The organism is Ruegeria sp. BC5 (assembly GCF_056539205.1).
Window position 1 is genome coordinate 164781 of the sequence record NZ_JBQFUN010000004.1, and the last position, 57465, is coordinate 222245.

General features: G+C 56.1%; 53 protein-coding genes and 3 tRNA genes (1 of these 56 cut by a window edge). 20 read left to right on the plus strand and 36 right to left on the minus strand.

Going from position 1 to position 57465, the window contains the following annotated elements; all coding sequences use genetic code 11:
• Positions 1 to 550: 550 nt before the first annotated feature.
• Positions 551 to 1723 carry an SGNH/GDSL hydrolase family protein gene (locus ACR0LY_RS12335; RefSeq protein WP_170350235.1) on the minus strand — a complete coding sequence of 391 codons (1173 nt, stop codon included), beginning with the start codon at positions 1721 to 1723 and terminating at the stop codon, positions 551 to 553.
• A gap of 472 nt (positions 1724 to 2195) precedes the next feature.
• On the opposite strand from ACR0LY_RS12335, the gene aspT reads away from it, so the two are divergent.
• On the plus strand, positions 2196 to 3896 hold the full coding sequence (gene aspT, locus ACR0LY_RS12340; RefSeq protein ID WP_170350234.1) for an aspartate-alanine antiporter: 1701 nt from the start codon (positions 2196 to 2198) through the stop codon (positions 3894 to 3896).
• 1 nt (position 3897) lies between these two features.
• Here the strand turns inward: aspT and ACR0LY_RS12345 are convergent, their stop codons facing one another.
• The 3 genes from ACR0LY_RS12345 to ACR0LY_RS12355 form a co-directional block, all read right to left on the minus strand.
• Positions 3898 to 5571, minus strand: coding sequence for an aspartate:alanine exchanger family transporter (locus ACR0LY_RS12345; RefSeq protein WP_170350233.1), 1674 nt, complete (start codon positions 5569 to 5571; stop codon positions 3898 to 3900).
• A gap of 29 nt (positions 5572 to 5600) precedes the next feature.
• A complete protein-coding gene (locus ACR0LY_RS12350; protein WP_170350232.1) occupies positions 5601 to 7232 on the minus strand; it encodes a bifunctional aspartate transaminase/aspartate 4-decarboxylase in 1632 nt (543 codons plus the stop codon).
• A gap of 115 nt (positions 7233 to 7347) precedes the next feature.
• The gene (locus ACR0LY_RS12355; protein ID WP_170350231.1) at positions 7348 to 7854 is read right to left on the minus strand and encodes a hypothetical protein; all 507 of its coding nucleotides are present in this window, start codon (positions 7852 to 7854) and stop codon (positions 7348 to 7350) included.
• Positions 7855 to 8402: 548 nt separating this feature from the next.
• On the opposite strand from ACR0LY_RS12355, the gene ACR0LY_RS12360 reads away from it, so the two are divergent.
• The 6 genes from ACR0LY_RS12360 (at position 8403) to ACR0LY_RS12385 (ending at position 13577) form a co-directional block, all read left to right on the plus strand.
• Positions 8403 to 9308 carry a LysR substrate-binding domain-containing protein gene (locus tag ACR0LY_RS12360; protein WP_170350230.1) on the plus strand — a complete coding sequence of 302 codons (906 nt, stop codon included), beginning with the start codon at positions 8403 to 8405 and terminating at the stop codon, positions 9306 to 9308.
• A 99-nt stretch (positions 9309 to 9407) separates the two neighbouring features.
• Entirely contained in the window at positions 9408 to 10562 is a 1155-nt protein-coding gene (locus ACR0LY_RS12365; RefSeq protein WP_170350229.1) for an aromatic ring-hydroxylating oxygenase subunit alpha, read from the plus strand.
• A 33-nt stretch (positions 10563 to 10595) separates the two neighbouring features.
• Positions 10596 to 10835 (plus strand): hypothetical protein, encoded by a 240-nt coding sequence (locus ACR0LY_RS12370; RefSeq protein ID WP_170350228.1) that lies wholly within the window; start codon positions 10596 to 10598, stop codon positions 10833 to 10835.
• A gap of 133 nt (positions 10836 to 10968) precedes the next feature.
• Positions 10969 to 12441: a flavin-containing monooxygenase gene (locus ACR0LY_RS12375; RefSeq protein WP_170350227.1), complete on the plus strand. Its 1473-nt coding sequence runs from the start codon at positions 10969 to 10971 to the stop codon at positions 12439 to 12441.
• Between the two features lies 1 nt (position 12442).
• Complete coding sequence (locus tag ACR0LY_RS12380; RefSeq protein ID WP_170350226.1) at positions 12443 to 13417, plus strand: alpha/beta fold hydrolase; 975 nt, start codon at positions 12443 to 12445, stop codon at positions 13415 to 13417.
• A gap of 83 nt (positions 13418 to 13500) precedes the next feature.
• Positions 13501 to 13577: transfer RNA gene (locus tag ACR0LY_RS12385), tRNA-Met, on the plus strand.
• 112 nt (positions 13578 to 13689) lie between these two features.
• Here ACR0LY_RS12385 and ACR0LY_RS12390 read toward each other — a convergent pair.
• From ACR0LY_RS12390 to ACR0LY_RS12425, 8 genes are all read right to left on the minus strand, one after another.
• The gene (locus ACR0LY_RS12390) at positions 13690 to 14010 is read right to left on the minus strand and encodes a hypothetical protein (RefSeq protein WP_174820508.1); all 321 of its coding nucleotides are present in this window, start codon (positions 14008 to 14010) and stop codon (positions 13690 to 13692) included.
• 86 nt (positions 14011 to 14096) lie between these two features.
• Entirely contained in the window at positions 14097 to 14603 is a 507-nt protein-coding gene (locus ACR0LY_RS12395; protein ID WP_480640961.1) for a hypothetical protein, read from the minus strand.
• A gap of 175 nt (positions 14604 to 14778) precedes the next feature.
• A tRNA-Phe gene (locus ACR0LY_RS12400) sits at positions 14779 to 14853 on the minus strand.
• A 79-nt stretch (positions 14854 to 14932) separates the two neighbouring features.
• A complete protein-coding gene (locus ACR0LY_RS12405) occupies positions 14933 to 15115 on the minus strand; it encodes a DNA gyrase inhibitor YacG (RefSeq protein ID WP_170350225.1) in 183 nt (60 codons plus the stop codon).
• Entirely contained in the window at positions 15112 to 16134 is a 1023-nt protein-coding gene (locus ACR0LY_RS12410) for a ribonuclease E/G (RefSeq protein WP_170350224.1), read from the minus strand. Before ACR0LY_RS12410 ends, ACR0LY_RS12405 begins: the two co-directional genes overlap by 4 nt.
• Entirely contained in the window at positions 16131 to 16709 is a 579-nt protein-coding gene (locus tag ACR0LY_RS12415) for a Maf family protein (RefSeq protein WP_170350223.1), read from the minus strand. The genes ACR0LY_RS12410 and ACR0LY_RS12415 overlap by 4 nt, the downstream gene beginning before the upstream one ends.
• An 11-nt stretch (positions 16710 to 16720) precedes the next feature.
• Positions 16721 to 16939, minus strand: coding sequence for a translation initiation factor IF-1 (gene infA, locus ACR0LY_RS12420; protein WP_005978431.1), 219 nt, complete (start codon positions 16937 to 16939; stop codon positions 16721 to 16723).
• Between the two features lie 91 nt (positions 16940 to 17030).
• Positions 17031 to 17906: a carbon-nitrogen hydrolase family protein gene (locus tag ACR0LY_RS12425; protein WP_170350222.1), complete on the minus strand. Its 876-nt coding sequence runs from the start codon at positions 17904 to 17906 to the stop codon at positions 17031 to 17033.
• A 306-nt stretch (positions 17907 to 18212) separates the two neighbouring features.
• Here ACR0LY_RS12425 and ACR0LY_RS12430 point away from each other — a divergent pair, with 306 nt between their 5' ends.
• The gene (locus ACR0LY_RS12430; protein WP_170350221.1) at positions 18213 to 18533 is read left to right on the plus strand and encodes a hypothetical protein; all 321 of its coding nucleotides are present in this window, start codon (positions 18213 to 18215) and stop codon (positions 18531 to 18533) included.
• Between the two features lie 93 nt (positions 18534 to 18626).
• Here the strand turns inward: ACR0LY_RS12430 and ACR0LY_RS12435 are convergent, their stop codons facing one another.
• From ACR0LY_RS12435 to ACR0LY_RS12475, 9 genes are all read right to left on the minus strand, one after another.
• Positions 18627 to 19220, minus strand: coding sequence for a GNAT family N-acetyltransferase (locus ACR0LY_RS12435; RefSeq protein WP_170350220.1), 594 nt, complete (start codon positions 19218 to 19220; stop codon positions 18627 to 18629).
• Complete coding sequence (locus ACR0LY_RS12440) at positions 19213 to 19611, minus strand: ketosteroid isomerase-related protein (RefSeq protein ID WP_170350219.1); 399 nt, start codon at positions 19609 to 19611, stop codon at positions 19213 to 19215. The genes ACR0LY_RS12435 and ACR0LY_RS12440 overlap by 8 nt, the downstream gene beginning before the upstream one ends.
• A gap of 2 nt (positions 19612 to 19613) precedes the next feature.
• Positions 19614 to 20066, minus strand: coding sequence for an arsenate-mycothiol transferase ArsC (locus ACR0LY_RS12445; RefSeq protein WP_170350218.1), 453 nt, complete (start codon positions 20064 to 20066; stop codon positions 19614 to 19616).
• Between the two features lie 3 nt (positions 20067 to 20069).
• On the minus strand, positions 20070 to 20549 hold the full coding sequence (locus ACR0LY_RS12450) for a UPF0262 family protein (protein ID WP_170350217.1): 480 nt from the start codon (positions 20547 to 20549) through the stop codon (positions 20070 to 20072).
• Positions 20550 to 20641: 92 nt separating this feature from the next.
• Positions 20642 to 21940, minus strand: coding sequence for a histidinol dehydrogenase (gene hisD / locus ACR0LY_RS12455; RefSeq protein ID WP_170350216.1), 1299 nt, complete (start codon positions 21938 to 21940; stop codon positions 20642 to 20644).
• A 60-nt stretch (positions 21941 to 22000) separates the two neighbouring features.
• Positions 22001 to 22519, minus strand: a complete 519-nt coding sequence (locus ACR0LY_RS12460; RefSeq protein ID WP_170350215.1) for a GNAT family N-acetyltransferase — start codon at positions 22517 to 22519, stop codon at positions 22001 to 22003.
• Positions 22520 to 22996, minus strand: coding sequence for a DUF2948 family protein (locus tag ACR0LY_RS12465; RefSeq protein ID WP_170350214.1), 477 nt, complete (start codon positions 22994 to 22996; stop codon positions 22520 to 22522).
• Positions 22993 to 24261: a UDP-N-acetylglucosamine 1-carboxyvinyltransferase gene (gene murA, locus ACR0LY_RS12470; RefSeq protein ID WP_170350213.1), complete on the minus strand. Its 1269-nt coding sequence runs from the start codon at positions 24259 to 24261 to the stop codon at positions 22993 to 22995. The genes ACR0LY_RS12465 and murA overlap by 4 nt, the downstream gene beginning before the upstream one ends.
• A gap of 6 nt (positions 24262 to 24267) precedes the next feature.
• Positions 24268 to 24423: a hypothetical protein gene (locus ACR0LY_RS12475; protein WP_170350212.1), complete on the minus strand. Its 156-nt coding sequence runs from the start codon at positions 24421 to 24423 to the stop codon at positions 24268 to 24270.
• Between the two features lie 83 nt (positions 24424 to 24506).
• Here ACR0LY_RS12475 and ACR0LY_RS12480 point away from each other — a divergent pair.
• A tRNA-Thr gene (locus ACR0LY_RS12480) sits at positions 24507 to 24581 on the plus strand.
• Positions 24582 to 25124: 543 nt separating this feature from the next.
• Here the strand turns inward: ACR0LY_RS12480 and ACR0LY_RS12485 are convergent.
• The 4 genes from ACR0LY_RS12485 to ACR0LY_RS12500 are packed head-to-tail and all read right to left on the minus strand — an operon-like array spanning position 25125 to position 29206.
• On the minus strand, positions 25125 to 26036 hold the full coding sequence (locus ACR0LY_RS12485; protein ID WP_170350211.1) for a glycosyltransferase family 4 protein: 912 nt from the start codon (positions 26034 to 26036) through the stop codon (positions 25125 to 25127).
• 13 nt (positions 26037 to 26049) lie between these two features.
• Entirely contained in the window at positions 26050 to 27036 is a 987-nt protein-coding gene (locus tag ACR0LY_RS12490; protein WP_170350210.1) for a glycosyltransferase family 2 protein, read from the minus strand.
• A 20-nt stretch (positions 27037 to 27056) separates the two neighbouring features.
• Positions 27057 to 27971 (minus strand): glycosyltransferase family 2 protein, encoded by a 915-nt coding sequence (locus ACR0LY_RS12495; protein ID WP_170350209.1) that lies wholly within the window; start codon positions 27969 to 27971, stop codon positions 27057 to 27059.
• A complete protein-coding gene (locus tag ACR0LY_RS12500; RefSeq protein ID WP_170350208.1) occupies positions 27968 to 29206 on the minus strand; it encodes an oligosaccharide flippase family protein in 1239 nt (412 codons plus the stop codon). The genes ACR0LY_RS12495 and ACR0LY_RS12500 overlap by 4 nt, the downstream gene beginning before the upstream one ends.
• 195 nt (positions 29207 to 29401) lie before the next feature.
• Here ACR0LY_RS12500 and ACR0LY_RS12505 point away from each other — a divergent pair, with 195 nt between their 5' ends.
• Complete coding sequence (locus ACR0LY_RS12505; RefSeq protein WP_170350207.1) at positions 29402 to 30631, plus strand: polysaccharide biosynthesis/export family protein; 1230 nt, start codon at positions 29402 to 29404, stop codon at positions 30629 to 30631.
• 1 nt (position 30632) lies between these two features.
• Here the strand turns inward: ACR0LY_RS12505 and ACR0LY_RS12510 are convergent, their stop codons facing one another.
• The 4 genes from ACR0LY_RS12510 to ACR0LY_RS12525 form a co-directional block, all read right to left on the minus strand.
• Entirely contained in the window at positions 30633 to 33083 is a 2451-nt protein-coding gene (locus tag ACR0LY_RS12510; protein ID WP_368040145.1) for an ATP-binding protein, read from the minus strand.
• A 132-nt stretch (positions 33084 to 33215) separates the two neighbouring features.
• On the minus strand, positions 33216 to 33722 hold the full coding sequence (locus tag ACR0LY_RS12515) for a putative pterin-binding protein (RefSeq protein WP_170350205.1): 507 nt from the start codon (positions 33720 to 33722) through the stop codon (positions 33216 to 33218).
• Positions 33723 to 33823: 101 nt separating this feature from the next.
• Entirely contained in the window at positions 33824 to 34705 is an 882-nt protein-coding gene (locus ACR0LY_RS12520; RefSeq protein ID WP_170350204.1) for a UTP--glucose-1-phosphate uridylyltransferase, read from the minus strand.
• A gap of 20 nt (positions 34706 to 34725) precedes the next feature.
• On the minus strand, positions 34726 to 36021 hold the full coding sequence (locus ACR0LY_RS12525; RefSeq protein ID WP_480640968.1) for a WecB/TagA/CpsF family glycosyltransferase: 1296 nt from the start codon (positions 36019 to 36021) through the stop codon (positions 34726 to 34728).
• Between the two features lie 330 nt (positions 36022 to 36351).
• Between ACR0LY_RS12525 and ACR0LY_RS12530 the strand changes: the two genes are divergently transcribed.
• From ACR0LY_RS12530 to ACR0LY_RS12565, 8 genes are all read left to right on the plus strand, one after another.
• On the plus strand, positions 36352 to 36966 hold the full coding sequence (locus ACR0LY_RS12530) for a response regulator transcription factor (protein ID WP_170350203.1): 615 nt from the start codon (positions 36352 to 36354) through the stop codon (positions 36964 to 36966).
• Between the two features lie 114 nt (positions 36967 to 37080).
• The gene (locus tag ACR0LY_RS12535) at positions 37081 to 38562 is read left to right on the plus strand and encodes a GumC domain-containing protein (RefSeq protein ID WP_170350202.1); all 1482 of its coding nucleotides are present in this window, start codon (positions 37081 to 37083) and stop codon (positions 38560 to 38562) included.
• A gap of 5 nt (positions 38563 to 38567) precedes the next feature.
• Positions 38568 to 39836, plus strand: coding sequence for an O-antigen ligase domain-containing protein (locus tag ACR0LY_RS12540; RefSeq protein ID WP_368040144.1), 1269 nt, complete (start codon positions 38568 to 38570; stop codon positions 39834 to 39836).
• Between the two features lie 321 nt (positions 39837 to 40157).
• Positions 40158 to 40643 (plus strand): GNAT family N-acetyltransferase, encoded by a 486-nt coding sequence (locus ACR0LY_RS12545; RefSeq protein WP_170350200.1) that lies wholly within the window; start codon positions 40158 to 40160, stop codon positions 40641 to 40643.
• 46 nt (positions 40644 to 40689) lie between these two features.
• Positions 40690 to 41244 (plus strand): GNAT family N-acetyltransferase, encoded by a 555-nt coding sequence (locus ACR0LY_RS12550; protein WP_480640970.1) that lies wholly within the window; start codon positions 40690 to 40692, stop codon positions 41242 to 41244.
• 889 nt (positions 41245 to 42133) lie between these two features.
• Entirely contained in the window at positions 42134 to 44068 is a 1935-nt protein-coding gene (locus tag ACR0LY_RS12555) for a PrkA family serine protein kinase (protein ID WP_170350198.1), read from the plus strand.
• Between the two features lie 15 nt (positions 44069 to 44083).
• On the plus strand, positions 44084 to 45406 hold the full coding sequence (locus tag ACR0LY_RS12560; RefSeq protein ID WP_170350197.1) for a YeaH/YhbH family protein: 1323 nt from the start codon (positions 44084 to 44086) through the stop codon (positions 45404 to 45406).
• Entirely contained in the window at positions 45399 to 46883 is a 1485-nt protein-coding gene (locus ACR0LY_RS12565) for a SpoVR family protein (protein ID WP_170350196.1), read from the plus strand. Before ACR0LY_RS12560 ends, ACR0LY_RS12565 begins: the two co-directional genes overlap by 8 nt.
• Before the next feature lie 856 nt (positions 46884 to 47739).
• On the opposite strand, the gene ACR0LY_RS12570 is transcribed toward ACR0LY_RS12565, so the two are convergent.
• Positions 47740 to 48633 (minus strand): dimethylarginine dimethylaminohydrolase family protein, encoded by an 894-nt coding sequence (locus tag ACR0LY_RS12570; RefSeq protein ID WP_170350195.1) that lies wholly within the window; start codon positions 48631 to 48633, stop codon positions 47740 to 47742.
• 116 nt (positions 48634 to 48749) lie between these two features.
• Here ACR0LY_RS12570 and ACR0LY_RS12575 point away from each other — a divergent pair, with 116 nt between their 5' ends.
• On the plus strand, positions 48750 to 49712 hold the full coding sequence (locus ACR0LY_RS12575) for a LysR family transcriptional regulator (RefSeq protein WP_170350194.1): 963 nt from the start codon (positions 48750 to 48752) through the stop codon (positions 49710 to 49712).
• Between the two features lie 164 nt (positions 49713 to 49876).
• On the opposite strand, the gene ACR0LY_RS12580 is transcribed toward ACR0LY_RS12575, so the two are convergent.
• The 5 genes from ACR0LY_RS12580 to ACR0LY_RS12600 form a co-directional block, all read right to left on the minus strand.
• Complete coding sequence (locus ACR0LY_RS12580) at positions 49877 to 51277, minus strand: TRAP transporter large permease (RefSeq protein WP_170350193.1); 1401 nt, start codon at positions 51275 to 51277, stop codon at positions 49877 to 49879.
• Positions 51278 to 51288: 11 nt separating this feature from the next.
• Positions 51289 to 51921: a TRAP transporter small permease subunit gene (locus ACR0LY_RS12585; protein ID WP_170350192.1), complete on the minus strand. Its 633-nt coding sequence runs from the start codon at positions 51919 to 51921 to the stop codon at positions 51289 to 51291.
• A gap of 67 nt (positions 51922 to 51988) precedes the next feature.
• A complete protein-coding gene (gene dctP / locus ACR0LY_RS12590) occupies positions 51989 to 52999 on the minus strand; it encodes a TRAP transporter substrate-binding protein DctP (protein ID WP_170350191.1) in 1011 nt (336 codons plus the stop codon).
• A gap of 125 nt (positions 53000 to 53124) precedes the next feature.
• Complete coding sequence (locus tag ACR0LY_RS12595; protein WP_170350190.1) at positions 53125 to 54465, minus strand: sigma-54-dependent transcriptional regulator; 1341 nt, start codon at positions 54463 to 54465, stop codon at positions 53125 to 53127.
• Positions 54462 to 56192 (minus strand): sensor histidine kinase, encoded by a 1731-nt coding sequence (locus tag ACR0LY_RS12600; RefSeq protein ID WP_170350189.1) that lies wholly within the window; start codon positions 56190 to 56192, stop codon positions 54462 to 54464. Before ACR0LY_RS12600 ends, ACR0LY_RS12595 begins: the two co-directional genes overlap by 4 nt.
• A gap of 128 nt (positions 56193 to 56320) precedes the next feature.
• Here ACR0LY_RS12600 and ACR0LY_RS12605 point away from each other — a divergent pair, with 128 nt between their 5' ends.
• Positions 56321 to 56521: a hypothetical protein gene (locus ACR0LY_RS12605; RefSeq protein ID WP_170350188.1), complete on the plus strand. Its 201-nt coding sequence runs from the start codon at positions 56321 to 56323 to the stop codon at positions 56519 to 56521.
• 29 nt (positions 56522 to 56550) lie between these two features.
• Here ACR0LY_RS12605 and ACR0LY_RS12610 read toward each other — a convergent pair whose 3' ends face one another.
• Positions 56551 to 57465, minus strand: partial view of an AMP-binding protein gene (locus ACR0LY_RS12610; RefSeq protein ID WP_480640975.1) — the 3' portion only. The gene runs 696 nt beyond the window's last position; only the last 915 of its 1611 coding nucleotides appear in the window; the start codon falls outside the window, past its right edge; its stop codon occupies positions 56551 to 56553.

Below are 57465 nucleotides of genomic sequence, written 5' to 3' on the forward strand. Positions count from 1 at the left end.
AGCCCTTAGCAGAAACTACGGCCGACATTACCGCCTGCCCGGTCTACGACTCCGGCAAATTGCGCGCACACGGCTAGGATGCGCGAACGTCCCAACCGACGGCGAAGCGGAAATCCGGTTCGCCCAAGGCACTCCTGTGGCGGGTCAGTTGGGCAATAAACGGAAGAAACCGCATAGTTTTTCGCCGACGCGATCTACTCTTGGATCATAAATGTTCTTGCAAGCCAGCGTATCGCTGGCTTTTTCTTTGCCATTGGAAGGAAAAACTTTGCTGCAAAAAAGGAATGTTGGGTGCAGCAATCGAGTTACCGCGCATTGATTTCATTGTGCTTTTTCGGGCGAAAAAGGAAAACCTTTGAGGGTCGAGCCAAATAAAACTGTTTGCATTTGAGCGGTGTAAGACAGCTGCTGCATAAAATTACCGTGGAAGCATATCTCTAACAATCGAGATATGGCATGCACGGCTGTTGTTGCCCCATGACAAGTACCTTATGCTACGCCACTAAAGGGAAGTGTCCGGTTTCGTGCTATGAGCGTAGCACGGGGCCCGTTACGGCCACGGACGAACCAAGATATTAGTCATAAAGGCAGCAAAAACGTCAGAGCCGCCCTGCCCCCAGTGACCGTCATGGGGAAGCCAGAGCTGCTTTAGCTGGCTACGAGGAACGCCCGTAAAGGCCGCGCCCCCATCGACGAACTCTGCGCCAATATGTTCGGCAAATGCACGCGCGTTTTCCCTCCGACACAGATCGGCGTTGACGGCGCCATTGATCAACCCCTCACGGCTCCAGATGTAGACAACAAGGATCGGGAGGTCACGGTCCTGTGCATAGCTCTTAATGGAATCGAAAAGTGCAATCCTGTCTGGGTCGCTTTCCCCCACACAAGCTGTCCGTTCCGCCCAGTCCTCGTCATTCCGCCCCCGGCGAAACTGATGGACGACCGGTGTAAGCAACGATTTGACTCGATCGAAAACCACGAAGCGCCAGACTGGGTGAGACATTTGTTTTCCGCGAAGAACTGCATCAAACTCTTCGGAAGAAACGATCCATGAATTCTCAGGACCCGCACCATCCAGTGTTTCCATTGCCTCTGCAAGGTCTTTTGGGTGGTCGTCCCGGCTCCAACCTGACACCTGCATGGCAGCGCGGCGATTCTGATCTCGGTAGTCAGCATATCTGAACCGGCGCCCGAGATCCCATTTCCAGACCGCAAAAATCAACCCATCGAGCTCATATGGATCCTGTTGAAGAATGCCATCAATGATACTGGCCCAGTTTCCAAGCCCCCAACCGTCACCTGAAAGGTTCAATAAGGCGACATCCTCGCCCTTCATTTTCAGCAAATCTTCGGCCCTGTCAGGCCAATTGTGCGAAAGATAATTTCCCGCAGTGAATGAATCGCCTAGAACAGCTAATACGCGCTGATCCGGCGACTTTTTTTCGGTTGGAAAATCGTCCCTGTCAGGAAATCCCTGCGCGTTTCCCTCTATCGTGCCCAAAGAGCTTAGCACACCGTAACTGATCTTAAGGTATCGCGACGGGGTTTCCGTAAGTTTATATCCCATTACAGGATCAAACTGGACAGTTTTGCCTGCCTCTTCCGCAACCCAGATTGATTGCCCGCTTGAGAAGTACACATATGTAGAGACGGTAATTTCACATATGCCATAGAGCCCCACCGCAACCAGAAAATTGATCAATAAAATTCTCAACACTGACATTATCAAAACGCCCCTAAATCTCCAGTGATCGCTGACACTAGTCTGAAAATTATAGCCAATGTACCGCCTAGGAATGCTGTTTTCCGACCACATCACATTAGCTCATGTGCGATTTCTTACAATTTAATTTCTGCACATGGGACGTGGGACCAAATCTTGGCGATAAATTTCAAGTTCCATTCAAACTGAGCCTTTCTTGGGCGGAGCATTCAGGGAGGTTATCCCCTCAAGCATTGCGACCTAAAGTCTTAGCTGTTGTCGTAGGCAAATATTTCTGTGAACCATGTTCCCGCGCGTCACGTTCGACCCAATTACAGAAACTAATTTCGCCAGGCAATTTGACAGATCACAAAACCGATGCTTACCTGAGCGCGACGCAAAACAGATAATCTAAATTTCCAAGCATTATCAGCGTTCTGAAGCACCATTCGTGGCGCCGTTAAAGCCAGACTTGAACCCTGGAGAATTTAAGATGGAATTGATCACTGAACAGCTCCGAGCCTTTCCGATCATGGCGCTTTTTCTCTGTCTTGGCCTGGGATACGGCGTCGGCAAGTTCCGGGTCGGCAAGTTCGAACTGGGTGGCATCGCCGGAACCTTGCTGGTGGCCGTTTTCGTGGGTCAGATCGGCGGTATCAACCTGAGTACGGATGTTCAGAACGTCTTTTTCTCGCTGTTCATTTTCATGGTCGGCTACAATGGCGGCCCGCAGTTTTTTGCGGCTCTGAACCGAACCGCCCTGACCAAGCTGCTGGCCGCGTTCATGATGACGCTATGGGGGCTGTTCTTCGTCATCGTCGTGGCTCGATTGGCGGGGTTGGACAAAGGGCTGGCCGCCGGGTTGGCCGCCGGAGGGTTGACGCAGTCAGCGATCATCGGCACCGCCGGCAATGCCATCGACTTGCTGGGGCTGGCAGCGGATGAGGCAGAAAAGCTGAAAACCAATATCGCGGTGGGGTATTCGGTCACTTATATCTTTGGCTCAATCGGTCCGATCCTAGCGGTCAGCGTTATCCCGATCATCATGCGTGTCGACCTGCGCCAAGAGGCAATCAAGCTGGCTCAGAAGCTCAGCGGTGGCGGTCGCAAGCTGGAGGAAGGTGAGTTCCTTCCGATGAACCGTTTTGATGCCCGCGCCTATCAGGTGAATGCAGACGCCGCGATTGCAGGCCAATCGGTCAAATCCATCGAGGGCAGCTATGACGGTGATCTGGTCGTCGAAAAGCTGCTGCAGGACGGCGTCCCGGTGGATCCGACGCCGGGTACTTTGATCAGCGCAGGGGACGTGATCGTGGTTTCTGGCCTGGTCGGAACGCTGACACAATTCGAAGGTACAGCTAGCGGTGAAATCGGAGAATACCCGCCCGAACTGACCGTTGTGGAAGAGCGCCGCAATGTCGTGGTCACCAACCGCAAACTGACCGGCAAGACGCTAGTGGAATTGCGCGAGGCGTTGACGGCGGATCAGCGGCGGGGCGTCCACATCTCAAAAATCATCCGCATGGGCCATGAAGTGCCAGTGCTGCACAACACCGAAATCCACGCGGGTGACGAAGTCAGCATTGTCGGTCACAAGGATGATCTGAACCGGGTTGCTAAAATGGCGGGCTATGTGCCGCCCGCAGCCTCGGTCACCAACTTCATTGCACTGGGGATCGGCGTGGCTGTTGGTTATCTGATCGGTGAGATCAGTTTTGTCATTGCCGGTACGAAAGTGGCGCTTGGGTCCGGTCTTGGTTGCTTGGTAACCGGGCTAATCATCGGATACCTGCGCATCCGGCGGCCCAAGATCGGTGGGATCAATCGTGGGGCTGCGAATTTCCTACAAAGCTTTGGCCTGGCCGTGTTCGTTGGGGTTGTTGGCCTGAACGCGGGTAAGCCTGCGCTTGAAGCCATTCAGCAATACGGGATCACCTTGCTGTTGTTGGGCGTCGTGGTCACACTGATGCCGATGATCGTGCAGTTCCCGATCAATTATTTCGTCTTGCGTATCAAAAACCCGGTCGAGGCTTGTGCAGTGGTGACAGGGTCGCGGTCGGGTAATCCCGGTTTTGCAACGCTTTTGGAAAAAGCCGGGAATGCAACCCCGACGCCCGCGTTTACGATGACTTATGCGGTGGCGAACATATTCCTGACACTCTGGGGTCCGTTGGTTGTGGCATTCGTGCCGTAAGCTACATCAAAACGATCACGATGACCGAGCCCCACAGGGCCAGCAAGACGTTGCCCACGGCATAGCCAAGACCATAGCCCAGGGTTGGAACCTGGCTCTGCGCCGCTTCCTGCACGGCAGCCAGACCGGGGGCCGAGGTCCCTGCCCCGCAGCAGGTGCCCGCCAGAACGCCCTCGTTTATGCCAAAGACCTTGCACCCAACAATGACCGCCGACCCATGGGCCAACAACACGATGGCCACCGACCCGAAGATCAAAGATGGCCCGCTTTCGATCACCCCGGTCACAAAGCTCGGCCCCGAGGTGATGCCCACGCAGGCCACAAACACGCACAAACCAAGCGAGTCGAAAATCCACAGCGTTGCCTCAGGCACAAAGCCGAATGTGCGGTGGACCGAGCGCAACCACCCCGCCACCAGACCGCCAAGCAGCACGCCGACCGACGTCCCAAGCCCCAGTTCTATCGCGCCGTACTTCAACGCGGGGATACCGATCAACCCGCCCATCAGGATGAAAAAGGCCACAAAAACCATATCGGTCTTGCTGGTTTCACGGTCCAGATAACCAAGGCGTGCAGCGGCATCCTCGATATGACTGCGAGTGCCCGAAACGGTCAGCACGTCACCCTTGTGCAGGGTCACGCCGCGAAAGATTGGCAAACGCTCGCCGCTGCGCATGATGCCGCGCAGGTAGATGGTGCGCGCTTCGGGACGGGCGGACAGTTCAGCCAGGGTCTTGTTGACCACCTCGTTGTTGGTCACAACGATGTCGTTGGTTTGAACCGGCAAGTCCAGAAGTTCAGGATCTTCAACCTCTTCCCCCAATAAGGCGGTGTGTTCGATCAGATAGGATCGCACGCCGGCGATGGCGGCTATGTCACCCTCTTGCAGCACCATATCGCGTGTGGTGGGCAGGATCTTATTCCCCCGGCGGATACGATCGAAAAACGCGCGGACATGTTCGGGCACGCGGGCCTCAAGCTCGGAAATCCTGTGGCCGACGAATTCGGGATTGATACGATAAGCGCGGGCTTCGAAATCGCGGTGTTCAGACACCATCGGGGCGTCGTTGCTGTTCAACCCGGCCTCGTATTCTGCGCAGGCCTCTTTCAGCGACCTGCCATAGAGCCTGGGCGCCAGCTGCGTGTGGAAAATGATGGTCGCAATGACCCCGACGAAGTAAGCCACAGCAAAACCGGTGGCAATCTCACCGTCGAAAATGGCTTGCGCGGTCTCGTCGGCGCCAGCTTTGGCAAAGGCGTCAATGGCAACACCCAAGGTCGCGCTTTCCGTGACACCGCCCGCTAAAAGCCCCGCAGCAATTCCAACGGACAGCCCCATAAGCGGAGCTAACAGCACCGCGACCAACAGCGCCACAACACAAAGCAACACTGTGATGGCAATCTGCGGCAACGCACTAAAGTTCAAAGACCGAAAAAATTGTGGCCCGGTTCGGTACCCAATGGAGAACAGAAACAGTAAAAAGAACGCCTGTTTCAGGTCATCTGAAACGACCACACCGGTCTGGCCGACCAGAACACCGGCCAGAAGACAGCCCGCCACCGATCCAACGGTAAACGAGCCGATGGTGATCTTGCCTAGCGCATAGCCAAGGGCAAGACTGCAGAACAAGGCCAGCGCAGGATGAGGGCCCAGGATCGACCCGATCAATTCCATGATAAGCTCCCCTTCCCTGCAGCTCTGCCTCAGCCGTGTAGCGGCAATCCTTTCGAGGCCCGATAGGCCTGTACATAGCCCACAGCCACCGCCCGCACGGCACGCCCAATCTGGCGATAGGCGCTATCGTCCAGATTGGCGAAAGAAACACGTGCCGACCAGTTCGGTGCATCAAAGCCCGATCCGTTCAACAGAACGATCCCGTGGTCCTGCGCCAGCTTGAACGAGATATCCAGCGGGTGGACGTTTTCCTTGATCCACACCACCACCTCTTCGCCAACATATTTTCGCAGCCAGAATTCGAAATCAATGATGCCGTAATATTTGTCGAACAATGGGTTGTCGGGCACGTCGATACCCATCCCCTCGACCAGTTCATCGAAACGGTGTTTCAGGATACCCCAGCAAAACTTCTGATATCCCTTATCTTCGTCCATCAATTCGACCAGCGAAAACAGCGTCATCATCACCTGCTGCGGCAGGGACAGGCCTGCCGTGTGGTTCAGTGCAACATCGCGGCTGTCGGCGACGATCCGGTCGATGAACTTGAACGACGACGGATCGGGGGTCAGCGTCTCGTATCGCGCATTGACGACGGTCTTGGTTTCCTCCGGAGCCTCGGCAATCATCTTGTCGAAGATGTTGTTTTCGGCCACCAGAATGGCCCCCAGACGCCACCCCGTGCAGCCAAAATATTTAGAGTAAGAATAAACCCCGATGGTGTTCTCGGGCAGATGACCCATAACGGACTGAAAGTTTGGAACGAAGGTGCCATAGACGTCATCAGTCAGGATGATCAGGTCAGGCCGCCGGGTTTTGACGAATTCGACCAGTCGGGCCATGACCTCGAGGCTGATGGCGACCGAGGACGGGTTGCCCGGGTTGACCAGGAACAACGCTTTTACTTTTGGGTCGGACAATTGCTCAAGATCGTCATCGGTCAGCTGGAAATGGTCCTCTTCTTTCGAGGACACGTCCACCACATTCAGCCCGTAATCTTCAAGCACCGGCATTTCCAGATAGGGCGTGAAAATTGGCGTGCCCAGCGCAATGGTATCGCCCGCATTCAGCAACCGTTGGTTTTTGAGCGCCTTGAAAATATAGCACATCGCGGCAGTGCCGCCTTCGACCGCGTAAATGTCAAACTTGGCATCGGGCCGGTGCCCCGCGCACATCGCCCACATCACGTATTCATGGACGATGGCTTCGTTATGCGCCATGCACCGATCCGGCATTGGATAATGATCACCGACGATGCCATCGGTCAGTTCCAGCACGAAATCGTCTGGGGTAAAACCGAATTTCTTAATCGCGAAATCCACCACAGCAGCCAGAGTATCTGCGCCCGGAGGGCCGTTCTTCGCGATCGAGTCCGCGCAATAGGCGTTGAGCCGATCATAGCAACCCGGCCCCTGCGGCATCCCTGCCAGACCGACCAGCGCTTCGTTGCGATGGCGCTGTGCTTCGGTCATGGCGAACTGACCCAGCAGGAAAAACGCCTCGCGCGCTTTGGAGGCGATCCAGTTTGGATTGCCACGCCCTGCGTTCAGATAAGGCAGCGCCATCTGGCGTGACTCTTTCTGCGCCAGCTTGATCAGTTCATCTTTGATTTGAAAAGGACTTAGGTTTTCGAACTTATGCAGGTCCAGTGTTTCTGACATGGCATCAAACCCTTGCGTTAAAACAATCGGAAAAATTCTATCGGATCGTACGCAAGGATTCGCATGTGTGTAAACTGTGTAGTCAGTCGCTGACGTTGGGGTAACTGCGCAGCGGTCAGTTGATCCGGGTCGACGCCGCCAGCGCACCGGCCAGCGCATTCTGAATCTCGCCAGGGAATTCCCGCCCCTTTTTATGCAGCCCTGCGGCAACCCATCCGACAGTATGCCCCCGACTGCCAATGTCATTCGCCCGAACTATCGTCGGCGACGTATGCTCGACGCTGACCAAAGCCATCGACCGCTCAATCTCACTATCGGTCAGCACCATTTTGACGGCACTGAAAATATCCATCGAAACCTGCAAGGTCTGATGCTCAAGCCGATGCGCAGCACCCGTCAGCATACGGGTGCAAAAGGCTGACAGGAAATACCAGCGAAAAATGGAAAATACACGGTCCTGCAACTCACCATGTACTGCGGCGCCATCTTTGGCTGCGCAGGCGACCTGTTCAAACGCGGCCTCGGCGGCTTTGGATGCCCGGAATATCTCGCGCTCGCGCTTTGCGATCGAGATGACACGCGGTGCAATCTCTGTTGCGGCTTCGTGGGATTCCAAATTCATAGATGTCCTCCAGCATTAAAGTCTAATGAGGACATGGAAATTCTAAAGGAAATCCGAATGCGATTTAACGCCATTTTTTGCAGAAAACATCCCTTTGTTGGCGAAATAAAAAAGTCACGACCAGCTATTTAACACAAACATAACTGGCGGAAAGGATGTAATTACCAGCAGGTATGTTGAAAACATGCACATTAAGATTGGGGCAATTTGCGCGGTTTCGACCGAAAGATACATAGAACTGACACGATCTTGTAATAGTTATGCCCATTTCCGCATCTATGAATACCTAATCCTGCTGATCAGTTTACGAGTTTGAATTTAACGAGGGGGTACGAGCGGGACCAGGGGGTGAGCGCCTGACCAACCGGACTCGCCTATGGGCAGAGCAGCTCCCCCCGCCGCTTACGGCCACATTTCACCGCGCCTATCCAGCAAATTGACCGACACACAATATTGCTACGCACGTGGTTCTGGCCTTCATCGATAAAAAGCCCAATACTCGGATGAAGAGAGCTCATCTGAAATCAGGCAATACTTCCCAAATCATCATGTCCAGACGCCACTATAACCTGCCGCCCCTGACCACCTTGTCCGCCTTCGAGGCCGCCGCGCGGCATCTGAGCTTTAAGAACGCAGCCGAGGAACTGTCGGTCACGCCGGGCGCGGTCAGCCACCAGATCAAGGCGTTGGAGGGCGATCTGGAAACCACGCTGTTCCAGCGCAAGCATCGCGGCGTCGATCTGACCGAAGACGGCAACGCGCTTTACGAGGCGCTGTCGTCGTCATTCGGGCGTATCTCGAAAGTTCTGGCAACGATCCGTGACCGCAAATCTGGCGGCAAGGTCACGGTTGGATCGACCACGGCAGTGGCGGCGTTGTGGTTGTCGCCCGCCGTGATCCGATTTTGGCGCGAAATGCCGGACGTCAACGTGGACCAGCTGTCGCAGGATCGCCCTTTTCGGGACCGACCGGATGTGGACTTCTTTATTCGCTACGGGCGCGACCCCGACCCGAACTTGACGCATACCCCCCTGTTCCGCGATCACCTGATCCCCGTCGCCAGCCCCGAGGTCGCGGACCGATTGGCTGGTGCTGACCTCGACGCGCTGGCAGCCGAACGCTTGATCCACATGGCCTCGGAAGACCGCACTTGGACCACCTGGCCGGAATGGTTCAAACAACTGGGATATGTGGGCACGATCCAGATTGACTCCAGAGTGAACAGCTATTCGGTTGCCCTGCAACTGGCGCGCAAGGGGGCTGGGCTGACGCTGGGTTGGCAACGGCTGATCCAGCCGATGCTGCAATCGGGAAAGCTGGTCGCCATTGGCCCGCACTATCTGACTGCGCCCAACCAATTCTACATTGTTGGCCGCCCGGACGAAGACCTCTCGGACAGCGCCCGCGCCTTAAAATCATGGATCATTCAAGAGGTTCAGGACGGTTCAGTTTAGATCAGATCACCCAGTGGTGAGGTTTTCTGATATTGAGAAAGGGTCACACCATCCGCCAATACGGAAAAGAACGCATCTAGCAACCCACAGGAGAGCCCGATGAACAAGCACAGCGCGCTGTCATCCGTTCTGAACGATGTGACCATCGCAAATGGCCTGCCGAATGAACACTATATCGACCCGGTTGTTTTTGCCGAAGAAAAGCGTTCGGTCCTCTTTGCCAATTGGTCCGGGATCGGGTTTGGTCTGGATGTCCCCGAGGTAGGCGATGCAAAACCCGTCGACTTTCTGGGTATGCCACTACTGATCGTCCGTGATCGCGACGGAGAGATCGGGGTTTTCCAGAACACCTGCCGCCACCGCGGCATGATCCTTGTGGATACGCCCCGCAAGATCGAAGGCGCGATCCGCTGCCCCTATCACAGCTGGTGCTACAGCCTGAAAGGTGAGCTGCGCGCTACCCCGCATGTGGGCGGCCCCGGTCAGAACAAGCACGAAAACGTCGATCACAAGGATCTAGGGCTGGTGCGTGTCCGGTCGTATGTCTGGCGCGATGTGATCTTTGTGAACGTAGACGGCAACGCACCTGAGTTTCAGGATGCCCATGGTGCCCTGCTGGATCGGTGGAAGGAATTCGAACAACCCCTGCATGACGGCGGCGAGATGGCCTCGTTCAAGCTGGAGGTCAAAACCAATTGGAAACTGGCGGTCGAGAACTATTGCGAAAGCTATCACCTGCCTTGGGTGCATCCCGGCCTGAACAGCTATTCCCGGTTGGAAGATCACTATAACATCGAAGTCCGCGGGCATTACTCCGGTCAGGGCACGCTGGTCTACCGGCAGCTAAAGGATCAGGACGGCACCACCTTTCCCGATTTTGAAGACCTTAGTGACAAGTGGGATGAAGGCGCGGAATACGTAGCCTTATACCCGAACGTCCTGTTGGGGGTGCAGCGCGACCATGCCTTTGCAATCTTGCTTGAGCCGGTCGACCACGAAAACACCGTCGAACATATCCGGCTGTACTATGCCAAAAGCGTTGAGGACACGCCGCATCTGGACGGGCTTCGCACCACAAACGCACAACAGTGGCGGGCCATTTTCGAAGAAGATGTCTTTGTTGTCGAAGGTATGCAAAAGGGTCGCCACGGGGTGCTGTTCGATGGCGGACGGTTTTCACCCGCAATGGACGGGCCGACCCATAACTTCCATCACTGGGTCGCAACGCAGATCGAAAACGGACGGGCGGAATAACCTCTCGGCCGGCCCCTTTTGGCAGGAGGTCCAATGGAAAAAGACGAATTGGATCGCCTGCTGTTAAAGGCCCATGAGCAGAACGATCATGCTGCCCTGACCCACTATTACACAATGGCTGCGGATGAGCGCGAGGCGGCACAGGACATTGATGCCGCTTGTTTTTACCTAACCCACGCCTTTGTCTTCGCGCTAGAATCCGGTGCGCCCGAGGCCGAGACACTTAATGCACGCCTTGTCGCGCATGGTCGGGCACATCGTCTCGAATTTTAAGATTGGTGTCACGTCAGGGCGAATCGCGCCAGGCTATCCAAACTCTATGTGACCCCACGGGAAGCTGTTCAGACGTCTTAGGTCCCCTATAGTCAAATGAAACCGTCACGGTTGCTTTGGGAGGGGCAGGTGCATGGCGCACAGCGCGGAAATGCTGATCATTGGTGCCGGGTTCTCGGGGCTGACCATGGCAATCGAGGCACGCAAACGTGGAAACAGCGATATCGCCATCCTTGAAAAAGCGGGCGATATCGGCGGTACATGGCGCGAAAACACCTATCCCGGCGTGGCATGCGATATTCCCTCGCATCTGTATTCGATGGCCACGCACCTGAACCCGGACTGGAGCCGCGCCTATGCCGGTGGGGCCGAGATTCAGGCGTATCTGCAAAAGATCTGCCGGGATGAGGGCCTTTACGACCTGTGCCATTTCCACCAGCAACTGAAATCCGCGCACTGGGACGGCGACCAATGGCAGGTGGAAACCGAGGGCGGGCAGCACTGGACGGCGCGCTTTTTAGTCTCGGCCATTGGGGCACTGCATCTACCGGATGTGCCCGACATACCCGGTGCCGACGGCTTTCCCGGCCCCAAGTTCCATTCTGCCGAATGGGATCACGACGTTGAACTTGTGGGTAAACGCATCGCTGTGGTCGGCACCGGTGCCTCAGCCGTTCAGTTTGTGCCTGAAATTGCGAAAACGGCAGCCCAAATCACCATCTTCCAACGGACCGCGCCCTACGTCCTGCCCCGCCCCGACGGGCCAATTGCACCGTGGGTTCGCCGACTCTATAGGCGCATCCCCATCCTGCCCCGGATACGCCGCAAACTGATCTACTGGATTTTTGAGTATCGCCACCTTGTGTTTCGGGGCGAAGAGCGGATGGTCAACTTTGCCATGAAGATGTGGCGAAACGGGCTGGAGAAAGCGATAACTGACCCCGAACAACGCGAACGCCTGACCCCTGGCTACAGGATTGGATGCAAACGTATCCTCAGTTCGAATGACTGGTACACGGCCCTTGCGCGGGACAACGTGACAGTAATCCCGCACGGGGTGGCGACAATCGAGGGAGATCAGATCATCGCCGCGGATGGCTGCCGGACCCAGGTCGATGTATTGATCTGGGGCACAGGCTTTCATGTGACGGACGTGGTCGAGCGTCTGGACATCACCGGAACCGATGACCTGACCCTGCGCCAAGCGTGGACCGATGGGATGCAGGCCAATCTGGGCACTGCCATCGCAGGTTTTCCGAACTTCTTTATTCTGTTGGGGCCACATACCGGATTGGGCCATAACTCGGTCGTGCTGATGATCGAAGCACAGGTCCGCCATATAGGCCGGGTGCTGGATCAGATGCAACGCAACGGCTTACAGGCCATCACACCTGACGCCGCGAAACAAGAAGCCTTTACGCAGGAAATGCAGGACCGCCACTCAGACAGCGTCTGGCAAGCGGGCGGCTGCACCTCGTGGTATCAGGATGCCCAAGGCCGCAACACGACGCTTTGGCCCGGCACTGTATCCGAGTATGAAAAGCGCATGGCCCGATCCGGGCTGGAACAATATCACCCTGCCCCTCCCCCAGCCGGAGATCGTTGACATGACCACTCTTCTAACCATCGCCCTGCTGATCGTCGCATTTTTTGTCGGCATGAAACTGTGGACCCGCAAACTGACTCGCCAAGGCCAAATCCGAGTTCCGCAGCTTGGGGTCATCGCGCCCGTGAACGGCGGCAGCATCCATTATGTGGAAAAGGGCGATCCGTCGAAGCAGACCCTTGTCATGATCCACGGGCTGGCTGGGCAGTTGCAGCATTTCACCTATGCCTTGGTCGACATGCTGGCCGATGACTATCACGTCATCGCAGTGGACCGGCCCGGCTGTGGCTATTCGACCCGCGACAGTGCCGATCTGGGCCGTCTGCCCGAGCAGGCGCGCATGATACAAGAGTTTCTGGACAGCAAGGACGTCACCGACGCTGTCCTTGTGGGCCATTCCTTGGGCGGTGCGGTGTCGTTGGCCATGGCGCTGGACCGCCCAGAAAAGATCAAGGCCCTGGCTCTGCTGGCCCCTCTGACGCAAGTTTTGCCGTCGACACCCCAGGTTTTCAAACCACTGGAAATCCGCACGGAATGGCTACGCAGCCTGATCGGCAACACAATCGCTGTACCCGTGGCCGCCAAAACTGCACCACACACTCTGGACGTCGTTTTCGCCCCCGACCCTGCGCCTGCGGACTTTCTGGATCGTGCTGGCGGTGCGCTTGGACTGCGCCCGTCGGCCTTCATCACCGGATCGCAGGACGTCGTGGGGATTGATGACAGCATGGCGGCGCAGGTCGCCCGCTATGAGGAGTTAGCCGTACCCGGCGGCATTCTATACGGCACACAGGACGCTATACTTGCAGCCCACGCGCACGGCGATCCAATGATCCAGTTCGGCCTGTCAAACGAGTGGATCGACGGGGCAGGTCATATGATCCTGATCACGGCACCGGACACATGCGCCGCATTCATCCGCCAGATCGCAGAAACCAAGTATTTCGAAACCAAGGCGGCGCCCGAGACGGTTTGAACGGCGTAGAAAAGAATCCGGCTTTGACCGTGTTTTACCTCTTGACCCGCCACAGCCCCTCGCTTAAATCGCCTCTCACTCATGGCGGAGTAGCTCAGTTGGTTAGAGCAGCGGAATCATAATCCGCGTGTCGGGGGTTCAAGTCCCTCCTCCGCTACCAAAATCCCCTTGATAATAAAGACATTACGTCCTGTGGCCAAAATCCTCCCTGCAGGTTATCCACCGGGACTGCAATGGGACAGCAATCCGGCGGAAGGGATTCTAACGCGGACCTAACTGATTGTTCTGTCTATAAGATCGAATCCTCGGTCAGTCGGCATGCAGAACAAGCATTGGCCACCGCTGGCGTCAGCCCATGCGTCGCTAATCTGGCGCCTGGCTTCTTCCGAGTCGAAAAGATGCGCGCCCTTGTATTCGACAACCAAGATTCGCCCATCGTCGAGCATCGCTACAAAATCCGGATAGAACTTTCCGTGTGGTAGCTGGAGCCAGAAAGAGGTTTTCTTGTTCTCGATATTCCGAATCCAGTACTTCACCGTATCCAACCGGTCCAGATAGACGGCGCACTCGAACTCCTCGCCTTCGGCTTTCAAGTCGCCAATCAATGGGGTGTAATGCTTGTTGAACTTGGTGGCCCTGGCCTAGGGCTGGTTGAAGGCGTAACTCTGCTCATCGAAGATCATGGACAGTTCTGCGCTGGTGGCAACTGATCAGCGTGAGCGGCAAACAGGGCAGAGTAGTTGTCGGTTTCTCGATTGGATCGAAGATCGGAAATGAAACCTGCCACTACATTGCGCAGATCGTATTTGTTCCGTGCCAAGGTGTCCAAGTCATGGCCGCTGGCCAGCAGCTTGTTCAGGGCGCTCCTGAAAAACACCACCGCGCTCGGCTTGGTAATGTCAGGATGCTTTATACCCGTGTCGATCCAGTTGGCCAGTCTGAGCAAAGTCCATGCTGGCTCTTGGATGACAGCGGCAAGCTCACCTTGGACGCGCCGTGCAAAGTCGATCTCCACCTTGCCACTCTCGGATATGTCGATCTGACCAGCCTGGCTTTCCTCAACGATCTTGAAACGGTTTGCGATATCCGAGGCGTCGCATTCATCAAGCCGCCAAGGTAGGTCAAGGAAATGCTCCTTGCTGAATAGCTGCAATTCGCCTTGCTTGCGGAAACCAAGCAACGGCACGATGAAGGGCGACTTCTCCTCTTCATCTGCCGCCGAGGTTTGGAAATTATTGGACTTCGCATAAGCAACGAAAGAGCAGCAATTACGCCGAATGTTGCTTCCCCGAGAAGAATCGAGGAATCAATAACTACACATCTATTTGATTTACCAAGAAATATTTTTCGTGAATTGAGAGTGGTGCCCGGGGGCGGAATCGAACCACCGACACGAGGATTTTCAATCCACTGCTCTACCCCTGAGCTACCCGGGCACGGGAACGATGTTCATCGTTGGGTGGAGGCCTTCTATGACTTGCCACAGGCAGTGTCCAGAGGCTTTTTCAGATTTTTTCAGTGTGGACGAGATTGCTCGGTTTGACCTTCGGATCCATCCGTGTCCAAGTCCTCTTCCCGCTGCGACGGAACCGCATATGAGCCGTTCAACCACTTGGCCAGATCGAGGTCAGCACAGCGTTTTGAACAGAAGGGGCGGAACTTGGTTACCGTGTCTTCACCACAGATCGGGCAACTCATTTCAACACCTCCGTCAGTGGAATACGGCCGCGTTTGCGTTGCAGTTCGTAATGGCCCAATGGTGTCCAACCCGCCAGGGTGGTTTCAATTCCATCTGCCTTGAATGCGGCGCGCAGGGCTGATTCAAAACCGCGCCGATCTTTCTTGGGCATTGGGGCAAGGTCCAAGGTGATTTGCCCGCCCAGACCCCGCACGCGCAACGCACGTGCCAACACCTTGGCGCAGGCGAAGTTCGCCTTGGTTCCGGCGGCCATTGAGGTGTCGGATCCGGTGTTTACATCCACTGCTACCAGGGCGCGCGTGGGCTGAATATACAAGTGCCCGCCGCCCGGAAGCGGCTCGGAAATACCGCGCACCTCGTCCAACGCATCTAACACGCCCTGTGTTTCAAAGCTTCCGTCCTGCGTCACCACTTCGGCCGGATCGGTCCAGTCGCGCCAGGCCAGAACGTGAGGGCCATCGCCCTCCAACAACAGCTCGGGTTCGGTTCCCGGATCATTCAAAACCTGATCGGCATGGGCCAGCATGGCGTTGATGTCCTCGGCGATCTCGCCCGCATCTTCACCCAGACAACAAGAGCGCAGAATCAGGCCATAAGTGCTGCCGTCCATGCAGTCATGCGCAATCTCAAGCAGACGGTCGCGCTCGTCCTCGTCACGGATTGAGCGTGAAATATTCAGACCTGGCGCTTCGGGTGTGACAATCGCATAGCGGCTTTTGAACAGGATGCGATCTGTGACCGGCAGCGCCTTGCCCGGCTCTGCATAGCCAGTGATCTGCACCAGCATCAGGGTGCTCGGGGCCAATCCCTTCACCTGCCGCAAGAAGGCCGGACCGTCGGGAGTTGTCAGGAACATGCCACCCTGCCCTTTGACGGGGCGGTCGGCACGGGCGCGATAGATCGTGCCCGGTGCGGGGGCACCCCCTGCGATCAGGAAATCATCCAGCTTGCCATCCACCATTAAGGCGGCAGCTTCGCGGTTGTCGATATGATCCAAAACGATGGTGCGGCCCTTCATGACACCTCACGATACAAGGGATAGCCGATACCCTGCAAAAGGGCGGCAGTTTCAGACAGGGGTAGCCCTACGATGCCGGTGAACGAACCTGAAATCCAGGGAATGAACGCCCCGGCCGGACCTTGAATGGCGTAAGCACCTGCTTTGCCCTGCCAATCTCCGGTGGCCAGATATGCGTTGATCTCAACGTCCGACAGGCGCTTGACCTTGACCTGCGAGACCACATCACGTTGCAACACCCGATCCCCACGCCGCACAGCGACCGAAGTGATCACGCGATGCCGCCGACCGGACAGCGCATGTAGGAATTCGGCCGCCTGCCCCGCATCTTCGGGCTTGCCCAGAATGCGACGGCCAAGCGCGACGGTCGTATCCGCACACAGGGTGACATCATCGCTATCCGCCTGAATAGCCTGCACTTTTGCCCGTGTAATACGATTACAGTAAGGCACTGGCAATTCGCCTTTCAAAGGCGTTTCGTCAATGTCGGGGGCGCGAATTGCATCGGGCTGCACGCCAAGCTGGGCCAGCAGGTCCAGCCGCCGTGGGCTGCCCGATCCTAAGATAAACGCCATTGCGGCAGGCGTTACTTGAAGCGGTAGTTGATCCGACCCTTGGTCAGATCATAGGGGGTCATCTCGACCTGAACCTTGTCGCCGGCCAGAACACGGATGCGGTTCTTACGCATCTTGCCTGCCGTATGTGCGATGATCTCATGGCCGTTTTCCAGCTCGACCCGAAACGTCGCATTAGGCAGGAGTTCCTTCACGACACCGGGAAATTCGAGCGTATCTTCCTTGGCCATGTTGTCTCCATCATTACGTTGCACCCGCAGAATCTACGGGGATGTGCGCTTAAATGAGCCCATTTTGGGCTTATTTCAAGGCCAGAATCACCTAAAGGCGCGATAATGTGACGGAATCGACTCGCGGCGACTGCTCCTCCCAATGAGTGCGGTTCAGAACATGCCCATCGGTGCGAACTTCGGCAATTGCTGAAAGGTCGATATCCGAATAGGTCCATCCCGGCTGGTTCAAAGCGCCTTCGGCCAACACACCAGTCGCAGGAAACCCCTTGTCGGGTGGGCCGAAAATGCCGCCGGTGCCGGTATTCTTGTCCACCGCCTCGGACCAGTCATTGTCCCCGACCAGAGACGACATCACCGTAACGCATTGATTTTCCAGCGCCCGTGACATCGCGCCGATCCGAACCCGCCAATAGCCTGCCAAAGCCTCGGTACATGAGGGGACCAGGATCAGATCGGCCTCGCTCAGCGCATGGCCCAACAGGGGAAATTCGCTGTCATAGCAGATCAACACGCCGATCTTGCCCAACGCGGTATCGAATAGTTTCAGCGGTCCGCCCGGCGCGATATCCCAGTCTTCGCGCTCAAAGCGGGTCATGATCTGTTTGTCTTGATGATCCTGCCCACCATCGGGCGCATAGAGTGCTGCACGGTTTACCGGTCGGCCCGGCCCATCCACAATCGGGGCCGACGCGCCCAGAATGTAGGTCTTGTATTCCTGCGCAAGACGCTGATGCAGGACCTGCGCCGCCTCTATCCGATCAGACACTGCCCGGATCGAACGCTCGAGATCGCCCGCGACGTCGACCCCATCCAATGTCGACAACTCCATCGCACCGTATTCAGGAAAGACCAGCAACTCAGCCCCCTGTCCGGCGGCGTCTGAGACCCAGCGGCCTAGCTTGTCCTCATACTGCGCCCAACTGTCGAGCCAATCGAGGTTATAGGCAGCGGTTGCGACTTTCATTTTTTGAAACCCAGTTCTTTTGGTCACGCGACAGTAGATTGCAAATGGATAGCCTGTACAGCTCAATTGAACCAAAAGTAAGCACGCCAGCCCGCAAATTACCCAGTACAGAGTCGGCTTGGACGACCCAATAAACCTGCATTACTGTCCAGATTTGCATTAACCAATTTCGGCAACGTTACCAAGCTGTCAAATCGGACGCTGTCGGCAAAATTGTAAAGCTCCTCACCGGCGCGTAATCTGGCGGTGTTAGACTGTGCAACACTCAACTGATGCTTAGGGTTTTTCATAACGGGAGAAATTGACATGCCTCATTACATTAATCACTTCACTTGCTCGGCGGCGGCATGGCCAAAAGACCGCGAGGGGGAGATCGCTGCGTGGACCGATATGGTCGGCGATGCCAGCGAACTTGTGGAAGGGGAAGGCCCAGTCAAATTCACAGGTTGGATAAGCAATACTGAGGGCTATGTTCTCCTTGAGGCGGACTCCAAAGCCGAAGTAATCGGAATCTGTGCGCAATTCTGGCCGCTTTTTCACAATGACATCATGGAAATTGTGCCAACTGCAGAAGCAGGACCAGCAATTTTGGCTGGCGTAAAGCGAGGGTGGGAAAAGAAGGCATAGCACTTCGTTCTGGCGACCATCAGTTTCCCCTGAAGATCGGAAAGGCCGGCCAATTTGCGGGATTGCTACATGCTAACGGGTCAGCACCGTCTGTTAGATATCCCGTATCCAGAGCTGCAGCGGCTTCAGCGTCTCGCCTTTTTCCCCGATATCCTTCCACGAAAACTGCGCGATTGCTCCGGGCAGCGGCTCATATCCCCGCGCCCGCCAGAAGGCGTCCAGCGGCCGGTAGTTTTCGGGCCGCATCGGGTGATCCGCCGGGCGCTGTACGCCGCAAAAGGCGCAATTGCTGAAACCTAGTGCGCGGGCATGCTCCTCACGCAGATCGAAAAACTTATGGCCAACGCCCTGACCGCGATAGTCGGACAGCAAAACGGATTCCGCGCAGTAGAAGATCTGCGACAGATCCAGACCGGTGCCCTCAAACGCCGCAGCGAAATCGTCGGCGTGGTCAGTCAGCGGTGCCCCCGTTGACGCGCCAATCAGGCGATCGCTGTCAAAGGCGCCGACGACAATTGCTTTGTCGCTGTCACGATAGGATTGCAGATATTTCCGCTCATATGCCAGATCACCATCATAAAGGTAGGGCCACGCCCGAAACACTTCGATCCGCAAGCGCGCCACACCGTCCAGAGCGGCCTCTAGCGCCGCACCGGTCAGGGGGCGGACGGCGGTGACCTCAGCCACCGGACACCTGCTTGGTCCAGTCTGCAAGATTGTAGAAGGTGGTGACGCGGGTGATCTTGCCATCCTTAAGGTCAAAGAACGACCCCGCTGGCAGGCGGTAGGTCTGACCGTGGGCCTCGGGCAGGCCCTCGTCAGTTTCCAGATAGGTGCCGTTCACGATGAATTCGGCCGCTGCACGTGTGCCGCCCTTGGCCTCGAAAACCACGATATCAGTCAGGTTCTCGCGATAGCAGCGGTTCATATGATCGCAAAAGGCCGTGAATTTCTCTTTCCCGACACGAATTTGACCTTCGTTCACGTGATGGGCCACATCCTCGGACAGGCAGGCCAACATGCCCTCTACATCGCCGGCGTTGAAGGCATCGAAATAGGTTTGGACGGTCTGGTTCATGGTCACTCCGTAGGTTCGCCCCAGCGATCTTTCAGATGCTTGATGATCTGATCGCGGGTCTGTCGGTAGTGATGTAGCTTTTGTTCGCGATTCTCGCCCAGTCCAGTAGGGTCCATTATTGGCCAATAATCGACATCCAGATGAAAAACCCGTGTCAATTCCAGCGCCTGACGCTGACTGGCGGGCGACAGAGCCACGACCAGGTCGAAGGAACTAAGATCGTCGCCCCATTCCTGCATCTCATCAAAGGACCGCGAGCGATGCCGGGACAGCTCGACGCCGATCTCGTGACAAACGGAAATGCAAAACCCGTCAATCTCAAGGTCGTTATGGACGCCAGCAGACTGTACATAGGTGCCGGTACCATAGAATTTCTTCATGATACCTTCGGCCATCGGAGACCGGACCGAGTTGTGGTCGCAACAAAATAGGACCGACTGCGGCAAAGGCTTCACGCGTCAGCCCCCAAAATGCAACACGCAAATCAGCGTGAACAGACGGCGGGCGGTGTCTGTGTCAATATCCGCCTTTCCTTCCAGCCGCTCCTGCAACACGCGGCTGCCTTCGTTGTGAATTCCGCGCCGGGCCATATCGATGGTTTCGATCTGGCTGGGTGGCAGGTTCTTGACCGCATTGAAATAGCTTTCGCAGATCTGAAAATAGTCTTTGACCACCTGCTTGAACGGGCCAAGCGAAAGGTGGAACTCGGCGGCTTTTTCCTCGGCCTCGGTGGCGATGTCAAAGACCAGACGTTTTTCACGGATCGACAGTTGCACGTGATACGGCCCGTCCGGCGCAGTGCGCCCATCCCGTTGAGGAAGGGTAAAACTGTTGTCTTCCAGCAGATCATAGATGGCGACCTTGCGCTCTTGCTCGATCTCGGGGGTCGGCGGCGGCAGGTTTCGATCATCCAGTTCGATATGTGAAATGCGGGTCATGTCGCGTGTGGTCCGTTCAGTTCAGCACAGACCTATAGCAATGGTTTTCATTGAGCAACGCACAGAAACGCCACGTGCCATAGGTCTTTGCATCAATTCAGCCCGTTGAGGCGGGCCGTCACCGACAGACCGTGCGCCTCAAGGCTTTCGGATTGCGCCAGTTGTTCCGCCGCAGGGCCAATAGCGCGCAGCGCGTCGGGCGTCATCTGGCTGAGCGTGGTACGTTTTAGAAAATCCATCACGCTGAGACCGGATGAGAACCTGGCCGAGCGCGCGGTGGGCAGCACGTGATTTGGGCCACCAACATAATCACCGATGGCCTCGGGCGTGTACTGGCCCAGGAAAATCGCACCCGCATGGATGGTTTTTTCACTCAGCCCGACCGGATCGGCGACGCACAGCTCCAGATGCTCGGGCGCAATGCGATTGGACAGGGCGGCGGCCTCATCCAAATCGCGCACGGTGATTATTGCCCCAAAGTCGCGCCAGCTGGCCCCTGCGATGGCGCGGCGTTGCAAGGTTTCAAGTCGCTTCTCAACCGCTTGCGCCACTGCCTGCCCAAAGTCGGCATCATCGGTGATCAGGATCGACTGGGCGCTTTCGTCATGTTCGGCCTGGCTAAGCAGATCCAACGCGATCCAATCGGGGTCATTGTCCTTGTCCGCGATCACGAGGATTTCAGATGGACCGGCAATCATGTCGATCCCGACCTTGCCGAACACTCGGCGCTTGGCCGCCGCGACAAAGGCATTGCCCGGGCCAGTGATCTTGTCCACTGGCGCGATGGATGCGGTGCCATAGGCCAGCGCTGCAATCGCCTGCGCGCCACCGATGCGATAGATTTCGTCGACTCCGGAAAGCCGCGCGGCCAACAGGACCAGTGGATTCACCTGCCCGTCTGGCGTTGGCACCGTAATAGCCAACCGCTGAACCCCCGCCACCTTGGCCGGAATTGCATTCATCAGAACTGACGAGGGGTACGAGGCCAACCCGCCCGGCACATAAAGCCCGGCTGCCGACACCGCCGACCAGCGCCAACCCAGTGTCGCCCCGGCTTCGTCGGTCCATTGATGATCCTCAGGCATCTGTTTTTCGTGATAGGCGCGGATGCGCTCGGCGGCCAGTTCCAGCGCAGCGCGGTCCGTATCCGAAACCTGCGCAACCGCAGTGTCGATTTCTTCTGCGGAAAAGGTCAAAGTAACGGGCGTCAGGTCAAGCCGATCGAACTTGGCGGTCAACTCTATCACAGCCGCGTCGCCCCGGCTGCGCACATCATCGATGATTTGCGCTACGGTGGCGTCTACGTCCGGGCTGTCCTCGCGCTTGGCCGACAACAGCGCTTGAAAGGCGGATTCGAACTCGGACGACGTGGTATCAAGGAAAACGGGCATGATCAGGCACTCCGGAGCGTTTGATGGGGACATATCGCCGGGATGAGTTGGCCTCAACCCTTAGTCCTTTGAGTGCAGCGATTTGCGCATCGCGAAACAGGACACGTCGCCACGCGCGCCACATTGCCCGGTGGCCTGCCAGCCGTGCCGCCGGTAAAAGTCCTGCGCGGTTTTTGTCGCCTCTAGTCTGGCATCGAATTGACCTGAGGCAATCAGGTCTTTCTCAAGCCGGTGCAGCAGGACGGTCCCGATGCCATGACCAGTGTGATCCGGGTCAATGTACAGCAGCGTGATTTCGTCGTCGCGCAAACCGCCCACGGCGGCAACCTGCCCTGCATGTTCGGCCAGCCATATGTGCGCACCCGCCACGATCCAACCCCGGATGGATGCAGGGTCCTTGTTTGCGGTCCAATGCGCGATGGCCTGTGGGTCGCCCCGATGATCCGCGACACAAAGCTGGGTGATCGATCGGATCAACACCCGACTCAGATCGAACACATCAAAAACGGTTGCGCGGCGCAGGGATACTCCAGCCGGAAATTGCGAGAATGCCTGTGAAATGCCGCGCTTGTTCTGCATCTATTCGGGGTGATGCGGCGCCTGACCCGAAGGGGCCTTGTACGGCCGCGTCACATCCTTGAGCGTGGCGTCCAGTGCTTCGACCTTCAGTCGGATGGCACCATCCCCTGCCAGCGTCAGCAAAACCTGACCCGCTCCGTCCTCGCCTGCCTCAAAATCAATCGACAGCAGGGACATCACCATCTCCTTATCCCTGCGGTCGATGCCCTGACTGGCCACCGACAGCACCGAATCGAACACCAGAACCGCCTGAACCCGCTCAAACGGACGATCACGGCGTGTCGCGGCATCCTTATCTTCCCACCGAAAACGGTTCAGCAGCAGGCCGAACCGGCGCTGCGAGGGCTGCCATGTTATCTCGGTTACAGGAAATACCGCATCCTGCGCCAGGGTCGAGATCACCTGCAGATCCTCTGCATCCTCGGCACCCAGATTCAGAGGGGCCTCGCGCCCGTCGTGGAAACTTGCGTCTGTCATTGGCCCTTGATCCGTTCTATTTTTGCACCCACGCCTTCCAGCTTGCGCACCACATGCTCATATCCGCGGTCCAGATGATAGACCCGGCTGACCGTGGTTTCGCCCTCAGCTGCCAGACCCGCCAGAATCAACGAGACTGAGGCCCGCAGATCCGTTGCCATCACCGGCGCACCTTTCAGCTGATCCACACCTGTAACAGTGGCCGTGCCGCCATGCACTTCGATATTCGCGCCCATGCGCACCAGTTCAGGGGCGTGCATAAAGCGATTCTCGAAGATGCGTTCTTCCAATACCGCGGTGCCTTCGGCCGTACACATCAACGCCATCATCTGCGCCTGCAGGTCGGTCGGAAACCCCGGAAAAGGCTCGGTCACCACATCCACCGAGGTCACGCGCCCGTTCTTGCGCGCCACTTTCAGACCCTTTTCGGTTTGCGTGACGCTGACACCCGCCGCGTCGAGCTTGGCAGCAAAGGAGTTAACCAGCGACATGCGACCGCCCAGCAACTCTACCTCACCACCGCAAATGGCCGGGGCCAGCATATAGGTGCCCAGCTCAATCCGATCGGTCACAACCTGGTGGGTTGCACCGTGCAAGCGATCAACGCCCTGAATCTCGATGGTCGAGGTCCCCTCGCCCGAGATTTGTGCGCCCATCTTGCGCAGGCACTCGACTAGATCGACGATCTCAGGCTCGCGCGCGGCGTTCTTCAGAACCGTGGTGCCTTTGGCCAATGTGGCCGCCATGACGATGTTTTCGGTCGCACCCACCGATGCAAAACGCATCTCGTGGACTGCGCCTTTCAACCCGCCGGATGCCTTGGCGTGCAGATAGCCGTCCTTCAGCTCGATCTCAGCGCCCAGCGCCTCAAGCCCCTCAACGTGCAGGTCCATGGGTCGCGCGCCAATCGCACAACCGCCAGGCAGCGAAACCACCGCCTGCCCCAACCGCGCCAGCATCGGACCCAACACCAAATTGGACGCACGCATCTTGCGCACGATTTCATAATCCGCAGTGTGGCTGGTCAGATCATGACTCGACATCGCGATCACCTGCCCGTCCTGCAGCGACGACACCTCAGCCCCCAAAGACTGCAGCAATTGTGTCATGGTCTTGATGTCGCTCAGCCGCGGCGCATTGGTCAGCGTCAGCGGTTCTTCGCTCAGCAAGGTTGCGGGCATCAGCGTCAAACACGCATTCTTGGCCCCCGCAATCGGTATCTGACCGTTCAGCGGCCCATTGCCCGTCACCAGAATCGAATCCATCTGCTCTTATCCCTCGTCCTTTTCGGCATCGTTATCCGAGCTTGCGCGCGCCTTGGCCTGCGCCTTGCGCCGCGCCATATTCGCCTTCAGCGCCGCCTTCAGCCGCTCTTCCCGAGCGTCCGCGGATTTGCCATGTTTTTTGGGTGTATTTCTATCTGCCATAATCTTTCTCTACAGGAGGTGAAAAAAACCGTCCAGAGACCCTTGCGCCCTGTTTCGTTTGCGTCTAATCACCCGCCCACAGCGCTGCTGTAGCTCAGAGGTAGAGCACTCCCTTGGTAAGGGAGAGGTCGAGAGTTCAATTCTCTCCAGCAGCACCATAAAATCAAAGACTTATAGAATTGTCGGCGTGCCCCCATAGGGGACAGGCGACCACATGGGGGCCATCGAACAGGATTCCTCATCCGATGGCTACGTTGCGCCGATTGGCTTGAGCATTCGATGATAGGCTGCACCTAACTGACGAACCCGCCCCCCGACCTACCCCCTCAGTCAGCCCTGCGTGTGCCATTGAGGCTCGCCGACTTTGCGGGGCATGATTTTCAAAGGACCGTCCTCTGTTAAGTAAAGCTCTTGGTGTTCTTTGAAGGCTGTCGAATTGGGGGCTCGGGACGAATGCCCGCTTCAGCCCGACAGGGGACGTTCACACAAGACGGAGCTACGTCCGAGGTGCGGACAGAGCCGCCATCCACTTAGCACAAGGCAATGACCGCTCTTAGTCCAAAGCGGACACCAAGATGTATTGCGCTAAGTACGCGCGTACAAAACGCAAAGCTGACCTTAGGCAATTTCTTTGAAATCACAATTGATTTTGCTGCGAATGACTCGGTAAAAAGGCAAAAGATCTAGTGTCAGATTTTAATTCAGCTGCTTTTCTCAATAGTGTCGGAAAGCAGAAAATTATTGATCGCAAGTCGCCAATCATAAGGGTCAAGGTTGCAGAATGAAACTCTTGTATCTCCTTCACGGTCACGTAACCCATCAACTTTACTGGCGATCACATTGCGCTTCGCGGCAAGCGCTTCGTCCAGCACAAGTCCATAAGCCTCCCAACGCGAGGGAATCGCAATGATATCGACGGCTTGATACGCTTCTGCCGGATCTTTGGCGTGACCCCGAAATTCGATGCGCGGGTCACCCTCTGCCAACGCCTCAAGGTATGACCGTTGACTGCCTTCGCCAAAGATCAACAAGCGCGCGCCCGGCGTTCGGGTTGACCGAAAGCCTTGGATCAGGATGTCGAAGCCTTTCTGCTGCTCGAGCCGCCCGATGGCGCCAATTGTGGTCTTTGATTTGGGAGGCATCGTCTTTCGTGACAACTGCTCAAGATCAACGGTCGGAGGAATGACGGCCAGTTTTTCTGAAACCGCTAGGCGTCGTTCTTGCATCCAGTCCGCCTGCGCATGGCTGACCGCCACCAACTGATCGAAGAAGGAATAGATCACCCGTAGCATCGCAAAAAACCGACGTTTGTGAGGGACATTCAGGGTGGTGAATGCCCGGGTGTAACTGTGTTCGACATGGACAAGTCGAGTATTAACATGCATTGCGCGAAGGGCCGAGAACGCGGGCAGGCTTCTCCAACTTGGTACGACGTGGGACACGATGACATCCGCATCCAGTTTGCCCCAAGAAAACGCGGTCCTTTTGACCTTCAACACCTTTTGCTCGATCGCGCCGGAAAGATCTGACTGCGCCAAAAGATGGTCGAGCATTCGCATCACGCCGCCCGCTGTCGTGTCGTCTACCAGGTGGAGGACCTTTTTCTGTTCCATGATGATGCCTCTCTCAAATCGATTGCAGTTTGGATTTCATTTGCCTCAGCCGGGTGATCGGGCCGGGTCCAAACGTTTTCAACACAAGTGCCGCGGCGAAGGTGCTGAACGACTTCACAGGTTCCTCAAGCACCGGGCGGAGGCTTTCCTGGACGCTTCGCGCAAACAACTCCCAAGCTGTGTCCCGGTCGAGGTTGGTGATGGCCCGCCGTGCCAGATAGCGTAGCTGATAGGCCCGCGCTGAGTGTTCGTGCTGGGCAAAGAACTCAGGGTTAATCGGGCGCAACTTCGCGACCAACCGCTCCCACGCCTCCAACTGCCGGTCCAAAGCCGCTGACAGCCCGCCTGCATTGATCCGGTAATAGGTTAATAGCCCCGGAACGCCTTCGATCTGCCAATCGGTCGTCAACATCAGCCGCATCCAGCATTCTATATCTTCGGACTGCCTGAACGTCTCATCGAAGACCCAATCCCGCTCGATCTCAAAACTCGGGCGGTAGGCCAGAGCCTCCAGTACCGACTTTCGAACAACGGCCGCCGATCCATTGCCGATTGGATTGCGGTTCAGAACATGGGCTGAGGTCACATCCTTCAGGCGGGGTGCTTGTTTGATCCCCATCATGAACCCCGCCTCGTCGATCAAGGCACTGCCGGAGAAACTAACTCCCACATCCGGTTCGGCCTTGAGATGGTGAATATGAGCCGCCAGCTTCTCGGGCATCCACAGATCGTCGGCGTCGCAAAAGCCGATGAACGTACCCCGCGCGGCAGCGATGCCAGTATTTCTGGCCCCCGCCAGCCCACGATTGGCCTGCCCGACAAGTCGTACGCGCGGGTCGCCTTGGTGCGCGCGGGCAATCTCAGAGGTCGCGTCCTGCGATCCATCGTCGACGATGATGATTTCGAAATCGTCATAGGTTTGCGCCTGCAGTGAGGCGAGCGTTTCGACCAAGGTTGCTTCGGCATTGTAGGCGGGTACGACGATGGATGCTGTGGGCATGGTGATCTCCTTCAGAACTCTTAAGAAAACAACGCGCGTTTGATCGCTTGCGGGAGGATCGGGGCCAGCGCGGCCCCTGCGGCGGTAGGCAGTCCTCGGCGCAGGGGCAGCAGGAAACTGCGCGCATGCAGGCTCAAGCCTTTGCGTGTGTAAGACAGGGCCTGACCCTGATGCCCCAACCGCAGCGCCCGGCGGGCAAGATAGCGCAAATAGACGGCCTCGGACGACCGCAACGGGAACACGCCAAAAGACGCAGCCGTTTTCACCGCATAAGCCCGCCCAGCGCGCATTGCGTTCAGGTCCGAGGACAAGCTCCCGGCTCTGGTGCGATACCAGACCTGGAACTGATTGACCCCTTTGACGGTAAACCCCTTGCCTACGAGGCGGATTAACAGCTCCAAATCTTCGTTATGCACCGTTCTCGTGTCCAACCCGCCAATGGCGTTGAAGACCTCGCGACGGATCGAAAGATTCGACATGGTGCAGACGGGATTCTCAGCCAACAGGTCCTGAATGTTCAGTGGTGCGCTAGGAACGGTCGAGCATGTCTGAGAATCTCCGAGCTGATCGGCGAAGAACCCGATCTGCCCAAAAACAGCATCCGTCGAAGAGGATTGAAAGGCTTCGTTAAGCTGCGCCAGCTTGTCCTTGTGCCACAGATCGTCTGCATCACAGAACGCCAGCATGTCTCCCTTGGCCAGTTCGGCCCCATAGTTGCGGGCGGCACTTGGGCCATCGAAGGGGCTGCTTGCGACCCGGATACGGGGGTCTTGGGCGATGTGATCTAGCACGATGGACAGGCACGCCTTCGAGGGACGGTCGCCGACGCAGATCGCCTCCCATTCCGTGAAGCTTTGCGCGCGAATGCTGGTCAGCGTTTCAGCAATTGTGTCCGCATCGGTGTGAAACGGCACGATGATGGTAAAGCGGGTCATTGGAAGCCGAACCTCTCTGTTGTCTTTTGATCCCGAGGCAGCAGCACCCAAGAGGCGATCAACATGAGGGCAGCACTGGTCATCAGGTATCCCATCGCCACCGGCATCAGCCCGAACGGGGCCATGATCGCGGTGTTGAGGATCAATGCGAATGCAAGGGCCGTGCTGACTCGTAGCTCGGTGATCGCGCGGTTCTCGGACCGCAGCCAGCCGGCCACGGCGGACCAGATGACGCTGGGCAATGCGGCAAGGCACAAGACCGAGACCACCGGTGAAATCTGCTGCCACTCAGCACCCAGCAGCAGCGGCACGTAGACCGGCGCAAGGGCGGCTTGCAGCAAAACCAGCGGGGACAGTACCAGGAGGGACGTACCGAGCCCATGACGCAACGCCTTGGTCTTGTCCGGGGCTGCGCAAAGATGTGGGAAAAGAACGACTGAAAAGGCCTGCGTGAACGATGTCGCCAAGCCGAGCCCAGCGTTGAAGGCCATGAAGTAGATGCCAAGGCTCTCGGCCCCCAGCATCGCGCCGACGACAAGCTTGTCGGCCTGCAAACGCAGAACTTTGACAACCTCAACCCCCAAAACGGCCCAGCCGAAGCCAACAAACGGGCGAAGGGCGGCAAACCCACGCTTCGGGTTTGATGCCCAGGGACGTAGACGGCGCATCAGAACCAGCCAAATCGGGGCGGCCAGCAATCGGGGCAGAACCAAAGCCAGCGGCGAGGCCCAGAGCAGCGCCAGTAGCGCGGCCATAACATTTGCGCCAACCACCTGCCCTCCGGCAACAGCGGCTGTCTTTTGTAGCTTGCCCTCACGCATCGCAAGCGCGGCCTGCACCAGGCCGGCGGGCATGAACAGGTACTCTCCGGCCAGAATAGCGAGCAGCAGCGCCAGGGTCTGGTGCCCTATCGCATAGAGGGCAATGGCGATAGTCACCTGCAGCAAAAACAGCGCCCCGCTCCAGACCCAGAAGATACGATGCGCGGTGTTGCAGCGCTGTTCCAACTCGGACTGCGGGGCTTGGATGATCCTCTGCCCCACGCCGTTCTCGGTTAGCGCCTTTAGGATATCCCCTGCCGCGAGGGCAGCGGCAGCCAGCCCTATTGCCTCGGGGCTGAGGGTGCGGGCCACAACCACGACCACCGCAAGACGTGAGGCTTTTGCCGCCACTTCGGACGCCGCATAGGCTAGCAGGTGCCGCAGGAAACTGGAATGTGCCAATCGCTGAGTCATGTCGCCAAGTGTCCAAAAACTGTATTGGGATCAGTTCTAATTGGCCGCGACATCCCTGTCCCAGACGCGGGCGGACAGCCAGACGAACCATCGGGCGAGCGACCTATCCGATTGGGATAAACGGCAATCCCGATGCCGGTCTGACGCACATCAAGACACTGCTGTAGCTGTGGATGCAGTTCAGGAGAGTTCAAAATGAAACGACATTTCAAAGTTTTGGTTTTAGGGGCCGTCAGCGCGATTGCTCTGTCGGGTTGCAGCAGCATGAAGACCCCGCGCAACATCGAACCCGTTGCAAAAGGCGAAAGCTATCAGGCGCAGTACCGTGCCCCATCACGGCGCCGGGCAAATGCGCCCTTGCTGCAAGCGGAACATTTGAACGGGCGCGCCTGTATGCCTCCGACCGGGGATCAGGGCACAAACGCCTTTGCCAAATGGTCTAAACCCGCGCTAAGCCCTCTGCTGGGCGAGAAACTTTCGCGCAATGATATGGTGCAGATCACCATCGACGGGGATGAGCTTCTCAGCGACACCTATGTTGTGTCCCGCGATGGCGACCTGAAGCTGCCGTACCTGCCGCCGGTGCGCGCGCAGGGCAGAACGACCGAGCAGGTCGAGCGAGACGTGGCCCGGGTTCTGGTAGCCGCACAGTTCTACGACAGTACCCCGCGCGTCACGGCGCGCATCAGCGATTTCGCCTCGGTCACTGTCGGCGTGAAAGGCGCGGTGTTTGAACCCCATTCGGTCGAGATCGGAGGCATCCCCGGCGACGTGCTGGATCGAGGGCGTCAGGGCGTACTGGGTGCCTCGACCGAGGCGCGCAACCTCTCGGTCGCCATTCGCGCTTCCGGAGGTGTGCGCCCGGATGCGGATCTGTCAGCGGTTGAGCTGCACCGGCAGGGCACGATCTACCGGATGGACCTTCGCGGGGTGTTCGAAGGCTCGGATCCGACCGACATCATGCTGCTGACCGGGGATCAGATCGTGGTCAACAGCCGAGGGTGTTTCCAGGATGATTTGATGCGTCCCAGCCCGATCAGCCCGCCCGGCGTAACGCTTTATATGTCCAACCTCACGCAACCTGCCACCGGCAACGCAGAGTCGGCCATTGGACGAGACGTGCGTGAGGTACCCTATGGGACGCGCTACCTGCAGGCCGTAGTCGATACCAATTGCGTCGGTGGGGCCAAAACCACCAATGCCAATCGCAGCGCGGTCCTGTTCACCCGCAACCCGATGACCGGGAACTCGATCGTCATTGAACGCAATATCGAAAAGCTGCTGCGACGTGGGGATCGCGATGACTATGACCCCTATGTTCTGCCAGGAGATGCGATTGCATGCTACGACAGTAAGGTGACCGGCCTGACCGAAGTCGCCCGCGCGGTTGGCATCGTCGGCGCTGCAGCGCTGCTGGCGCCCTAAGTCAATCCCTAGCGGGCGATGATTTCGCCCGCTCCCAAGCAGTGGAGACTGCAGCGAGTTTGTTAGTGATGTCTTTGTGATCTTTGGCTGCAGTCTCTACCGCAACTAACGCCGCTCGGAACTCTTCCACGCCGAAGGTTGCTGCACTCCCAGCCAGTTTGTGACAGGCCTGAGCGATTTGATTTAGATCTGTCTGGTCAAATGCCCCGGTTTCAAGCTGTTCAACCAATTCATCCCCTTCGGCAATGAACTTGGCATGCAGGCGGGCAAAGACTTCAGGGCCGAGGCTGCCTTTCAACTCCACTAACGGATCTGGCTGCGCATGTTCCGAAATCTGCCCGTCGGTGCGCGTGACCACCGAAAGCGCCCTGCGCAAGGCATTCAGCGAGATCGGTTTGCCAATGAAAGCCGTCATACCGGCGGCGCGAAAGGTCTCAACCGCATCTGGCAGGACATTGGCCGACACAGCGATAATCGGCACATCTGTCGACTGCCCCCGACCGCCACGAATATGGCGCGCAGCGGTTGGCCCATCCATTATTGGCATGCTGATATCCATCAGGATCGCGTCGAACCTCTGACTGCTGGCCTTGTCGACGCCAACCTGCCCGTTCTCCGCCGTAGTTACACGGTGACCGTCCAGCGCCAACATGTTGCAGATGACCTCGAGGTTGATCTCGTTGTCTTCAACCACCAACAAGTTCAGCGGGAGAGCGGTCTCGGTATTGATCTGAGCAGCTTCTAGCAGTTGGTCGCGCGCTGACGGCTGTAAGGGTATCCGCAACCAAAAAACGCTTCCTTCGCCCATTGTGCTTTCCGCCCCCACCTCGCCACTCATGGCCTGCGCGAACCTGCGGGCAATTCCCAGGCCAAGCCCGGTCCCTCCGACCGTGCGACCGATAGAGGGATCGCTGGTGTAGAAGTCATCAAAAATGGCGTCGATCTCATCCTCGGCGATGCCAGCCCCGCTGTCGATCACACGCACTTCGTAGACATGTGCCTTACCCTGACCGGAAGGTTCACATCTTTCGACCTCGATCGACACACGGCCATTTTCGGTAAACTTGATCGCATTACCCACAAGGTTCAGCAGAATTTGCCGCAACCTTTGCGCGTCAGTCGCGACATGCGGATAGGCTCCGCCCACCCATTGCCACGAGATTGAATTGCCGCGCGAGGCCGCATTGCCGCTTTGACCATCCACAAGGTCCTGCAGCATCGCGTTCAGGTCGGTTGCCTCGTGCGCGACAGACAGCTTGCCGGCCTCGAACCGAGCAATATCCAGCACCGCATCCACATGATTTTGCAGAACCTGGCCCGAAATCTCCATGTTTCGGACAAACTGAGACTGCTGTTTGGTCGTGCGTGTATTCTTGAGAAGGGTGAGGTTGCCCAGCAACCCGTTCAACGGGGTTCTGATCTCATGACTCATAACAGTCAGAAAATCCGACTTGGCCTTTTCCCCGGCAAGGGCACGGTCGCGGGCCGAGACAAGCTCTTTCTGATCCGCAACGCTTTGTGAGATATCGCGGACGAAACCGATAACAATTTCCTCGTCCCCGGCCTGAGCGGATTGCAAAGCGAGTTCGACGGGAAAAACATCGCCATTCCTGCGCAACGCCTCAAGCTGAACGCGACCCTTGCCAACCACGTGGCGGTCGCCCCCGCTCTGCATCCGCTCCATGCCTTCATCATGCGCCGCGCGTAGATGCGCAGGCACAATCAAGTCGCCGATCGAATGCCCTTTGGCCTCATCTTCGGAATACCCGAAAATCGCCTGTGCAGCTGGGTTGAACTCCAGCACTTCACCGGCGGCGTTCACCACGATAACGGCATCCAATGAGGCAGAAAGGATCGTATTCATGCGCTGGTTGGCCTGCTGGATTGCCCCACCGCGTCGATCTGCCTTGCGATTGACCACCAGGAGATAGGCGCTGACCGCGGTCAGCGTCAGAAACAATCCCCCGGACAAAACGGCCAGTTGAAACAGGCTGAGCGCGGTTTCTTCACGGCGCTGATCCGACTGGCTTGCAAAGTACGAGATCGCCGAGACCGAAAGCTCTCGCACTTTTTGAGCGATCCCCTGCGCGCCGTCATAGAGAACCGGCAGCTCCGCCTTCAACCCAGGATCCTCAGCATCGATTGTAGGCACCGAGACCTCCAGATATGCGGAGACGTCGTTCAGAGGTTCAGCGAATTTCGGGTCGCTTCGCAGCGTTTCAAACAGACGCGAGGTGTCTAGAATATCGATTCGGCTGTAAAAAAGATCGAAACGGCGCCGGACAAGGTCCAGGTTTTCTGTGCTTGGCTCTGCGTCCGATACACCCGCCTCAAGCGCGTTGAGGTAGAACAGGAACTCGACCTCGACCTGCGTCAGCGTCCATTGCACGTTATCTGTTCGGGCTGACTGCCGGTCGCGCAGGTCGGATATCACCTTGACGGAAAGCAACACGACCAAAGCAAGGGCACCCAAAACGGCGATACCGAGGAGCCCGAAAGCCCACCGGCGCCGCGAGTGGTATTGGAAATTTCTTGTCAAAGTCTAGCCCGTATCACCCACTTCATACTGTGTTGTAACCCCACGCTATTTAACGATTTCCAACCTGTCGAGTTGCCAAATGCTGCGAGAGTAAATCACCTCGGTCTGGTACTTGGTATCACTGTCATAGGGATATACGATCCATAGCGGACCTTTCTGCCGCCGGGACATCGCCGCGCCATCCATCTCATAGGCGACAATCGGGTCCTGCGCCGATATTGAGCCCACAGGTATCTCAACCGCGTAGTCGTTGATCGCCGTTGCCCGGATCGTAGCACCCTCTGCTCCGATCTGTTCCAGCAACACAGAGAGGGGAACGCCGACAAAGCTGGTCTCGCCTTCAGTCCAGATCGTCGAGGTTTCAAAGCTGCGCTGCGGTAGCGCCTGCAACATTTCCATATCGAACTGCGCCGTCCCGTCGGGGCCGGTCTGTGCGATGTTGCCCGAAACGGTCAGGACGACTTCTCCTTTCGGAGTTCCCAAGTCTTCGGCTTGCGCAGGCGTCAGGCAAATGGTGAACGCCGCTGTGAGAATCGCATAAAACAGGCGCATCTCGGTCTCCATTTTTGTGACCTTAAGAAACCAGAAAGAGGTCCGTAGCGACAGATGGGCATGAGGATATGCACCTATCCGAACGGATAGGTGCCTCGGTCTCATGCGGCGGTAGACAGCAGATTCATGCGCTGTCGCAACATGGTTTTGAACCCGTCACGCAGCTCGGCACGTTCCAATGCAAAGACGGTGGTTGCCTCAAGAAACCCGGCGACCGACCCACAATCGAAGCGCTCTCCTTGAAAAGCGAAACCGCGGCATCCGGTCGCTTCGATATCGGCCGCGATCGCATCGGTCAGTTGGATTTCATTGCCCGCACCGGGCGCCAATCCGTCCAACTGATCGAAAATCGAAGGGTGCATCAGATAACGCCCGACAATGCCAAATTCTGACGGAGCTTGATCGGCAGAGGGCTTTTCGACCAACCCTTTCAGATGTTGCACCTGCCCTGTCCTATGCTCGATATCGACCACGCCATAGGCGCTGATCCGGTCGGATGGGACGGCTTCGGTTGCGATCATATGGCTGCCTTCAAAGTTCTGGACCATTTGCGCCAGAACCGGGCGCTGCGCGTAGATCACATCATCAGGCAGGATCACGGCAAAGGGTTCATCACCGACAATGTCACGTGCCAGAGAGATTGCATGGCCCAGACCGCGCGGGCTGTCTTGTTGGATAAAGCTATATGTCTCATCCTCAAGGTTCGTGCAGCGCAAACGGTTCAGCAGGCTGGTTTTGCCGCCATCCTTCAGTTTACGCTCCAGTCCCGAGTTGCGACCAAAATACGCCTCCAGCGCGGATTGGCCGGTTGAGGTGATGAAGATGAACTCATCAATCCCGGCCGCGCGGGCCTCGTCCACCGCATATTGAATCAAGGGGCGGTCAATCAGCGGCAACATCTCCTTAGTCACCGATTTGGTAGCGGGCAGAAACCTTGTGCCGAGACCCGCGACCGGAAAAACAGCTTTGCGAATACGTGTCATTTCAATGCTCCTAGGTTTGATCAGTAAGCGCCGCGACCTGACGCGACGGCACGTGCGGTCATTGCGATGAGGATGAGGTTTAGAAGGGGCGAACGGGAGCGGACATAGGCTGTATCCAGCTCGATCATGTGGTCAAAGCCGATGCCGGCGCGGCCCGAAACCTGCCAGAGGCCGGTGATGCCGGGACGCACCTGCAGGCGCTCCAGCGCTTGTTCGGGATAGGCGGCAACCTCTTCGGGCAAAGCCGGGCGCGGACCAACCAGCGACATATCCCCTTTCAGCACATTGAAGATTTGCGGCAATTCATCCAGCGAGAACCGGCGCAGAACCTTCCCAACGCGAGTGATGCGTGGGTCATTTTTGGCTTTGAAGCACACGCCCTCACGATCCGAATGGGTGAGCAAATCCGCACGTCGTGCTTCGGCGTCCTGGGTCATTGAGCGAAACTTGTACATCTTGAATGGCACCCCGTTTCGACCGATACGTGTCTGCCGAAAAAAGGCGGAGCCGCGACTGTCCAATCGCACTAATGCGGCGATTGCGGCCATGGGCAGGGCCAGAAGAGACAGCGCGACCACCGCCAAAGTGAGGTCCAGCAGGCGACATGCTGATACCTTGGGAACAGAATTGTGCGCGGCACGCCCGAGGAATTCGAAATTGCCCAATAGATATCTGCGGGCCATACGGCGGGGCTCCATCGCCAACCGCCATGCCCACTCCATCCGGACGCGCCGAACAAGGCGCGGCGCCCGGCGCACGTTGCCAGCCAGGAAATCAAACAAAGCACCCACGCCCAGCGCGACGCAAGGGGCAAGCCGGTGGCGGTTCTGCATAATCCACAGCTCCTGCAGCGGGACGCCCATCGCGACCAACAGGATGTCTGCGCCAGACTGGTTGATATCGTCAATCGCCTCATCAACCCGCGCGGCCCCCGCGTAGCCATCACGCGTACCAGCCACGGCCAAATCGGGGATCATGTGCTGCAACCGCGCCGCCGCCGCCTGAGCTGTTCCGGGACTTCCCCCCAAAAGGTAGACCGACTGCCCAAAACGCGCAGCGCGTTTCAGCAGTTTGGGCACAAAATCCGTGCCGTTTAGGTTCTCGGTCAACTGGACGCCTTGCAACTTTGCCGCGACGTCTACACCAATTCCATCAGGTAGGATCATATCTGCCCGGGCCAATGCTGCTCGATAGGTATGGTTGCGGGCCCGTATGTTTGCGCAATGTGCATTCAGGAAAAACACAGTCCGGCGTGTCCCATCCAGCAGTTTGGAGATCACCTGTCCGGATCGAGCGTTCACAACTGGCAGACCCATTATCTCAGTCTTTTCCAGAGTTGGTATGGGTGTCGGCTGCGCGCCTTTATACATATCTTGGACTGACAGGAACTGCATAGAACTCTCCGATCAACAATGACAATCTGTGGCTTTAGACTGCCAATGAGACCCTGCAACCGATAGGCGAGCATCCGGAGAGGGATCGGAGAATAGGTCTATTCAAACGACCCCGCAGCACATAGCGTGGTGAAAACGGCCCGCTGACCTATCCGATTGGATATTCATCTGTCCGTCAGGAAGGCTTCATGCCATGGGTTCAATGACTTATTAACGCATTTGGGTGTGGTTGGGGGCAGACGGAGGTTTGAAATGAAAGTTCTTATTGCTGACGACCACGAGCTTATTTTGGACACGCTCGTTGCCTTCATAGATGCAGCAGGCGGGATCGAGGTGGAGACCGCGCCGGATTTCCCAGCCGCGAAAACTTTGATTGAGAACGACGGAGCCTTTGATCTGGTTCTTCTGGACCTGAACATGCCCGGCATGAACGGGTTGGCCGGACTTGAAACCTGCATCGCTTTGGACGGTGCCCAGCATGTGGCCCTGTTTACCGGCGACACCTCGCGTGATCTGGCGCAACGCGCGCTAGAGCTTGGTGCAGCCGGTTTCGTCCCAAAAACTTTACCGGCTAAATCACTGGTCAACGCGATCCGCTTTATGGCGATGGGGGAACAATACCTTCCTGCGGGTTTCATGAACGCAGAGCAGCCGGAAGACTCCCACCCCATGGCTCAAAAACTGACAGAGCGTGAGCGGCAAGTTCTGAAAGGGCTGACTGAGGGCAAATCCAACAAGGAAATCGCTCGTGATCTGGATCTGTCAGAGCCGACGATCAAACTGCATATGAAGACTTTGTACCGTAAAGTTGGTGTCAGCAATCGAACGCAGGCCGCCCTGGCTGCGCGCGAGGCTGGGTTGTTCTAGGCTTCTCTATCCGAAGGGATAGGGGACGCTCCCAATCCCCTCGGCCCCTAGCCTGCTGAGCGAATGATCAGCAATCAGATGCGGTGTATCACCCTTGTAAGAAAGGGTTTTTCCATGCCGCAACAGATTTCGAACTCCTCTGAGTCCACGCGCGACATGCAATTTCTGCATTGGGTGCGCATTTCCCGATCCAATTTCAGAACGCTCGGGTGGCGTCGCTTCGTAAAGGGCGGGCGCCTTAGCGATGTAGGCCGCCTGCCCCGTTACGTGGCATTATACCTTCTTGGAGCGAGTTGCATCTGGGCCCCGATCAGCGGTTATTTGGCGACCGCGCCTGTCAAATACACCTCTCACGCATCATTAATCCTGCCAGGATCTGGCGCTTCGGCATCGGTCAATCTGGCCAATATCGGTCAGGCATCCTCATACGCGAATTCCGCCTTTGCCAACGGGTCAATCAGCCCGACCGAGACGTATAAACGTTTGTTGTCGGCCGACCGTATACTCGACGCGGCAGCCAAGGCGGTAGAGGCTGACCGGGACGCGTTTGGAAAGCCGCGGGTGCAACTGGTCGATCAAACCAGCCTGATCCATATCGAGCTTCAGGCGGCCTCTTCGGCAGACGCTCAGCAATATGGTGACGCCTTGGTGGCCGCCTTTTTCGCTGAGATTGACGCCCTGCGCGCCGATGAAATTGCCACTCGCGAGGCCAGCAATACCGGCGCGATCAAAGACTACACGCGCGCAATTCAGGCCACGCGGGCCGAGATCAAACAGCTGCAGTCGCAAAGCGGTCTGATATCGGTCGCGCAATACCAAGAGCAGGTCGCCGCTAATGACCGAGCAAAGCAGGAACTGCGAAAGCAGGAGAGCGAGCTGGCACGCCAATCGGAACGTGTCGCCGCGCTTCAAGTCGCGTTGAATCTGCCCTCTGACGCAGCGGCGGCAACGCTGAAACTCTATGCAGATGCGCAGTACCTATCGTTGCTTGAGGATGTGTCGGTGGGGGCTGCAAAGCTGGCGCAAGCCGACGCGACCTACGGATCGCGCCACCCAATCTATGTGAATGCCCAAAACGACTATGAAGGGGCGCGTTCGGTTGCTTTAAAACGCGCGGCGCAGGTGACTGGTCTTGAGGTCGAGCAGCTCGGTGGACTGGATCGCGCGCCGGAAGGACAACGGGCGCAGTTGCTCAGCGAGTTGGTGCGCGAAGATGCCTTGCGCGCCGGATTGGAAGAGCATGTCGCGACACAGCGCGCACAAGTTCGTCTGGAAACCCTGCGCCTGTCAAACCTCGCCCCCATCGCCGCTGAATTGGAGGACCGGCAGAGAGATTTCGCCGTGGCAGAAGCCGTGTTCGCCTCTGCCATCGCTCGGTCCGAGTCGAAAAAGACCAATGTCTATGCCTCCTATCCCTTGATCCAAGTGCTGGAGAACCCGTCTCTGCCGACTCGCCCGTCTTCGCCGAACAAGAAGATCTCGATTGCCGCCGGGATCGTTGCAAGCCTTATGCTGCTGATGGGTTTGGTTCTGGCATGGATCCGAAACCCGCTGATCTCAAAGCTGCTGAAAGACCAGAAAGAGCCCGCAGCTTGACGCGTGTGGCCCCTCAAACGCCAGCCGAAAAGATCGTCTGGTGTACGCTGATCTGGACATGGCCGTTCTACGGGCTTGGCGCGCTGTATGTTGTCGGTCCGGTGCTAGGTTGGATGTTGGCTGCGATAGCCGGGGTGTCACTTTATCTCGGTCCGGCGATCCGCTTGGATATGCGTGCAACGGGCCCTGTACCTGCTCTGGTCTGGATCTGGAGCGTTGGCATGCTGGTGATGCTGGTCTCACTATGGGCAGGCCACGCGGATTGGAACCTCGGCATCACCAACACGATCAAATCGAGTATCGGATGGGCAAAGGGTTGGGCGCTGATCCCGTTGTTTATCCTAGCAGGGGCGGTTTTGCCAATACGGCGCGAGGTTTTGGTCAGAGGGCAATGCGTGGTGGGCCTTTGGACCTTGTGCCTTCTGCCGTTGCTCATTGCCGCCCCCTATGCCGGTCTGCCGCATCTGCTGTTTACATCTCCCATTAAAGCAGTGGGCGGCCCGGGACCTGAATATTTCTCGGTCTACCTGTATACAATCGACCCCGCCAGCGGCACACCACGGTGGCAGTTCTTTGCGCCCTGGTCGCCATTCGCGGCCTTGTTGGGCGTTTGCATGGTCCTATTTGCCCTGGAAGAAAAGCACCGCAGCTGGAAGGTCATCGGCTTGGCTGCCGGAGTTCTGATGATCCTTATGTCCAAGTCCCGAATGGGCATGGTTGGATTGGTGATCTGCTCGCTGTCACCCAGCCTCTTGCCACTTGTCGCCCGCAGCTCGGGGTGGATTCTTTTGTCTGCAGTCACCACCGCCGTAGCCGTTTGGGGCGCAGTCTTTGTTGAGTTCGGCAACCGAGCCCTTTACAGCTTCAAATCCGCTCGCGCCGACAGTACCCGCGTACGCGAAACTCTGCAGCGTATTGCGTATGAGCGCTGGCAATCGGATGCGGTGGTTTTCGGGCACGGCACAGTCAGACCCGGAGCGCATCTTGTTGAGTACATGCCGATAGGCAGCCATCACACCTGGTACGGGTTGCTATTCGTGAAAGGGCTGACCGGATTTACAGCGTTTCTCGTTCCTTTCCTCGTTCATTTAGCAATCGTCACCCTGGACGCCATAAAGTCGGAACGCGGGAGGCTGCCGCTCGGACTGTTGCTCACAGTTCTCCTGCTGACCTTTGGAGAGAACGTTGAAATCCAAACCTATCTCCTCTGGCCGACTCTACTGATGCTCGGATTGCATTTGCGAGAGGTCAAATCAGTGCGTCTGGGAAGCTGATGTGCCGCTAGGATTGTTGCGACGCCAGCGTAGTGTCAGCGGTCACTCTTTTGGGTCGGGTCCTTCACTGCTTCTAGGGACATATTGACCATGTAAAGTGAGTACTTTCAAATCGGGTATCCGCCCTGTTGGTTTTTTAACGGCTGCCGCAAAGCGCGGAAAGCGGACGTTCGACTAATACACTGGAAGGCAGGTTTGTACGCATAGCAGACACCCATTTAAGTTGCAGCGAAGGTCCGCTTCGAGCCCAAAGTACCGAATGCTGCGGGCCCAACCAATGGCGGCTATGCAACTTGCCCCGACGCGCTTAGTGTCACGTGCATGAGCACGTTCAGAAACGCCAAACCTTCCGACGCAACTCGATGCTTTGAGATCGAAACTGCTGCCTATGAAGGCGACGACGCAGCAACCCTCAAAAAGATATCCAAGAGGATTGAGGAATATCCCGATGGTTTCCTCATTCTTGAAGTACAAGGCGAGATCGTTGGCTTTATCAATTGCGGATGTGCCCATGACGTCGAAATGTCTGATGAGGAATTTAAGGAGCTTGTGGGGCATGATCCCGACGCTCCGAATGCCGTCATTATGTCTGTCGTCGTTGATCCTGCCCATCAGGGAAGGGGCCTATCGCGGGCATTGATGACTGAATTCGTCGACCGCATGAGAAAAGTGGGTAAATCGGCGATCTTCCTTATGTGCAAAGAGCATCACGTCCCACTGTATGAGCGATTTGGATACAGCTATTTGCAGCCATCGACTTCCGACCATGGAGGAATGACTTGGCATGAGATGTCTATGATGCTTTGAATTCTTTGGAGTACGAGACGTGATACCACTTGAAAAGCCTTTGAGATTGGCCGTTGAAACCGATGCCCATGCACTTGCGGACTTAGTGAATTTTGCAGGTGAAGGCCTGCCGCTCCATATCTGGACCGGGCTGTCACAAGATGGCGAGGATCCTTGGGCCGTCGGTCGCGCGCGACAGGCCGAAAAGGCACGAGAGAGGCAAGTAGTTGTAATTGACTATGGAAACGGGGCAGTTGCTGGGCTCACGGGCTATGGGATCGGATCAGAACCAGAAGAAATTGGAGATGACTTCCCAGCGTTGTTCCGCCCCTTGCAGGAGCTGGAAAACAAAGCGTTAGACAGCTGGTATGTGAATGTTCTGGCTTGTTACCCAGAGAACCGGGGGCAAGGACTTGGTTCAAGACTACTCGATGTCGCCGACGAGATAGCCCGAGACGCGGGATACAACAAAATGAGCGTTATTGTCGCCGATGAAAACGTGGGAGCGAGACGTCTATACGAGCGAAAGGGATACTCTGAGCTGGATAAAGCCCCATGCGCCAAAGATGGGTGGGAGACTGAGACCGAAAACTGGGTTCTCCTCATCAAGTCGCTGTCGTGACGCCGCGCGAAATCGGTCTTTCCTTGTGTAGGCTACTCTCGCTTTTGGGCTAACGTTGCGCAAGGGCGCCACACTCATTTTTGCTGTACCGCCCGAGAACCGTCGTTGGTCTGAGAGCTACGTAGGTCGGGATTGTCCGCATAGCGGTCGTTTGCTGCAACTTGCTTGAATGTCTACTTTGCGAACAAAGCTACCATTGATTGTCCAACGCAATCGGCACTCGAATTACCTCGGTCGGTGAGTAATCCGCATTAAACTTGTTCACTTTCCAACCGGCGTCAGTTCTATTGACACCATACTTATTGGTCACCCAGCGATATGGTAGTGTTCTTGCGCAGACAACACGTTGGATCGCGAATTGACCGTGTTTAGGTTTTCCCCGTCGAAGTATCCCCACCTATAATGCACTGCCACCAGCAAACGTAGTGGCAAGCGCTGTAAACGATGTCGTCGCCCTGGGTGGGCCGTATGCCGGATGCATGGGGCTGGAGGCCGATGCACAGAGGCACGTCAAAAACCAGAACCTATGTCGGATCGAATAACCTGAGAAATCGGATGGTGAAGATGGGACGCCGCCTCGCGCGCACCGCCGTTAGGGACGTCCCGCGAGAGGTCGAACTTGAGTTCGCTCGAAACTAAGCCGCAAATGTTCCGCAGCCCGATCACGAGAGGTTTCTACTCGCACTAACGGCGGCGCGACCAAGCCGGCAAAAAGGGTCGCGTAGTGGCAGATATTGCAGGCGTCAAACAATACTAATTTCAACGGAGCAACGAACGGGAAACAAATTGTGATTAGAAATTAGACAATTACGGACCAGTTTTGTGGTAGACTAGGATGAACTTAGCGCGCTGGGACGAAGGAGTACGAAACCTAGAGGAATTTTTGAAAATGGAGATTTTCGAGCAGTTTGCAGAAGAGTATGGGCGGACAAAGCTCATCGAAATGACATTGCAGGACTATTTGCTGGAATGTCGTGAAGACCCAACTATGCGGGCTACCGCAGCCGAGCGGATGATCGCCGCGATTGGCGAGCCCGAGCTTATTGATACCAGTCAGGATGCTCGGCTCAGTCGCATATTTCTTAATCGAACAATCAAGCGATACAAGCCCTTCCAGGACATATATGGCGTCGAAGAAACCATCGAGCGCATCGTTGGCTTTTTTCGCCATGCCAGCCAGGGTCTCGAGGAACGCAAGCAAATCCTCTATCTGTTGGGCCCAGTCGGTGGGGGCAAGTCAACGCTTGCTGAGATTCTTAAGAACCTGATGGAGCGGCAGCCGATTTATGTACTGAAGGCGGATGACCAGATCAGCCCAATCTTTGAGTCGCCGCTTGGCCTTTTCGACCGTGCGCGGATGGGGGATATGCTAGAGAACAAATACAATATCCCCAAACGGTTGTTGAACGGATTGATTTCGCCCTGGGCTGTCAAACGCCTGCAGGAATATGACGGCGATATTTCCAGATTTTCGGTTGTCAAACTCCACCCGTCGAAACTGCGCCAGATTTGCGTTGCGAAGACTGAACCGGGCGATGAAAACAACCAGGACATCTCTTCGCTTGTCGGGAAACTCGATATTCGCAAGCTGGAGGAATTCAGCCAGAACGACCCGGACGCCTATTCCTATTCTGGTGCTCTGAACCGCACCACGCAGGGGTTGATGGAATTCGTTGAGATGTTCAAGGCGCCGATCAAGGTCTTGCATCCGTTGCTGACCGCCACGCAAGAGGGGTCTTATGCTGGTACGGAGAATATCGGTGCTTTCCCTTTCCAGGGTGTGATAGTTGCGCATTCGAATGAAGCGGAATGGCAGCAGTTCAAAAACAACAAGAACAACGAGGCCTTTCTGGATAGGATCAGTCTGGTCAAGGTTCCCTATTGCCTACGTGCCTCGGATGAATCCCAGATTTACGAGAAGTTGCTTGAGGAAAGCAGCCTAGGTGAATCTCCCTGCGCACCCGAGACGCTGTCTATCCTGAGCCAGTTCAGTGTTTTGACTCGGCTAAAAGAGCATGAAAATTCGCCAACATTTTCTAAGCTCCGCGTCTATGATGGTGAAACACTTAAGGATACCGATCCCAAAGCGCGGTCAGTGCAGGAATATCGGGATGCGGCCGGGGTGGACGAGGGGATGACGGGCACATCGACCCGCTTTGCCTTCAAAGTGCTGTCCGAGACCTTCAACCACGACACCGAGGAAGTGGGCGCCGACCCGGTTCATCTGCTTTATGTTCTTGAACAGGCGGTAAAACGCGAGCAATTCCCCGACGAGATTGAAAGCCGGTATCTATCTTTCATGAAAGACGATCTGTCGCCCCGATACGCGGAATTTATCGGCAACGAGATCCAAAAAGCCTATCTGGAATCCTATTCTGACTTTGGTCAGAACCTCTTTGACAGATACATCTCTTTTGCAGATGCATGGATCGAAGATCAGGACTTCAAGGATCCGGATACCGGCCAGATTCTCAATCGCGGCGTTCTGGAACAGGAGCTTGAAAAGATCGAAAAACCGGCCGGAATTTCCAACCCCAAGGACTTCCGGAACGAAGTGGTCAAATTCGTGCTGCGCGCGCGGGCCAACAATCGCGGTCGTAACCCCGACTGGCGCAAATATGAGAAGCTGAGACGCGTTATCGAAAAGCGCATGTTCGGTCAGATTCAGGATCTGCTGCCGGTTATCAGTTTTGGGGCCAAGAGGGATAAGGAAACTGAAGCCAAGCATAACGAGTTCATCGATCGCATGATCGGTCGCGGGTACACGCGCCGACAGGTCAGGCGCTTGGTTGAATGGTACATGCGGGTCAACAAGGCAGGATGAGGAGTCTATGCTCAAATGGCCCATTTCATCGATCGAAGGCTAAACCCCAAGGATAAGAACCTTGGGAACCGCAGGCGGTTTCTGCGTCGGGTTCGATCTGCCGTCAAAGAGGCGGTTGACGAAAGTGTCCGGCGTCGGAAAATCGCTGATGTCGACCAGCAGGAAAATATCTCGGTATCGTCAGAAGGGATCGGGGAGCCGCATTTTCAACATGACAGCAAAGGTGGTTCCAGACACCGGGTTCTAACCGGAAACAAGACGTTCAAAGCAGGTGACCGGCTTAAGAAACCCCCGTCGGGTCAGGATGGGCAAGGTGGACGTGAGGGGGCACCCGATGGAGAGGGCGAAGACGAGTTCATGTTCGTCCTGTCGCGGGACGAGTTTCTTTCCATGTTCTTTGAGGATCTCGAACTGCCTGACATGGTAAAACGCAGTCTGAAAGAGGTTGCCGTCTCCAAACCGCACCGCATGGGATATACTGCCGCTGGGACGCCCGCCAACCTCAGTGTTTCGCGAACAATGCGCAATGCGTTCGGGCGACGTCTCGCAATGCGGCGCCCGACAAACACCGAGATACAGGCTCTTACGCAACAGGTTGAAGAACTGGAGGCGTTGGAAAAACCAGATGCGGCACGAAAGGCGGAAAGGCAGTTGTTGCGCGAGCAGCTCGACAAGATGCTACGGCGACGCAAGATCATTCCCTACATTGATCCGCTGGACGTACGTTACAAGTATTTCGAGATGCGCCCCGAACCGGCAGCTAATGCGGTGATGTTCTGCCTGATGGACGTTTCGGCCTCGATGGGAGAGCGGGAGAAGAGCCTTGCTAAGCAGTTCTTCGTCCTCCTGCATCTTTTTCTCAAGCAACGCTACGACAAGATCGAACTAGTATTTATCCGCCACACGCAGATTGCCGCGGAAGTCGATGAAGATACCTTCTTTCACTCCCGCCAAACCGGTGGGACGGTCGTGAGCAGCGCGCTTAACGAGATGAAAAAGATTATCGAAGCCCGCTATCCGTCCGCACTGTGGAATATCTATGCCGCGCAGGCATCGGATGGTGAAAATTTCAGCGGAGATTCGCAACTGTGCGCCGACCTGCTGAACAGTGAACTGATGAAGTGGTGCCAATATTTCGCCTATACGGAGATCGTCGACGAGACCGAAGCCAATCTGATGAACAGCGAAGACAATGGTATGGAGCTGTGGCGCTCGTACCGACAGGTCGCAGAGGCTTGGCCAAATTTCGCCATGAAACGGATCGCGCGCGCCAGTGACATCTACCCGGTTCTGCACGAGCTGTTTGCACGCAAGACGAACGGAGTTTCCAATGGCTGATCCTGCCGAAGCTAAGGCGCCGCTGTTTGACGGAGCGGAATGGGATTTCGAGACCATCCAGCGCAGCTTTGACGCGATCGAATCTGTGGCGATTGATGATCTCGAACTTGACGTCTATCCCAACCAGATAGAAATCATCTCGTATCAGCAAATGCTGGACGCCTACTCGTCGACCGGGATGCCGCTCATGTATCGGCACTGGTCCTTCGGGAAGCGTTTCGTTCACGAAGTAAAAGCCTACAGCAAGGGCGCAAACGGTCTTGCCTATGAGATCGTCATAAATTCCGATCCCTGTATTTCGTACTGCCTCGAAGACAACACTATGGCGCTTCAGGTCCTTGTGATTGCCCACGCGGCCTTTGGACACAATCATTTCTTCAAGAACAATCACCTGTTTCGTCAGTGGAGTGATGCACAGGGTATTCTCGACTACCTCGACTACGCGCGCGGCTTTATTGCCCAATGCGAAGAACAGCACGGGGAACGCGAGGTTGAGCAATTGCTGGACGCCGCCCACGCGCTCATGCCGTCCAGCGTTTTCCGGCATAGGCGCCCGCCCCACTCATCGCTCGCGGATGAGAGAACCAGACAGCGTGAGCGGCGTATCGAGGAGGAACGTGCGGTACACTATTTGTGGGACGCCTTCGATCATCCCACACAGTCATCGAAAACCGATGAAGAGGCGCGGAAACGCAAGCGTGAAATGGGGTTGCCAGAAGAAAATCTGCTTTATTTCGTTGAACGCCACAGCCCAATTCTGGAGTCTTGGCAACGTGAAGTTTTGCGTATCGTTCGCAACATAGCACAGTATTTCTATCCGCAGCGCCAAACCAAAGTGATGAATGAAGGGTGCGCCTGCTTCGTTCACTATTACATCACCAACGAGCTGCACCGCGCCGGTCTGCTGACGGATGGCGCCATGCTGGAAATATTGCACAGTCATACCAATGTGCTGACGCAGCCCGGCTTTGACGCTCCGAACGCGATGGGGATCAACCCTTATGCGCTGGGTTTCGCGATGATGCAGGATATCCAGCGCATCTGCACCGACCCGACCGAGGAGGATCGGGAATGGTTTCCGGACATAGCGGGAAGCGGCGCGTGGCGCGATATATTAAAGGATGCCTGGGCCAACTATCGGGACGAGAGCTTCGTGCAACAGTTCCTCAGCCCCAATGTCATGCGCCGATTCCGCATGTTTTCACTGACCGATGACGAAGGGAAACCTTTCTACACAGTCGACGCAATTCATGACGAGCGCGGTTATCACCAAGTGCGCGACACCTTGGCGCACGGTTTCGACGTTTCGGAACACGATCCCGATATTCAGATCGTTGACGTAGACTTGATGGGCGATCGTCACCTCAGGTTAAATCACTCCATGCGCAATGGTGTGCCGTTGAACAAAAAGGCGTCCGAAGCGACTTTAGGCTATCTGCAGCGAATCTGGGGTTTTGATGTGGCGTTTGAAAACTAGGTTCGGGACCCATTGATATCCGCTTTGCGGCGTGATTCATCGTTCGAAGAATGAGCGGTGACATATCTGATCTTCTCTGGCTGAGCCATGCGCAGATGGTGCGTCTGCAGTCCTGTTTCCCAAAGCCCCACGGCAATCTTAGGACGACAGCGGACAGCGACAGTACCAGAGCATTTTGATCAAGATAATGTCGCGCGGATATCGACGCCCTATGGAAAGATTGCGCCGAGTTATTGTTATCTTCACGTTTGGGACAGCGATGCTTCTGTTGTACCGAAGGTTAATGCAACAAAACCGCATCAAGAAACCCACCGATCTGGGGCGATCCACAGGTCACTTCAACCTAATAACTGAACGGGGCCAGTTCTTTAGCAACCCGAAGCCCATCCACTTCCGAACGGCTTAGCGCCAATTCCAGATCAAAGCTCGCTGCGCAAACGTCTGAACTCAGCATGACAGGCGCAAACAGTGATCCATCTTCCTTACCCCAGTTGGCAACATCTATCAGAGCGTCCGTTTAGGTATGGTGATCTTAAATAAGTGCACAATCTCTAAGCCTGTAAAAACACCATAGTTGCTCATTAGAATGCCTCCATGCTGTTGCGTGTCTAGATGCCCGCCAAGGGCAATGGGCGACAGATCTAGATTTAGGCCTAGCCCGCGGGCAAGTACATTGGCCGACCGGTCATACTGACATTGCACCCACCCTCATCACATATGACGGAATGTCTTGCGCGCCAGTCGGTTTTCGTCGGTTTGGGCCACACGTATGCAATCTCCAACAGGCTGTGCCCCGATTTATGTCATGCCCATCGGACATTGCCGCGGACGATCATTTTTTATGCCCAGATATTGGTCATGCGGCCTCGCGATGCAGGGCCTGACACAGGCAGTGAACGCCACCGCCGCCCAAGGTGAACATCGACATATCAGGATCATAGACCTGGAACCCAAGGGCCCGCATTTTTGCGTTTAGGTCGGTAGCACCAGCCATAGACAGTACCTTGCTATCCCCTAGCGCCACCAGATTAACCCCGAGGTTTTTGGCTTCGCGGAACTCGACATCAACTATTTCAATGCCCCATCCTTTGATAACATCCACCAACCAAGGCTCCATCGCGTCAATGCAGGCCACGGCAAGTTTCTCGGCCAACGGAACGATTAACCCGTCCATGTGGACAAACTCGCGACTGATCGGGGCAACGACTGCCTCCCAACCCTCGGCGCGTACAAATTCGGCTACTTGTTCCGATCCCTCTTGCTCAGACCGCTCACCACAATAGCCAATTAGAACACGGCCAGGTTCGATGATGTTGAAATCACCGCCTTCAAAGTGTCCTGCGGTCGCAAATTTCCAAATCGGGATATTGTTGTCCTGATAAAATTTTATCGCGGTGGCATAATCCGCACGCCGACACTTCAACTGCATATGGCAAATCAAAGCGCCCCAGGGGGTCATCGCCGAGCTGTCACGGGCGAAGAAATTGCGGTGAAGGACCGGATCACTGTCCAGATAGTGACAGTTCACGCCGTTTTCTTCGTAAATCGACACCATTTCAGCATGTTGTGACATCGCCTGTTGTAGATCAAAGATCGCGCCGGTTTTGTGCGCATTGGCCAACGTCCGACCGATCAATGGGCCTGCTTCAACCCATTTGAAGTATTCAGGACGACCAAGCAGAACATCCGTGAGTTTTGCGTAATCGTTGTTGATTCCCCAATTGGGCGCATTTTCCGCGTTCAACGCCATGGTGCCATTTCCTCTGGTCTCATTCCTTGTATTGCAAAGCTTGGCACGGCAATTACAATTATAAAATTACAAAATAAGTGATACTATTTGCATAAACATACAAGTAAAGGTCATGTATGCTGCCTCCTTCCTTATCGAAAGCCGACATTCATCTGCTGCACGTGTTTTCTGTCGTCGTTGAAGCACGCGGTTTCTCGGCAGCACAAGTTGTTTTGAACGTGTCCGCTTCGACGATTTCGCGCCAGATATCCGATCTCGAAACGCGTTTGGGTCTGAGACTGTGCCAGCGAGGACGCAAGGGGTTCCGCCTAACCGACAAAGGAGAAATCGTCTATGCAGCCTCTCGCAAGCTTTTTGCAGCATTGGATTTGTTTAATGAAACCGTAGACGGGACGCGCGGGAAACTGGTCGGTCGGTTGACTATCGGAGCAATCGACAATTGGGTTTTCAATGACAACGCGCCTATCGTACCAGCTTTGTCAGAGTTTGCTCGTATTGCGCCAGATGTGGCCATCGAATTGCATTCAGTTGCGCCTGGCGATATCGAGATAGGGGTTCAGGACGGACATATCGCTTTAGGCATCGGAGTGTTCCACAATAAAAAACCGGGGTTGATATATGAGCCGCTGAAAACGGAACGAATTGGCCTGTATTGTGGACAAACCCATCCTTTGTTCAAAGCAGAAACGAAGGCCGCCGTTGATGAATTTCTTTCTCAGGCAAACTTTTGCAATCGTGCCTATTTGAACGAACAAAAAGTTGCGCCGGTTTCACGCGGCTTACGCTCTACAGCCAAAGCGCATCAGATCGAAGGCGTTGCCATGTTGGTGCTGACTGGTCGTTTCATCGGCTATCTTCCCGAAGGCTTGGCTGATATCTGGGTACGTCAGGGACGAATGCGCTCAGTCGGAAATGGTCGGTTCGATCAGAAGTCGCATATCACGCTCGTCCGCAAACGTGGTGACGAACCAAATCTGGTGGTTAAGACCTTCACAGAGCTACTTGTACGCGCATGTAAATCTGATCTGTCTTCAGATTCCTCTCTGTGGGCAAGGTCTGCTACTCTCCCTAATGGCTGATTGTCTTGCGCTCGCAGCGAATGACCGCTTTCCGCCCGAACTCTCACGTGTACCGAACGGCCCGAACCGGCCATTGAACAAGTCTCATGTATTCTGCAGTGCAGCTGATCGATGCAGACCTTAGCTGCACCGGCATACCGCACTCCAAAATCATTCCATGTCATTCAAACCTGACCAGGAAGCCATAGGACGATAGCAGGGAAGGCAACGAGCATCGCGATGGTTGCAGCATCCGCCAGAAAGAAAGGCGTTACACCTTTAAAAACATCCTGAACGCTTAGGTCATCACGAACGCCGGCCACGACAAAGCAATTCAGCCCAATAGGTGGGGTGATCAGGCAAAACTCAGCCATTTTGACAACCAGAATGCCAAACCAGATGGCGCACATAGGCCCAGACATACCGAAGGTACTTTCGACTGCGCTTACGGTTTCGCCACCGTTCAACGCCATGACGGCGGGGTAAACTACCGGCAACGTCAGCAGCAGCATACCTATCGCGTCCATGAACATACCCAGTACAGCGTAAGCCAGAAGAATACAGATCAGGATCAGCATCGGAGACATCTCAAGCGAGGTAATCCAGTCGGAGAACGCACTTGGCAGTTCGGCGAACCCAAGAAAACGAACGTAGACCAAAACGCCCCAGATGATCGTGAAAATCATGACGCTCAGCTTGGCAGTTTCCAAAAGCGCGTCTTTGAGCTCGGACCAGCGCATGCCTTGATACAGCGCCATCAGGAACACCACAAATGCTCCAATTGCGCCGCCTTCGGTTGGCGTACCCCAAGCATCGCCGCCGAACGGGTTGTAGACAAAGAAGATGATGGTGACGACGACAATCACGATGGGCAATGCGGGCGGCAACGAGAGGAAACGTTCTTTCCATGTAAATCCGGTGACTGCGGGACCAAATCCTTTGATAACGACGGCCATGCCAATGATCAGCAAGCCATAAATTACCGCCGAGAACATGCCCGGGATGAACCCGGCCAACAGCAGTTTACCCACGTCCTGCTCGACAATAATCGCGTAGATGACCAGAATGGCCGAAGGCGGGATGAGCGAAGCGAGTGTACCGCCTGCAGCGACGACACCTGCAGCAAAACGCTTGTCGTATCCGATCTTCAGCATCTCGGGGATGGCGATACGGGCGAACACAGCGGAAGTCGCGACCGAGGCTCCGGATACCGCAGCAAACCCAGCGGTTGCGAAAACGGTCGAAACCGCCAGCCCACCGGGGACCCAAGCCAGCCAACGCTTTGCGGCTTCGAACAGTGCTTTGGTCAGGCCCGCGTAATAGGCGAGGTAGCCAATTAGGATGAAAGTCGGGATAAGGCTCAACGCTTGGCTTGAAATCTTGGAGTGCGGCACCTGCCCCGCTGTTTTGACGGCCACAGTCACAGCCTTGCCGAACCGCGCCGGGTCATAACCAAACTTGGCCCAGAAGATCCAGATTAGACCAACCATGCCAGCTGTCGCGGCGGCGAAGGCCACGCGCATCCCCAGCACCACAAGAACAAGCATACCGCCCGAGACGATCAGACCAATATCAATGGGTTCCATCAGATTTAACCTCAGTTATCGTGGCCCGAGACGTGCTCGGCTTCCATTGCAGCTTGAGTGGCTGCGTCAGCTATCAGCGGGACGGCAATAGGTGCTTGATCGGGGTGCCGGATCGCGCGCCCGTAGGCCCAGAGCTGCAAAGAAAGCCTTAGGCAAAGCACGCTAAAGGCAACGGGGGCCAACAGCTTTGCGGGCCACAGCGGGATACCTATGTCGATGGAGCTGTCGCGGCTCCAGAGTGGAGCACCAAAGTCAAAGCTGCGTGCGAAATGCGCCCAGCTCCCCCAGATCAGCAAGACGATCAGCGCCAGAATGACAGCGGTTGTAATGAACTCAACGATATAGAGCGTCCGGCCTCTAAGCGCTCCAACAACCATGTCCATTCGGATATGACCGCCATCACGCTGCGCATAGGAAATCCCCATGAAGGCGATTAACGGCATGGCCTGCTCGATCCAATCCACGTAGCCGGGAAGTGGCGCATTGGCGAAATTCCGACCACCAACGGAGACTACGGCCATGACCATCAGCGAGAAAACCGCAAGACCGCTGATCAGGGCCAGAAAGCTTTCCAGTTTGTAGAGGTGTTGATCGAGAATGCTGAGACGGCTGTCGTCAGACAGCACCAGGGATGACCCGGCCATCGTTTTGCTCCGCTGTCAGGGGGAAAGGCACCCGACGCCAGGTAGGCGACGCCGGGCAGTGAGTGGATTAGCTGCCGTTTGCGATCTTCCCAGTCACAAGGTCATAAAGCTCTTGTGCTGGCAGGCCACGCTCGGTGTTTTCTGCAATCCAGGCCTCGGCCGCGGGGGCGGCAGCGGCTTCTTTGAACGCTGCGATTTCTTCATCGCTGAAAGTGACCCGTTCGATGCCGCGTTGATCCAGTTCAGGGCCCCACGCTTCCATCGTTTTGGTCTGGTAGTGGCTCACGTAGTGATCCAGTGCCTCATCCACCGACCCCAGCAGAACTTCGCGGTGTTCGTCAGACAGATCTTCCAGTGCCAGCGTGTTCACCACGACAGGGCAGTTGACGGTGCCGGGATTGAGGTTCGTCGTCCACCACGTGCCATTCTCAATGGTGCCGAAGGACATATGCGCGTGTGGCGCAAAGCTGACCGCTTTGACGATGCCGCTGTCCATTGCCTGACGCACTTCGGATGCAGACATCGAGGTCGGAACTGCTCCAACCGTCTCCATCGCCTTGCCGATGCCACCTGTCGCCCGAACGCTCAGACCTTCAAAATCGGTTAGGGATTTGGGTGCTTCACCGACACCAACAAGGTTGTACTGCGGCAGCGGAGACGGCATCAGCAGAGTCGCGTCCCAGCGGGCCAGATCTTCGACAACGGCCGGATGTTGATAAACGGCCATCGACAGGTCGACTTCCTGTTCAAGGGATGTCACGCCCAAAAACGGCAGTTCCAAGACAGTGATCGAAGGGTTCTTATCGCGGTGATAGCCAGCGCAGAACTGCGCCATTTCAAACGCACCAATCGAAATCCCATCGAGGTTTTCTTTGTTCTTCGACAGGCCACCATAGCTGATGTTGAGCGTGAACTCACCGCCCGTCTTTTCGTTCACCAACTCCGCAAGTTTCTCGACGTGTTCGGTAAAGGCGCGACGCTTGCCCCACAGGGAAACGTTCCATTCGACAGCCAGTGCTTCGGATGCAACGGTCAGCGACAAAGCTGCAATGGCCGCCCGGTTAAGATGTTTGCGCATAGTGGCTCCTCCCAGATCACGCAATGTGTTTGGGCAGAGTATTCAGGATGTGCAGCAGCCTGCCTATGAAGGAAAATGCGCGAGGAATTTCTGTTTCCCTGCGGATATCCGCAGAGTGGTTTCGCTTACAACAGCGCCTCTTTATCGAGACCGAGTTTGACGATCTTTTCGTTGAGCGTCCGTCGGCCGATTCCAAGCGCTTCGGCGGCGGCATCCATGCGGCCTTTATGCGCCTTGATGGCTTTGCCGATGAGCTCGCGTTCAAAAGCAGCAACCGCTTCGCGTAGGGTATCCGGCACTTCGTCGAAGTGCTGATCGCTTTGGATGGCCTGCGCCACCGACCCTCCTCCGCGTCGGGCCGCCAAAATGCGCCGTTCGCAGACATGGCGCAATTCACGCACATTGCCGGGCCAGCTATGTGAAAGCAGAGCGGCCAAATCGTCCTGATCGAGTTCTGGCGCGTCTATCTCATAAACCTTTGCGTATTCGTTCAAGAAATGCGTTGCCAAAAGAACCAGATCATCCCGTCTTTGACGTAGCGGAGGTAGAGACAGGACGACAGTATTCAATCGAAACAAAAGGTCCTGACGCAAGCGGCCTTCGTCTGCTGCCAGTACAACGTCTTCGTTGGTTGCTGACACGACTCTGAAGCTTACCGGCACCGGTGACACAGCCCCCACCGGCAGCACCTGCTGATCTTCGATGACCCTTAGTAGCTTGGCCTGCGCCGCTGGTGGGCACGAGCAGATTTCGTCCAGAAACAAGGTCCCTCCCGACGCCGCCGCAAGCCTTCCGTCGGATTCACCCGCGATGCCGAACATTTCCGCTTCAAACGTATCGGCCGACAATGCAGCGCAATTCAGTGCCAGAAACGGTGCCTCCGGCGAGCGGCCCAAATCATGTAAAGCGTGAGCAACCAGCTCTTTCCCGGTGCCCGTATCTCCCTGCAACAAAACCGCAACCGATGTATCAGCAAGATCAAGTACTTCTTGTCGCAAGTCTGTAATGGCGTCTGTTTGGCCCAGCAGGATGCGGTCAAGGCCTGACAGTTTGAACAGCCGGTCTTTGAGGCGGGCATTGCTTCTCCGCATTCTGTTTTGTTCAGCTGCGTGCCTCAGGACCGTAAGCAATCGCCGTGGTTCATATGGCTTTTCGATGAACCCGTACGCCCCGTCCTGTATGGCCTGAACCGCCATCGGGATGTCACCATGTGCCGAAATCAATACCACCGGAGGCGCCACTTGTCTGTCCAGACTGGCCAGCAAATCAAGCCCCGACATACCCGGCATACGCACATCGGACAGAATGACATCGGGCGACGCGCTGGCCAGATACTCCATCACGTGGGTCGCGCGCGACAGGGCGCTAACAGTCCAGCCGGCGGCTTCGAGCAACTCGAGAAGAGACTGTCTCATTGATTTGTCATCATCGACGACCAGAACTTTAAAGGGTTGCCGCTGGGTCATTCGTTCGTTTCGTTAGTAATTGAGGCCATCGGGAAGGTGACACGAAAAACTGTTCCGCCGCCATCACGATTTCGGGCCGTCATCTTGCCATCGTGATCTTTGACAATGCTGGTGGAAATGGCCAGTCCCAAGCCCATGCCTCTCCCGCTCTCTCTTGTGGTTACAAATGGCTCTTGCAACTCAGCCAGCGTTGCCTCACCCAACCCGTGACCGTTGTCCTGAATTTCCAACACCGCTTCATCATAAGTAGCTATGACAGCGATATGGATTTCAGGTGCATCCGCTTCGTCCATCGCGTCAATCGCATTGCGCAAAAGATTAGTGATGACCTGTTCGATCCGCAGTGCACTGCCCCGGATAAAAACCGGACCGGTCGGCGCATCAACTGAGATTTTCACCTTGCCCTGCTCGATGTTTGGCGCAACCAGAGCCAACGCAGCATTGACCGAAGTGCATAAGTCTACGTCGTCGAACGCCTCGCTCTCTGAGCGCGCGAAGAACCGCAATTGGCGCGTGATCCCTTCCATCCTGTCGACCAGACTTCCAATTTTTTGGGGTAGCTTGGACTCACCGGAAGATGAGATCTCTTCTGCCACCAGGTGATTGCGCATCGCAGCGATGGGCTGGCCCAGTTCATGCGTGACCGACGCGGATAATTGCCCCAGAGCCGCCAATCGGCTTGCGCGCTCCAACTCGCTTTGGGTGCGCTTGAGACTCCGCTCGGCTGTCTTGCGGTCGTCGATTTCGATAGCGAGCCTTTCATTTGCCTCCCGCAGCTTTCCTTCTTCTTCTTCGGACCGCTCCAAGGCCGCGCTTACGCGCCTCGCGCGTTGTATCTGGAAAAAGATAAATGTAAGCCCCGCCAAAAGGACAAAAACTGCAGTTACAAGCCAACTGCGCGCTACGGCCTGATCGTCACTTGCAAAATAGTGAAGCGACCAGCCGTGGGGTAAATCTGTAGCTGCAAGATGCAGACGCTTCGTCCCCGCAATTCTGGCCTGATCTCCCGGCAACTCAATCCAGTCCAACGCATCTAAGTTTTGCCCCGGAAACTGCCTGGCATCTCGAATCCGTTCTTGCTGTGGTACTGACAAAGGCGTCAACGCGCGATATTGCCAGTTCGAGTTCGAAGAAAGCAGAACGACGCCGTCTTCATTGGCCAAAAGAACCTGTTCGCCCGAGTTTTTCCAACTATCCTGAAGATTGGAGAAATCGATCTTAATCGCTATGACGCCAGTTGAAGCGCCCTGGTCGTCAAGCACTGCGTTGGCGATGAAGTATCCTGGCAGACCAGTCGTTGCCCCGATGGCATAGAAGCGGCCCTGCTTACCAGAAATGGCACTTTGGAAATACGGGCGGAAAGCGTAGTTCTGGCCAACAAAGCTCTCTGTGTTGCGGTAGTTCGATGCAGAAATCGTGATCCCGTCTTCGTCCATCAAGTAGATCGCATCCAGCCCTGCCTGTTCCGCAAAATCCTCGAGGCGTCGGTTCAAAGTTCCGGTGCCGTCTCCTTCAGCTGTTCCAATTACAAAAGAATCCTGTGACAGCACATATGTGAGGTGGGAAAATCGTTCGAGTTCGCTGTTTACCGAGCTTTGGTAAAGAGAGAGCCGGCCCTGAGCTTTCGAAAGTTCCTCCGAAACGAAGTACTGGTAAGAAACCAAATAAAGGCCAATGCTGGCGGCAATGGCTATCAAAATACCTACAATATACGAAGCTGATCGCATCGAATGCCCATGAACTGCGACGGCATAGGATCACAGTAGGTATTAGCCGTCCATCCCAAGCGTACTAAACTAACATTTGGATGTTTAGGCCAAACAAGAATGACCGAGTATTTAGAGAACGCGAAGCAATGAACGAACATGCCGAAACAACTATTTGCATTCCGCAAGCAGATTCGGCCCAGAGCCGACATCCAACCCTTTGTTTCGATGCTGCGGTCGCAGCCCGCATTGCAGACTTTCGCCGCGAACGCAAAATCCTGTTCAAACCGAACTTACACAACGCGGGAAAAACCGTCGTTCTCTGCCTGGTAGAATTGGCATGCAGTTGAACGAAGGAGCTTGCCTTCGAGAAGCTTGATTACGCACCGCTGACATTCGCTTGGCAAAGCAGAAATCTCTGAATTTTACCGCTGGGTGTCTTCGGCAGTTCTTTGACGAATTCGATAAGCCGAGGATAGGCGTGAGCAGAAAGGTGCTGTTTGACATAGTCCTTCAACTCCGCGGCCAACGCATCATTACCTTCTGTGCCATCCGCCAGTACGACTACCGCTTTCACTATTTCGGTCCGTTCCTTGTCAGGAACGCCTACGACCGCCGTTTCCGTTACAGAGGGATGTTCGATCAGAGCGCTTTCAACGTCAAACGGTCCGATGCGATAACCCGAAGAGGTGATAACGTCGTCGATCCGACCAACGAACGTTATACATCCGTGTTCATCCCGCTCCACTGTGTCCCCAGTAAGATAGTATCCGTTCTCGATCGATTTGGTGCCCATGTTTAGGTAGCCGCTAAAGAACAAGAGAGGTGAATCCGCAATGTTGACGGCCAATTGACCTGGCTCATTGAAGTCGGCGATGCTGCCGTCCTCAGCCAGAACCTCAACCCTGTGTCCTGGCATCACATAGCCAGCCGATCCCGGGCGTACCGGATGTTCGAGCCCGTGATGATTATTCACCAGCATACCCGTTTCCGTCTGCCCATAATGATCCTTAATCGGCGCATTCAGTTCGGTCTCGAACCAACGGATGACTTCGGGGTTCAGTGGCTCGCCTGCGCTGCTGATGCAACGGATCTGATCGCGCAGCTGTGACGCGCGCTCGGTTCCCGCGGCGATGATTAGTCGAAACGCAGTAGGCGCGCCTGCAAAGTTAGTCACGCCCAATTTCGAAATCACGTCATATGTACTGTCCACTGTGAAAGGCCCTTCGACCAGAGTGGTTGCATGTCCCAATAGTAGCGGGCCGATCAATGCATAGTAGAGTCCATAGGCCCA

Bases quoted from the DNA above. Each gene is read 5' to 3' on its own strand.
- ACR0LY_RS12335 (WP_170350235.1), bottom strand. From the start codon at position 1,723: ATGTCAGTGTTGAGAATTTTATTGATCAATTTTCTGGTTGCGGTGGGG.
- aspT (WP_170350234.1), top strand. From the start codon at position 2,196: ATGGAATTGATCACTGAACAGCTCCGAGCCTTTCCGATCATGGCGCTT.
- ACR0LY_RS12345 (WP_170350233.1), bottom strand. From the start codon at position 5,571: ATGGAATTGATCGGGTCGATCCTGGGCCCTCATCCTGCGCTGGCCTTG.
- ACR0LY_RS12350 (WP_170350232.1), bottom strand. From the start codon at position 7,232: ATGTCAGAAACACTGGACCTGCATAAGTTCGAAAACCTAAGTCCTTTT.
- ACR0LY_RS12355 (WP_170350231.1), bottom strand. From the start codon at position 7,854: ATGAATTTGGAATCCCACGAAGCCGCAACAGAGATTGCACCGCGTGTC.
- ACR0LY_RS12360 (WP_170350230.1), top strand. From the start codon at position 8,403: ATGTCCAGACGCCACTATAACCTGCCGCCCCTGACCACCTTGTCCGCC.
- ACR0LY_RS12365 (WP_170350229.1), top strand. From the start codon at position 9,408: ATGAACAAGCACAGCGCGCTGTCATCCGTTCTGAACGATGTGACCATC.
- ACR0LY_RS12370 (WP_170350228.1), top strand. From the start codon at position 10,596: ATGGAAAAAGACGAATTGGATCGCCTGCTGTTAAAGGCCCATGAGCAG.
- ACR0LY_RS12375 (WP_170350227.1), top strand. From the start codon at position 10,969: ATGGCGCACAGCGCGGAAATGCTGATCATTGGTGCCGGGTTCTCGGGG.
- ACR0LY_RS12380 (WP_170350226.1), top strand. From the start codon at position 12,443: ATGACCACTCTTCTAACCATCGCCCTGCTGATCGTCGCATTTTTTGTC.
- ACR0LY_RS12405 (WP_170350225.1), bottom strand. From the start codon at position 15,115: ATGAGTTGCCCGATCTGTGGTGAAGACACGGTAACCAAGTTCCGCCCC.
- ACR0LY_RS12410 (WP_170350224.1), bottom strand. From the start codon at position 16,134: ATGAAGGGCCGCACCATCGTTTTGGATCATATCGACAACCGCGAAGCT.
- ACR0LY_RS12415 (WP_170350223.1), bottom strand. From the start codon at position 16,709: ATGGCGTTTATCTTAGGATCGGGCAGCCCACGGCGGCTGGACCTGCTG.
- infA (WP_005978431.1), bottom strand. From the start codon at position 16,939: ATGGCCAAGGAAGATACGCTCGAATTTCCCGGTGTCGTGAAGGAACTC.
- ACR0LY_RS12425 (WP_170350222.1), bottom strand. From the start codon at position 17,906: ATGAAAGTCGCAACCGCTGCCTATAACCTCGATTGGCTCGACAGTTGG.
- ACR0LY_RS12430 (WP_170350221.1), top strand. From the start codon at position 18,213: ATGCCTCATTACATTAATCACTTCACTTGCTCGGCGGCGGCATGGCCA.
- ACR0LY_RS12440 (WP_170350219.1), bottom strand. From the start codon at position 19,611: ATGAACCAGACCGTCCAAACCTATTTCGATGCCTTCAACGCCGGCGAT.
- ACR0LY_RS12450 (WP_170350217.1), bottom strand. From the start codon at position 20,549: ATGACCCGCATTTCACATATCGAACTGGATGATCGAAACCTGCCGCCG.
- hisD (WP_170350216.1), bottom strand. From the start codon at position 21,940: ATGCCCGTTTTCCTTGATACCACGTCGTCCGAGTTCGAATCCGCCTTT.
- ACR0LY_RS12460 (WP_170350215.1), bottom strand. From the start codon at position 22,519: ATGCAGAACAAGCGCGGCATTTCACAGGCATTCTCGCAATTTCCGGCT.
- ACR0LY_RS12465 (WP_170350214.1), bottom strand. From the start codon at position 22,996: ATGACAGACGCAAGTTTCCACGACGGGCGCGAGGCCCCTCTGAATCTG.
- murA (WP_170350213.1), bottom strand. From the start codon at position 24,261: ATGGATTCGATTCTGGTGACGGGCAATGGGCCGCTGAACGGTCAGATA.
- ACR0LY_RS12475 (WP_170350212.1), bottom strand. From the start codon at position 24,423: ATGGCAGATAGAAATACACCCAAAAAACATGGCAAATCCGCGGACGCT.
- ACR0LY_RS12485 (WP_170350211.1), bottom strand. From the start codon at position 26,036: ATGGAACAGAAAAAGGTCCTCCACCTGGTAGACGACACGACAGCGGGC.
- ACR0LY_RS12490 (WP_170350210.1), bottom strand. From the start codon at position 27,036: ATGCCCACAGCATCCATCGTCGTACCCGCCTACAATGCCGAAGCAACC.
- ACR0LY_RS12495 (WP_170350209.1), bottom strand. From the start codon at position 27,971: ATGACCCGCTTTACCATCATCGTGCCGTTTCACACCGATGCGGACACA.
- ACR0LY_RS12500 (WP_170350208.1), bottom strand. From the start codon at position 29,206: ATGACTCAGCGATTGGCACATTCCAGTTTCCTGCGGCACCTGCTAGCC.
- ACR0LY_RS12505 (WP_170350207.1), top strand. From the start codon at position 29,402: ATGAAACGACATTTCAAAGTTTTGGTTTTAGGGGCCGTCAGCGCGATT.
- ACR0LY_RS12515 (WP_170350205.1), bottom strand. From the start codon at position 33,722: ATGCGCCTGTTTTATGCGATTCTCACAGCGGCGTTCACCATTTGCCTG.
- ACR0LY_RS12520 (WP_170350204.1), bottom strand. From the start codon at position 34,705: ATGACACGTATTCGCAAAGCTGTTTTTCCGGTCGCGGGTCTCGGCACA.
- ACR0LY_RS12525 (WP_480640968.1), bottom strand. From the start codon at position 36,021: ATGGGTCTGCCAGTTGTGAACGCTCGATCCGGACAGGTGATCTCCAAA.
- ACR0LY_RS12530 (WP_170350203.1), top strand. From the start codon at position 36,352: ATGAAAGTTCTTATTGCTGACGACCACGAGCTTATTTTGGACACGCTC.
- ACR0LY_RS12535 (WP_170350202.1), top strand. From the start codon at position 37,081: ATGCCGCAACAGATTTCGAACTCCTCTGAGTCCACGCGCGACATGCAA.
- ACR0LY_RS12545 (WP_170350200.1), top strand. From the start codon at position 40,158: ATGAGCACGTTCAGAAACGCCAAACCTTCCGACGCAACTCGATGCTTT.
- ACR0LY_RS12555 (WP_170350198.1), top strand. From the start codon at position 42,134: ATGGAGATTTTCGAGCAGTTTGCAGAAGAGTATGGGCGGACAAAGCTC.
- ACR0LY_RS12560 (WP_170350197.1), top strand. From the start codon at position 44,084: ATGGCCCATTTCATCGATCGAAGGCTAAACCCCAAGGATAAGAACCTT.
- ACR0LY_RS12565 (WP_170350196.1), top strand. From the start codon at position 45,399: ATGGCTGATCCTGCCGAAGCTAAGGCGCCGCTGTTTGACGGAGCGGAA.
- ACR0LY_RS12570 (WP_170350195.1), bottom strand. From the start codon at position 48,633: ATGGCGTTGAACGCGGAAAATGCGCCCAATTGGGGAATCAACAACGAT.
- ACR0LY_RS12575 (WP_170350194.1), top strand. From the start codon at position 48,750: ATGCTGCCTCCTTCCTTATCGAAAGCCGACATTCATCTGCTGCACGTG.
- ACR0LY_RS12580 (WP_170350193.1), bottom strand. From the start codon at position 51,277: ATGGAACCCATTGATATTGGTCTGATCGTCTCGGGCGGTATGCTTGTT.
- ACR0LY_RS12585 (WP_170350192.1), bottom strand. From the start codon at position 51,921: ATGGCCGGGTCATCCCTGGTGCTGTCTGACGACAGCCGTCTCAGCATT.
- dctP (WP_170350191.1), bottom strand. From the start codon at position 52,999: ATGCGCAAACATCTTAACCGGGCGGCCATTGCAGCTTTGTCGCTGACC.
- ACR0LY_RS12595 (WP_170350190.1), bottom strand. From the start codon at position 54,465: ATGACCCAGCGGCAACCCTTTAAAGTTCTGGTCGTCGATGATGACAAA.
- ACR0LY_RS12600 (WP_170350189.1), bottom strand. From the start codon at position 56,192: ATGCGATCAGCTTCGTATATTGTAGGTATTTTGATAGCCATTGCCGCC.
- ACR0LY_RS12605 (WP_170350188.1), top strand. From the start codon at position 56,321: ATGAACGAACATGCCGAAACAACTATTTGCATTCCGCAAGCAGATTCG.